A 57,671-nucleotide genomic window follows, 5' to 3' on the forward strand; every position below is an offset into this window, starting at 1 on the left:
AAGGTCATTCTCTTCAAATCGCTTCCCCTTTTGAAGTGCTCGGAGATTTCCGGCTAGAGCTGTTACTTTTCCCTTTAAGGGGATTTTTTCCTTTCGAATTTTTTGAAGGACATTTCTCAAGGCCCAAACCCCCGAAGGTTCATTTCCGTGAATTCCGGCAAAGAAGATTAGGTGTGGTCCAGGCAATTGTCCCTCTATTTGGTCTATGATGCGATCAAAGTCAAAATCAGTTTGAATAGGTGGGCTTAGCTCAGACACTTTTGATGTTTTCCAAATCCTTAGTAGTGATAATTCCGACGAGATAGCCGTTTTGAACTACCGGTAAGCAGCCAATCTCTTTTTCTTTCATTAGTTCAATGGCTTCCGTTATTGGGGTGGAAGGTTTTGCAACAATCACCTCGTTTACCATGATATCCTTTGCAAGAAGCTCGGAGGATGTATCATGGATTTTATCCCAAAACTGCCGTAGATGACTATAAGTAATGATTCCGACCAAGCGTTCTCTATTATCCACAATGGGCAGGTGATGAATCCTATTCCAATGCATAAATTCCAGCGTCAATTTGGCTGAATCCAAGGAATCGCCAGTTACAAGCATTGTGGTCATGATATGCCCAACTTTCCCGGCTTTAGTTTCAAAAGCTTCAAATTGATGGGTTTCCGGCCATTGGTGAACAGGCGTTTCATCTTGTTGATTCTCGTAGATGGCTTGAGTCAGGGCTACGATAGCATCATCGGTTTTGTGCTTCTTTTTGAGATTTCTGAAGTTTTTGATCATCCATTGTGATCCTGTTTGCTTCTGGCATCGGTCTCGGATGATTCCGAGATACTTGTCTATACTATTTTGGGCAAGTCCCATTTTCTGCAGGCCGTCAGCTGCCAAGGGAAGCAGTTCCTTTAGGATTAATTCGCTTGCAGGGATACTTTTTCCCATCCAGTTTAGGCAGGTTTCATTTCCATAGCGTGCTGCCCTTACAAAATTGGATTTTGCCTCTTCAAACTCCATTTGCTCGGGAAGAATATCATATTCCTTTGGTCTTCCCTGCATCAAACCAGACCAAAAGGCAAAGTTTGCAATTTCATCTCTTGCTGTGGGGCCTGCCGGAATGTATCGGTTTTCAATCCTCAATCCTGGCTTACCATTAAGCACCCCGTAGCAGGGTCTGTTCCAGCGATAGATGGTGCCATTTTGGAGATTCAGCGCCTTGAGTTTGGGGATTCTGCCTGCTTCCAATTCTCCCAAAGCATTTTGCTCGATTTCCTTCGTGAGTAGAATTCGATAGCTAGAAAGCTGTTTTTTGAAATAATCTACGATGTTTCCCTTTTCCCAAGAGTTGCCAAATGAAACTCGCGCTTGCTTTGTAATATGTGCTTTAGAAACTTTTCGCGTATCGATGCTTTGCTGGAAAAGCGCGATTCTTGTTTCGTTCCAAAGCTCCTTTCCCAAAAGGAGTGGTGAGTTGACACAGACTGCCAAAACAGGCCCTGAAATCGCCTGAGCCCAGTTATATGCCGATTCAAAATCATCAGGCTGGATCTGAAGGTGCATTTGAAAACTTGTATTGCAGGCTTCAAACATGACCGAATCATGGACAATAGAAAGCTCATCAGCACCCATAAAACTCATCCGGAAATTTCCTCCTCGGGCTTTCCGCATCAGGGTATTCAATGCCAAATAGCGTGGGTTTTCGGTCATATATTCGAGACTGAGTTCGTCCATGGATATCGTTGGAAGGATTCCAGTGAGTAGAACTCGTTCTTCAAATTTTGCACTGCTTTTTTTGGCTTTTTCCAGTAATTCTAGCAACTGAGATTCCATCTCCTCGAAGCAATTGCCTTCGAAAAGGATTGGATCCAGATTGATCTCCAGATTATACTTGGCTAATTCGGTTGTGAAATGTTCGTCCTGTACATCTTCCAACACAGCCGCTGCTTGATTGGAGGGACGGTAATGTTCATTGATCAGGCAAAACTCCTGTTCTGCTCCTATTCGAGTGACTCCTTTTTCCAGCAGGTCTTTTTTTACGAGCTGATCTAATGCCTCCAGATCCTCTAGAAGATGATTTATAAAAAGGTTTCTTGCCTGTGCATTATTATCTAAACTGACCTGATGATCTCCCATGGGTGAGCTAAATTAACTGAAATTGAATGATAAGTGGAGGACCTATCTAGGAATCAAGTTCATAAATGATTTTATAAAATTCAAGCGAGGTCTAACTTTAGAGGTTTAGGAATATTTATATCTTAAAAAAGAAATGTATAAGCCGCGTACATATTCATGCTTCAGAACAAAATTTTTTCTTCATTAAAAAAAGGTGGGGATCGATTTCCCCACCTTTCTGGTTTCTTTATGAAGTTGAATTCAATTACCCATTCGCTTGTAGGCTACAACGATAAATTTAGCCTCCGTTTCACCAATATTTTCCAATGCATGTTGGCAGGCTTCATGCCAGTGGATGTCACCAGCTGCAAACTGTTTTTCACTTTTTCCTTCCTTGTCGGATTCATAGGCGATTTGAAAATCTGAAACTGAATAGATCATCCTATTAATTCCAGCATGCATCGGGATGCTAGCTCCAGAAGGCAAGCTTACTTCTGTAACCTTGAATATATCATTATCTATTAAAACCTTGGTGTAGTCAGATGATACGGTGTTGACATCATTATTTACTGAATTTCCTTCACAGCTAGGCAGTTCGGTATTTTTCTTAGTGAATACCAGCCATTCTGCGGCGGTCGTTCCGTTGTTTTTGGCGGCATGATCACCTGCTTCATGAAAGTGAACATCACCTTTTTTCCAGGACTGTTCCCCTTTATTTTCCCCTTGTTCTTCCCATTCGATGGTGTAATCATTCAAGGAGTAAATGATTCTATTTTCCCCTTCGTGAGAAGGTTGGGAAGTACCTGGGGCTAAGCTGACTTTCATGACTTTGGCAAAGTCATTTTCAAAAACAAGCTCATGGCCAAGTTCCATGGTTTCTTTGACTTCCTCTGTGACATTCTCGTTAGTGCTCGTATTTTGATTTCCACAAGCAGCTACTGACAAAGCAAGGGCTAGGACGCCCAGCTGATGATAAATTGATTTTTTCATAGTAGTATTTATTGGGTTGATTTTAAATTAAATGGTAATCTTAATCCGAAAGTAATATTTCTACCTATCATGTTCAAGCCCAGGGGCTTAGTGACTGACAAGTGGTCAATATAGGTCTCATTGGCCAGGTTGCTTCCCGCAATGAATAGATCCAAGTCTTGTTTTCCTAGGGGTAGGCTTGCCCCGAGTCTTGCATTGAGTAAAGTATAAGCAGGGGTGCTAGCCTCATTTTGGCCAGTTCGAGATTGCTCAAAGAAGTTCATGACTTCTATGGAGAAGAATGGCCTCTTGAAAGGGCCAATTTGGTTTTGTTGAAATTTCACTTCTCCAGTCAATCTATCCTGAGGCGTAAAGGTAGGATGCTCAATACCTTCCAAATTATTTTTGATATCCGCCCGAATCATGCTGTAACTACCATGAACGCCTATCCATGTGACTGGATGTATATCCAGTGCAATTTCCCCTCCATACAGGTTTGCATCATCTTGTACATGTTGGAATATTTTTCCGCCTCCAATAGGAGCATCTTCATTCGTCATCACTAAATAGATATAATTGTCTATTGTATTGAAAAAGGGAGCGATATTTAAAGTTGCCCACTGAGTGTGTAAATGGTAGGTGAAATCGATCTGGTAATTGCTTTGAGCATCTAAATCTGGATCACCTCTTTCAAATCTGCCTCCGTGAATTCCATTTTGTGTAAGCTCAGGAATGTTTGGTGACCTGAATCCCCTTGCAATGTTGGCTTTGAAAAACTGGTTTTCAGTAAAGTTGTAGATTAGCCCTACTGAGCCGTTGATGTTATTATAGGTATTATCAACTTCAAATCGATCAGTATTTTCTGTGGCTACCGGAAAAGATTTCATGTTTCGGTAATCATATCGCAATCCGGAAGTAAGAATGATGTTTTCTGAAAGCTGAAAATCTCCTATTGCATAGAAACCTAGGTCATTGATTTTTGCATCAGGCATAGGGATGTTAGCTTTTTCTTCATCAGCTTCATTATTGATTATTGCCCCATTTATCCCAAAAATGAAATTATTGTCACCTGAAGGCATGATAAACTTCGTGTTGTAGGTAAGCGTATTTAGCTGCATGGAAGTTACAGTAGGTGTTAGTAACTCACCTTGAGGGTTAATCCCTCCAGCCACAAGCTCCCTGATATTGGACTGGTATCCCAAATCAACGCTTAATGTGTTTTTTCCTAGAAATACAGTATTGTTGGAGGTTATTAAATGGTTTTGCAGATCTTGATACCATACTTCATTTTTTCGGTCTTCGATCAATAACCTTGAGGCTAAAGGACTGGAAAAAAGATTGATTTGTGGCTGATTCTGAATTCCATACTTCGCGTCTGTAAAGTTATAGTTGAGCGTGAAAAGCCCCCGATCTGAGCGGAAACCAGAATTGAAATTCAGGTTTCCTTCATTTAACCTGGTATTATCAACGATATTTTTGTCTCCATCTGTGAAGTCTTTATGAGACTTAATACTTCCTCTGAATCCGAAAAAGAACTTATCCAAACCAATTCGAAGACCTAGACTATTGAGTAATCCATTAGTATTGGAGTGATACTGCGAAATGATATCTCCATCAATGCTGTTTGGCTTGGCTGGACGCTCCCTGATGACATTGACCACTCCTGCTACTGCATCCGAACCATACTGAAGAGAAGCGGGTCCTTTGAGGATTTCGATATGGGAAGCAGTGTATTCATCGACTAGAAATGGATGATTGGACGAAAATTGAAAAGCTTCCTGCTTGATTCCATTATTCAGAAGAACCAAATTGGTATTGGAGAGTCCTCGGATAATCGGTTGACCTCCTCCCAATCCGAAGCTTGAAAAATAGACCCCGGGTGTTCTGGAGATTGATCGGGTCAGCGTAGGCTCACCAAAGCTCACCATTTCTTCTTTCCTGACCACTTCGATAGGATAGGGGACTTCATCTTTTTCCTTCATAAAACCTGCCGTGATAGTGATTTCTTCAAGTTCAAGCGGGGATTCTTCCAATTGAATATCGAGCGAATATTCAGTGGAAACTTCCGGTTGGAATTCTATGGTCCTGACCTGGGTTCGATAGCCAACATAAGTGAATTCTAAGGTGACTACCTTTAGGTTTGAAGGTACATTAACTTGATAGCTGCCATCTGCTTGACTTACAGCTCCTGATTGATTTTGGTATAAAAGCACATTGACGCCGGATAATGGCAACCCTTCGAGGTCGGTGATTTTGCCTTTGATTAGGTTTTGAGCCTGAATCTGAAAAAAGGCTACTGAAAGGATAAGGAGGAGAAATAGCTTTCTAAACATCTTGGATAAAAATTTATAGTTATGGGTTAGGTTTTTATTAGTGTTATTCGCAACATAGTTGCAATAAAAACAATGAACCATAATCGTATAAGGACAAAAGTCACATAGTCAGACTTGAAGGGAGGTTAGATGGTTGTTTCGGAGACGATTATTTGATATTCTTTTAGGCCTTGATCTGAAAAGTATATTTGAGTTCCAATTTCAAGCTCATCAAACGGAAGCAGAGAACAATGCCATCCTGTATTTAGCTTGTTTGTCCTAGAAGTATGTGCCTAATTATCTAAATCGGTTTTCTGGTATTTAAAAGTAGTATTGAATCTGGTTTCATTAGGAGAGATTGTCTACTACATCCAGGATACAATTTTCTATCAAAAAATAGAGCTTAGCCTTAAACTATTTTTTCAAAAAACTGAAAAGAAGAATCCCGATACTGAGTATAGTGCAAAAAAATAAGGCAAACTTAGAGTCGCTTTAGGAGGCAATAGTAGCCCCAATTCCAATCCCCAAGATCAAAAAAGCGCCAGCAATTGCTAAATACCTTTTGGGACTGATGGTGAGTTGTCCTATTTTTATTGGTCTCAGTTTCATACAGCGCGATTTTTTATTTATTTCTTAGTGAAAAGCCATGAGAGTCCATAGAAAGTTAAAGTTAGAAGGCTTGCTATTCCAATACCATAGCTGAACCTCCAAAACCATTGCATGGTTTGGCCCGGACCCTCAAAAGAAAGATTTCCAACGATTAAAAAGGAAATTGGCACCCAAAGAATCGCTAAAAGAATCAGCAGTTTTAATAAGCCAGCGAGAAAAGTATGAAATAAAGTTCTAGGCTTTCTTAGGCTTTCCACCCCCCAATAAATCGATAAAGGAAGAGCAATGATTCCTATCCAGGTGATGGGAGTTCCCATCGGGATTTCCCCTTTGGCATCCAAGGGAAGCGTCAGCAAAGGCGACCCAGTGACCAGAAGGGTTAAAACACTAATCGTAAGGATTAGACAGATCAGGAAGTATGTTTTTCTTTTGCTGATAATTAGAGTGATTTTTACAGCAATTGATCTCTTATTTGATCAGACTCTCAATCACCTCAGGAAAGTATCGATGCTCAAGTGCATGCACTTTTTGGGCGATATCCTCTGGAGTATCGGCGGGGTCTATGGCTGTGGCTGCCTGAAAGATGATTTTTCCTTCGTCGTAGTTTTCATTGACTAGATGAATGGTGATGCCGGTTGATTCATCTCCAGCTGCTTTGACCGCTTCGTGAACATGCATTCCATACATTCCTTTTCCCCCGTAGTTGGGTAGGAGGGCAGGATGGATATTCACCATTCGATCAGGAAAAGCCCGAATCAAGTCTTCCGGGATTTTCAAAAGAAAACCAGCCAAAATCACCCAATCGATCTTTTCTTGTTTCAATTTCTCCAGTAGCTTTCCTTCCTGCATTTCCTTTCTTGAAAAAGTAAAGGTGGGTACCTGAAATTTTTTAGCTCGCTCTAGAACAAAAGCATCCATTTTATTTGAAGCGACCAAGGCAACAGAAGCTTTTTTACTTTTTTGAAAGTGCTCCATTATTTTCTCGGCATTGGAGCCGCTACCGGAAGCGAGAATGGCTAATCTTTGCACAGTGCTGTTTTTATTTGCAGGGCTAAATTAAGAAAGGCCGCCTTAGAAAAAGAGCGGCCTTTGAAATCTTTTTGAAATTAATATGCGGGGAATTCCTGCTGTAATCCATGAAAAGAGTCGATCATCTCCCAAGATGGACGGTAGAATTCTTGCTGTACACGACCATTGATGATGCCATCTAGGATAAATTGAAGGGCAGCATTCAGTCGGGAATCTCTGGTATCGCCCCAAGGAATATTCGGACTATCACTGACGGAGAATGTAGCAGGGAATCCTTCGAAATATTCAGCTTTGCCCTCTGCATTCGCTGTGGCAAAAGTGATGGGTACTAGTTCAACATCGTTTTCAGCCAAGGTGCGGTTGTATCGGGATAGGGGAAAAGAGCCTACAGGTTTGCCGAAGGTATTGTCTCCAATCAAGACCAAATCCATGTAGGGATCGAGAGCATTGATCACCAATTCGGAAGCGGAGGCAGAACCACGGCTCGTAATGAAAATTACTCGGGATAGGTTCAGCGAACCGATTTTAGAGAAGTTTTCTGACTGATTTAGCTCTGATTTATCCTCGTTCAGTTTATTGGTGTACATCACTTTCCCGGAGTTCGAGGACTGGATCAAGTAATTGAGGATTTGTTCGGCGACAGCCACCGAGCCCCCGCCATTGTATCGTAGGTCTATGATCAATTCATCAATCCCCTCTCCGGTGAAATAGTTCATGGAGTTTTCTACCTCCTGACTTCGGGTAGGAGTGAGCCCAGCCGTGGCTTTGAAGCTTTGATAGACCCAGTACCCTACTTTTTTATTTCCTATGGGGTAGACATTTTGGTAGAGTACCGAATTGGATTGATATTCTGCTTTGGTATTCGTCCGAGTAGTCGTGCTGCCATCGGGAAGTCGGAAGGTAAAGGTATTGCTGATCCCTGGGTCTGGAGGACCTAAATCGAAATTGTATCCGCCAGAGGAAGTTTTGTAGTCGGCAAGAGGTTTTCCGTTGATTTCGATGATTTCCCATCCTCGCTGCCAGCCATCTTTCCCAGCTGGTGCTTCGTCGAACACAAAGGTCAGGAATAGACGCTCATCTTGGTCAAAAGCAAAGCCGAAACCATGTCCCGCATTTCTTCCTACAAAGGCATTCTGAAACGCCTCTTGCGTGGTAATATATGAAAAGCGGTCTAGCGGCTTGTAAATAATATCTTCCAACAACAGCTCATTGCTCGGGTAATTTGCGGTGTTAATTTCGCCAGGAAGCTCCATATTCCAGAAATACCATTCCTGCATGGTCGAGAATATTGCATCCTTCACCACATCAGACTGCGGGTTTGGAGTTGGGTCATCTGTCGTTTGACAGGACCATATTCCGAAGACCAGCAATCCAAGAATCCATCTTATTTTCCTCATATCCATTGATTTTATGGTATTTACGAAATATCCTTTGAAGCGGATGTCATTAGATCGCGATGTCGTACACTTTTACGATTTTCCACATAGATGAATATTTATCAATAAACTCCAAGTGCAAGGGGTCTTTTTGATAGGCTAATTGGTCCTCGAGGCTATCGAAAAAGAGCGTGCAGGATACTTGCCATGAATGATCGACCACATCTCTTTTTTCGGTATCAGCAGGGGTGCCGGCGATGAATCTTCCTACAGTTTTGCATTTTCCCAGCATGGGTACTGCCGCTGTTAGGAATTCTTGGGTGTCATTTTCATCATGTAACCAAAAATAAACTTGGTGGATCATCGGTTGTTTTTTCATGTTTTGTGCAATTGAGTTAATAGGTAAGAAAGCAGCTGCAGAGGCTGCGGAAATAGTTTTTAAGAAATTCCTTCGTTGTGTCATGCTTAGGCTTGTTGAATGGCTAAAGATAAACTTTCTGCAGAATTTGATATTCAATAGCGGTATTCAATTTTCAGAATCAGCGGTAAGAGCTTGAAGGATTTAAGGATATCTCGACAAAGGCATTGCTTTTTGATATAAAGCCAGTCTGTAAAATTGCACAACTAATTTCCAGCTAGCTTTTCCCTGTATTTTTTATCCAGGGTTTTTGCAAATGCTGTTTTATCATTTCGAAGTGACTCCATGGATTCTCCGTTCACAATACTGGGGTGGAGGTCTCGCAAATGGGCATCGCTCCAAGTAGCAAGTTCCACAAGGATAGGCGTCAAGGCCAGCCCCTTTTCAGTCAATAAGTAAAGATTGGTCTTTTTATTTCCCGGTCGTTTTGTTTTGATGATGATTCCCACTTCCTCCAAAAATTTGAGTTTGGCGGATAGAATATTGGTAGCAATTGCTTCCTCACTTTCTGCAAAGTCTTTGAAAGTCTCTTTGCCTTCAATAAGCATCTGCTTGATAATCACCAATATCCACTTGTCTCCTAGAATGTCCAAGGCTGAAGTAAAGGGACAATCACATCTGAAATCCTGTCGCATCTGATACGTCTTTTTTGAAAATTACTTGCAAAATGAAATTTATTTTCATTAATGCTTGCAAATTGAAAGTAATTATTTACTTTTACTTGCAAATCAAAAGTAATTAATTCCAATCAAATGAAAAAAGCAATCACTGTATTTCTGCTGGCAGGTATCCTCGCTTCCTGCGGCATGAGTCAAAGTAAATCAATAGACGAGGATGATTCTTCAACAGAAAAAACAATGAATAACAAAGAAATTGTGGGCACCTTCTTAGGAGCTGTTGCCAAGCAAGACGCTGAGACCATGCGCCAACTTGCAAATGCTGATTACATTCAGCATAATCCATTTGTGCCGACTGGATTAGAACCTTTTATTGGTCTACTGCCCGTTTTAAAGGAAAATGGGACCTATGCCGAAAACGTGCGGATGTTCCAGGACGGAGACTTTGTTTTTATGCACAACATCTGGAAAAATGCCAAGCCTTTTGGAGCAGATGAAATGGTGGCTTTTGATATCATCCGCGTGGATGAGAATGGCAAAGTGGCCGAGCATTGGGATGCAATGACAGTCTTAGTGAAAGAAACAGCCAGCGGAAGGACCCAGACCGACGGACCAACTACTGCGGAAGATTTAGACAAGACTGAAGCGAATAAGAAATTGGCTATTTCGCTTGTAGAAGATGTCCTGATGGGTAAAAATCCAGAGAAGATTGGTGAATACATCAGTTCTGAAGAATATCATCAGCACAACCCACAAATCAAAGATGGATTGACTGGCATTGTGGAAGCGGTAGAATATCTAAGTTCACAAGGAAATATGTTTAAGTACACCAAAATCCACAAGGTATTGGGAGAGGGAAATTTTGTACTTACAGTGAGTGAAGGCGAATGGAATGGGGGTAAGAAACACGTTTTCTATGATTTATTCCGGATGAAAAATGACAAGATTGTAGAGCATTGGGATGTGATTCAAGAAATCCCTACAGAAGGATTGGCACATACAAACGGAATGTTTGGATTTTAATCAGCCTCAGGAATTTCGAATAAAATCCAGAATGAATCACTCAAATTCATTCTGGATTTTTTTTGATTTGGCATCCCAAAAGCATTAAATAAAAGACTATTCAAAGCCTCTTTATAGCCATTCGAAACCAAAGCCAGTAAAGAAGTGAAATTTCTTTATAAAACCCTTTATCGACCAAAAAATGTGTAACCCCACAAGGGTGTGGGGCCTTCTAATCGAGAGAGCTTATTGAAGGATCTGAGTTGGAAATGTCTACAACATTCTTCCAGACTCCATTTTCTTGTTTTTTCCAGATTTCAACCCCCTTGTTAAAAACTGTGCGGGTATTTCCCAAAGTATCTGTCGGCATGGTCATGTAATTTTTGATAATGACATATCCCAAATCCCCGCTTTTTGAAACAAATGCTTCTTGCGGTTCCCAATAGATTTCGAAACCTGGGATTTTCATAGATCGCTCCACCATTCCTCGAAGTGCTTCAATTCCCACCACTGAAGCCTCATTAGGTGACATCACCATCGCATCATCTGCCCAATAAGACAACATTTTTTCAACGTCCCTGTCTTTAACAGATTTAGCCCAAGATCTGGAAAGTTCCATTAGCTTTTCTGCTTCAGCCTCTTGGTCAATGGTAGTTTGCTTACATGCCGTAATGGTAAATAGAATAGCAGATACTAAAATGAGTCGATTAAGTTTCATAATGTCTCGATTTAGATATTAAACATTCACCCCTAAATGCCAAGGGATGGTACAAGAGCGATGGCAAAAAAACACCCAACTCTAGGTATGAATATACTTAATTTATTGAAAAAAAGTGGGTTAAGGATATGCTCCGACGCGACCCAATAAGTTTAAGGGACACGATCTGGTTTGTACCAAAGAATAAAAGAAGAAGCTTAGCATAAACACGGACGTTCTATCTATTCATTCCTTTGATTTATTGTCAGCATATACCGACAATCATTTCCTTTGCACTTTTGTGTGAAATGTGTACTTATTTTCACATTACAATTGGTAATATGCCAGCAATTACAGGCATTCAAGCTTGACCTAAAGAACATGGTCAATGTTAATTACTCCCAAATTCAATGAGAAAAACACCGCTATTATTGGTCCTGATATTCTTTTCCTTAACTCCTTATGCAATTAGTCAAACGTTAATCGGTAATACCAGCCCTCCCAATAAACTTCGGGTCTTTATTGATGGCTGCGAACGAAGAGATGGGGGCTGTGATATGGATTTTATCAGAACAGAAATTACGGCAGTGGACTTCTACAGGGATAATCAACTGGCTGATGTATTTGTGCTTATCAATAATAATGAATCTGGTGGAGGAGGACGACAATACCAACTCATTTTCATAGGTCAACAAAACCTTCATGCAGGTAGGACAGACACTCTTTATTTGAATAACAAACAGACGGACACCGACTTTGAAGTACGTGAAAAATTGACCCGATATATCAAATTAGGTTTGGCTCCATATGTAGCGAAGACTAAGGCAGGGGAGATAGTTGATATCAACATGAAGACTAGCCCTAGCGTTCTTGAAGAAACTGAGCTGGAAATGGTTGATCCCTGGGATTATTGGGTTTTTAATATTGGTAGTGATGCCAATATTGAATTGGAGGAATTAAGCAGAGATATCAATTTTGGTGCGGATATCAATGTCAACCGGATCACAGATGATTGGAAGATCAATATATCCGGGAGAATAAATGAAAGGCTGAGAACAACGGTTCAAAGAGTGCCAAGGGTTGACGGGAATGGAAATTCGGTTCTTGATGAAAATGGCAACCCCATTATCGACGAAGTTGAGAGTGATTTTGATGTGTCAGAATTTGGATTTGGGCACCAGTTGGTGAAGTCTATTTCGCCCCAATGGTCTTACGGATATGATTTGGATGGTCGGCAGAACACTCGCTTCAATTACCAGTTTCAAGTCAGCTTCAGACCGGCAATTGAGTACAATTTCTTTCCAGAATCAGAGCAAAATTCTAGGTTTCTTCGATTAAACTATGGGGTTGAGGTGAGGAATAATACCTATGTCGAAGAAACGATTTACGGTTCAAATCAAGAAACCAGAGCACTCCAAAGTTTGAGAGCCAGTCTAGGATTAACTCAACGATGGGGAAATCTACAAGTTGGCTATCGTCTGAGAAACTATCTGGATGATTTTAGCTTTTGGACCACCGGTTTGAATGTTAGTGCAGAAGTCCGGGTGACGGGTAATTTTTCTTTTTATGTACGGGCAGAAGGTAACTACGTGAAGGACCAGATTTATCTGGCATCAGGAGATTTCACCGAACAGGATATTTTGAGTGGGAGAGTCACTCTGCCCTCAGCCTACACCATCGATACGAGGTTTGGGTTTAATTACCGTTTTGGTTCTAATCTCAATAACTTCGTGAATCAACGATTCTTCGGAAGAGCGAATTTTGTTGGGAATGATTGATCATTCGGTTGATGCAATATTTCCCGTAGCTATTATTTCTTTTTCTGTTTGATCGGTACTCGTGTCAAAAATTATAAGTCCTTGATTATAGGCATCAAGTTGTTCCATTAACTCACCTTTTTTGTTCCAAACACCACTTAGTCCAGCACTCATGAAGTTATCACAATGCCCAACACAATTTGACATCAATATTGGCGTGTTAAACTCCTTTGCAATGGGAGGAAAGTATTGGTATGCTTTTTCAATTCCGCCTATTGGTTTGGCTACACTTGCAATGTAAATATCGGCTCCTTGGTTTTTTGCATTTAAGAAATGCTCTCTTTGCAATGTCTCATAGCAGATTCCTACGGCGATTTTTACTCCATCGATAGTTAAAAAGGTTTGGCTTTTACCACTTACAAAATAAGGGAGCTCGTCTGAATGCAACATTTGTTTGGCATAAGTTACCCTTTCCTTATTTGGCTGAAAAATCAGCATACTGATATTGATTCCCTCGATTGCTTTTGTTGGTATTCCGATTCCAATAGCTATTTCATTTCTGTTGGAAAGTTCTTGAAATGGATCAAAAATATTGCTCTTGGTGTCTGTTGCTAATTCCTTGGCTAAATCAGGTTCGTAGTTTGTAATAGACAATTCGGGAAAGATGATCAAATCAGCTTTTAATTTGATTGCATGCTCAATTAACTCCAAATGGCTTTCAATATTCCTTCGGATATTTCCTTTTTCGGATTTCGTTTGTGCAATGCAAACCTTCATCTGTTTGTCATTTGATTTTTAAATGCCACAACCTGTCCCGTAGCGTCGGTCGGAATGGAGTCCCTGCCTGCCGGCTGCCAGGCTTCTACTCTTTTGGCTCGGCTAGGTGTCGGTCGAAGTATTCGATCATCTTGCCAAACAGGTATCGATCGTAATTCGGCTCACGACTCCATCCATGCGTTGCTCCCGGTGCAAATGCAAAGTCGAAGTCCTTACCCTGTTTGATCAGTTCTTCGGCTAACACTGCTATTGTCTTAAATGGCACTACATGGTCCTGCATACCGTGGATAAATAGGATTTTATCCTCCAAATTGCCTGCATACTTGAGGGCTTTTCTTTCGAAGATCTCCGGATGTGTCTGTGGGGTACGTACAATCGCCACGTCGTCCGTGCCAAAGAACATCGGGTCCACAGCTGCAGCAGCAGCAACACCCACCTGGAATAAGCCTGGCTTCATCAACAGCGAATAAACGGAGAGTGTACCCCCGTAACTGCTGCCCCAGATGCCGATGCGGTCGGGATCGACAAAATCCAGTGACTCCATGTAGGCTACGGCACTCGCATAATCCTCAATGTCCTGGTCGGCAAAGCCCAGCAAGAACTCCTCGCGGAATGCCCGGCCATAACCGTTGCTACCGCGTGAATCCACCTGCACGATAATATATCCTTTCTTGACCAAGAGCTGCTGTACGAGGCTGTAGTTGCCGGCCCAGCGGTTTCTCGCAGTATTCGAATACACGGGCCCAAAGATCACAGGATACTTTTTGCCGGGCTGCATGTTGGTAGGTTTCAGAATCCGGGCATGCAGTGTGTAGTCATCTACAAGACTGGGGAAACTAACATATTCCGCAGCCGTCCAGGTTCGCTCTGTGAAGGCGGGTAATGGCGACTGGGTTATCTGCCTAGCATCACCACCCTCGCTGCTGACCACGTAAAGTTCGGGCGGTGAGGTGTCGTTGCTGTGCATGAAAACTAGGTGCTTGCCATTTGGTGAGGGATAGCCCACGTTCTGCCCAGAAAGATGCGTCACCTGCTCTGGATCACCACCGGATATTTTCAATCGATAGACGTGTTGTTCGTAGGGATTAACGCCGTTGCCGGCATAAAACAGGGCGTCACCAGCAATGCTAGGGGAGGACAGCACATCGTAGGATGGATCTGTCAAAAGTTGTGGAAGATCTCTTGATGGCGAGGCGTCGATGGTATAAAGACCATAACGGTCACCTATATCGCTTAAGAAAACGACCTGCTGCCCATCGGGATGCCAGGTAGATCCAAAGGAAGTGTACATGCGGCTTTCTCGAACACCTCGCCAAATCTCTCTTAGTTGGCTTGCTCCGGGTGCAAGGACATACAACTTACGTTCAACTGCCGTGTCGGTTGCGATATCCACCAGCAGCGCACCCTCTGGTGACCAATTGAAGTCGATGACCTGATTGGCATGGGGCTCCGGCAAATCGAGGTAGGTGATGTTTCCGCTTTCTACTTCGAGTAGGCCAACCCTCCGAATCTCGTTGGGATCCCCGGGATAACTTCGGCGTACCTCGTTGGGGTTGGTTTCGGAAGCGAGGTAATCCGGGAAGGGTACTTTTCGCATCTCGCGTCGGTCAACCACGTGAATGGCGATGGTTTTGCCATCCGGGGACCACTTGTAAGTTGGTCCACTCCAAATGCCTGGGCCGATTTCACGTTCAGGTCGGCTGTAGCGTCCTTTAGCTAAGCTTGAGAGACTGGCAATGCCGATCTCGGTGAGCTGGCGATTCTGTTTGGAAGAGAAGTCAGCAAGCCAAAGATCGCCGTTGCGGATATACGCCGCCTGCTTGCCGATCGGCGATATCGAAAGGTTACTTGCACCTGCCTCGACAGGCATCAACTGAAGGTCGACTCCTTGGCTGAGCGATGTTTGCCATAGATTGTCTCCACGTAGGCTAAGGATGGTATTTGCGTCGGTCCAGACCATATCGCGAACTGAGGGGGAATCCGTATTGGAAATGAGGTCTACTTCCAGCCCATCGCTAGTGGATACCCAGAGCCCTCGCCCAGGATTTCCCGGTTCACTCCAGGAAAAAGCAAAGTGCTCACTGTCTGGTGCCCAGACAGGCTGAGAAGGGCTTGTTCCCGTTAGTTTTGGTGTTGCGAAGATTTCATCAAGCGTGAGCTCAGTTTCCTGGGCTAGGAGGGTAGCGGGCATCGCCATCAGTAAGGCTGCCAGGAGCCATGTTTGCCAAAAAGAGATCTGTTGCATTTGTTTGCTTTAGTAAAGTCTAGTAAAATAATCTTATCCTGATCAAATCGTGCTTTCCTTGTTGGAACGCAAATTTTCTATAGGACTTAAAATTCCGATTTTTTTGTTCACTATCTTTTATTTGTTAAAGGTTTTGCCAATGCGAAGTGTCCCGGAGGGCATGGCGTGTAGGTGATGTTAGCGGCTTTTTTCTTTCACGATTTCAATGATGGTTTGATTAAATTTCTCAGCCTCCTCATCCGCTAATTCATGTCCTGATTTTTCAAACCAAATGTATTTTTTTTCTGGAGCTGTCATTTTGTTTAAATGGTTTTCTGCCACTACACTAGGTAGGTTCCAGTCATGACGACCACCGAGGAAATAAACAGGCAACTCTAATGCTGTGATATCTGAAATATCCGTGGTAAAGGCTACGCCATCCATTCGAGCCGAGGTGTAGTTAAAGGCTTCAAACCAGTCATAATCTTTGTAATCTTCATACATCGTTTCCGCTTGCTCAATTTCTTTGGCAATAGCCGTATCGTAAACCGTCCCACCATATTTTACAACCAACTCATACTTGCTCATAAAGCAATCCAGAATGGTAGCACAAACGGTGCTATCCTTTTTTTCGATTAAATCCAACTTCTCGATTGCTGCTGTATCTTTTCTTTGTTGGGCTTGTTCCTTCAACCATTGCATCGAAACGTCCCAGCTTTCTGCTACACTTATTACCTGGGCAACACCAATATAGGCGTAATAATCATCTGGATATTTTTCGGCTAGTTTAATTCCGATTACACTACCGTAGGAAAAGCCCACAAGAAATATCTTCTCTCTGTTGAATTTCTTTTTTAGATACTGGGTCAACTCATGTGCATCATTGACCAAACTCTCAGGACTCAAGTTTTTTGGATTGGGATTACGGATAAAAGATTGCCCGCTACCCGCTTGATCCCAGGAAACCAAGATCATTTCTTCCGTCAATTCAGCATTAAAATATCTCAGATGCGGTGTCTGAGGCCAGCCTGGTCCACCATGAATAAAAAGCAAAACAGGCAAGTCTTCAGAGGCCCCGGTCATTTCCACATATTGTTCTTCACCACCTAATTCGACAAAAGTTTTTTCTTGAACCCTTCCCATGCTTTTATTGGTTTGGGTATCCTTATTATCCTGATTTTGACACCCAAAGAGGATGATTATGAATAAAAGTGCTATAGTATTTTTCATCTTTTTTGTTTTTTCATAAGTGCTGATAACGTTTTATGGTATGGTGTCGTGCGGGATTACGAGGCGATTTCCTATCAGTTTACACCGACTTTGTTTACGAGCCACAAACGCTCGAAAACCTCTGAAGCCCGCATGCACTATACCATGTGTTGCCAACAGTTATTCTTTATTTATCATATTTTTAATCTCAATATTCCAAGACTGATTTTTATATTTTCCAGCTACGAGTTCAGCGTGATAACTTTTCTTAGGTTGAAAAATAATCAATCCATCTTTTATTACTACTTTATCAACTAATGAATACAAATCTTCATAATCAAGAATGTCCGTAATTGTCTGCTTAGTATTATTTTCTTTCTTGTCAGTGTATTCAATTATCAATGTAGACTTATCATCATTTGGTCGAATTTGGAAATTTAGGTCAATCCGATATTGACTCGTCTCTTTTGTTATGTATTTAATCAATAAACACTTATCGTATTTATCTATCAAATCCTTTACATTTTTAATCAATTGAATTTTTAATTCGTCAGTTTTATAAATCCAATTTAAAACCTTAAAAGTTATCTCCTTAATTTTTGCGTCTTTTTCAGAATCAGTCAAGTTATTGAATACGGAAGCCTTTAAACCATAATCATAGTATTTTATCTGCTTATCCAAAAACAGAGGGCTCTCATTTATCTCGTTATCATTGAGTATTTGTGAAAGATTTATATAAATATGGTCAAATTCTCCTGAAATAAATCCGAACTCATTTAGCTTTCTCGCAATTCTCTGTCCGATGTATTTTGTATCTGGCGAATTCTGATAAATATTCCCAATCATACCATCAAATTTTCCGTGGTAGTCGTCAGGTTTTATCTCAAAATATCGTATATCTTTTAGTACTCTATTATCCATGTAATACGGATTTTTTTAATTGTTGGCAACGGGATTCAGCTTGGAGACGCCGGGCATTCGGGCTACTTCTCTTCCAGCCTACTCCTAACTTCTTAAAGATACTAAACTTTCAATTTACTCGGAACCGCCCGCTGTCTTCCAAGGTGATGTTGGACTCAGTTATTTTTAGGTACAGTATTAGTATAACGAATGCCTACCACCATCTAAAGGAGTTTATCTAAACTATTGTAGTCAAAGTTCGGGTTCATCATTCATATTTGAATTTTCTGAATATTAGTATAGTCAATTAAGAATCGAGCTTTGTATCCAGCCTTCCTTTTTTTATTCTTTCAACAGTCAATCTTTCCCCCTATGGACATGAATGTTATTGAAAGTTAGGACCAAAATATCTGACATTATTAGCAGTTTAAATGAATATTTTGTAATTACTTAATTTAATAATTGTTTAAATCTTTTAAAACGAGGTAACAAAAAAGTACATACCTGCCAAAAAAGACACTATTCCTGCATAGTAAATATTTACGTTTCCCATGTTAAAATCATCTCTTTTATATGCTTTATCCCTAATTTGAATAATAAAAATAATTATTGAAATGAGAATGAGTAATATTCCTATAAGCATGTTAAATATATCCATGGTCAATTTAATTTATTACCTCAACTTCTACACTATAAGCAATTATCGTTTTGACCTGTTTAAGAAATTTTTCAATACTATTACTCCCATATCTCGTGCTTCTTCTTTGCCATTTTGTAATTGAGTCCAACGGTCCGGCTATGCGTAGTGCGGGATTAAATAGCTCTTCACTGTCCGCCTACCGATCTGTTTGTAAATATTCATTGACTTTCAATTTAGCACCAAAACCCGCATTACGTATAGCTTTTGTTGGGCTTTCGTACTTTATTTTTCGATAAATCCTTTCAATATTTCATTCACTTTCTTTGGTTTTTCCATCATAAGAAAATGATTTACACTATCCATCTCAATATAGGTCAAATTAGGAAACTGCTTCCTTAATAGGTTTTCATTATCAGGTACTAATTCATCAGTTTTTGCATAAATAGAAATTGTCTGATTCTTGAGTATTTTCTTATCCCAATATTTTTGATCTATTAAACTTTTCATTGACTGATAACCTACCGTCTGAGGTGTTTCAGTCATTGTTGAAATAATATAACTTCTTACGTCTTCTGGGGTTGATTCTGTGATAAAGCCATTACAAAACTGCTCTACATTCTGCTTGTAATCTTCAACATTGAACATATTGGCAAATTCGGTCAAGCCTTCTTCGTATTGATTACTTTCTATACTGTCAGTTGGAAAGTCAAAATACACGCCATCAATATTGACCAGTATTGCAGTTTCAGTATTCAATTGTTTCAAGACTTCTATTGCAATAGGTAGTCCCATACTATGAGCCACCAATACAGGATTCTTTATTTCTAAATCGCGGACTAGCTCTGATACAGATTGAGCAAATAAATCAATGGTGTAATCCTGTTCGACTTTGTCGCTTTGTCCATAACCTGGCAAATCAATAAGCACTAAATGATATTTATCTTTGAAGTAGTCAAACTGATATTTCCAAGTGTTCAGGTCACACCCCCAACCGTGTATGAAAATCAACGATTTTGCGCCTTGTCCATATTCCTTATAATGAACTTTAGAATCATTGAGTGTAATGTAACTGGAAGATACGCTATCAAGGGTCTTTTCACTTAAATCACAAGAAGCGATGAATAGGAAAAGGATTATGGTTGATATCTTGAAAATGCTATTCTTCACTTAGTTATTTGTTTTGTATGAAGCCCAACGGTTAGTATAAGAGCAGTAGCGGATTTAATGATCTGACCTTTCGGATAGCAAGATACTTAATTAGATGCAAAACCAGTTCGAGTTTACACCCAAACCGCTATTGCTTTTATACAATGTTGTAAGCTGGCTTTTTTCTTTTCAAGACGTGGTATATCTCTTTTATATTGATCATTTTAGTTGTCTGTTTACCGTCTGTAGGCTTTCGTTTCGGCAGGGTTTAAAAATTTTATAAGGAAAGGAAATTTTAAAAAATAATTTTTATTTGTGTGGTAAAGGTGTAAGCTCTTTTGCAATTTTTGGTTTGTGCGTTGGCTTGTGCGAATTGCAAATGTGCTTACACCTGTGTGATGGCTATTTTCTTCTGTTTAATTTCTCTTTTGCTGTGTCCACTAAATAATAGATCATAGGTACTAAAAACACAGTCAAAATTAAAGATGATAGAAGTCCGCCAATGATTACCCAAGCAAGACCGTTTTTCCATTCGGCTGCTGTTCCTGTTGCCATTGCAATGGGAAGCATACCAACTACCATTGAAAGCGTTGTCATTAGAATTGGTCGCATTCGTCCTTTTCCTGCTATGATTAAGGCTTCTTTGAAATGTTTACCTTCTGCTTTTAATTGATTGGTAAAATCAACAATTAGAATAGCGTTTTTTACTACTAAGCCCATTAGCATAATCAAACCCAACAAGGCGAATAAACTCAAATTGCTTAACGATAAGTTCAAAGCGAAAAACGCCCCAATTGCTGCAACTGGTATAGAAAACAAAACTACAAATGGATACACAAAACTGTCATACAGTGCCACCATAATCAGATAAATCAGCAAAAACGAAATCAGCAAAACTGAACCTAATGCTCCAAAACTATCATCTTGTCTTTTGATATCACTACCCCAAGTCATTTGTATTCCGTTTGGCAATGGATTTTCTTTGAGATATGCTATTACATCATCAGCAACAGTTCCTGATGGTCTGCCTAAAGCATCTGCTGTAAGCGTAACTGCTGGTTGTCGGTCTTTTCGTTCTAATAATGACGGAGAATTGTCTTGCTCAACGCTTGCAAATTGAGAAACTTCAACTGGTATTCCCATTGGATTAATAATGGAAAGTTGTTGAATATCTTCAAAATTTTGTCGGCTAAATTCATTTAACCAAATTCGCACAGGATATTCCGTTCCGTTTTCGGTAAGTGTAGCATCGTCATTTCCTGTAAAGGCAGTTCGTAGATTCAAACCAACATAAGCGGTTGTTAAGCCTAATCGTTGCATTTTATCTTTGTCGGGAATTATTTTGTATTCGGGGCTACCTGCTTCAACGGATAAGCGAACATTATCCGCACCGGGAATTTTTTCAATTACCGTTTTCAATTCATTGCCTGTTTTCATCACCAAATCCAAATCGCTACCGCTTAACGTAATTTCAATTGGTGCTGAACGTGGAATTAAACCCAATGCTGCCATTGAATAATTGATACTCGGAAATTTAGTTTTTAAATCTTCCCGAAGATTTTTCATAAATGTCTCGGTAGGTAAATTATCCAATTCTTTTTTGGATTTTAGTTGAATTGTAAATTCCGTTTTATTTGCTGAACCTACACCTAAACTACCAATGCCAGTGCTTGGTCCGCCAATGTTACTAAATACAGTTGCTACTTCGGGTTGTTGAATAATGTATGTTTCAATCTTTTGGGCAATTAAGTTGTTCTGTTGTATGGATGTGGATTTGTCAAACTCTAATGCCATTCTAAATTTACCTTGGTCTCCTGTAGATATTAATTCTTTACCAATAATTCCTTGTTTCATAATGCCTAAAGTCATTGCAAAAAGCACAATAACGATACCTGTAAAAGCTAATTTATGGCTCAAAACCCATTCTAATCTACGACCATACCATTCATTAAATTTTTCTAATTGAACTTCAAACCAAAGTAAAAAGCGATTGAAAAAATTGGTAGGTTGTAAATCTTCTTTTTTACCGATACGAGAAGCCATCCAAGGCGTTAAAGTAAAGCCAACCAATAAACTGGTGAGTGTAGAAGTTATTACCACAACCGAAAACTGCTTTAGCATATCGGCAACAAACACTTGCAGAAAAAGAATAGGTAAGAAAACTACAACGTCAACTAAGGTGATGGATAAAGCAGCAAAGCCAATTTCCATTCTACCGTCCATTGCAGCAGATCGTTTGTCTTTTCCTTTATCTAGGTGCTTTTGAATGTTTTCTAAAACTACGGTAGCATCATCTACCAAAATACCAATGATTAATGACATTGCCAGTAAGGTCATTAAATTTAAAGTGTAGCCCAAAAGCCACATCACAGCAAAGGCGGTAACTAAAGATGTTGGAATAGCTACCAAAACGATTAATGAATTTCTAAAACTTCTCAGAAATAAAAGCATTACCAACGACACCAATAACACCGCTAAGATTAAATCGAAAACAACGGAATTAACGGCTGCAATTGTGTTATCGGTGCTATCGTCTGCAATAATAAATTTTACACCCGAACTGGCATTTTGTTGTTCGATGGATTGAAATTTTTCTCGAACGGCTTTTGAAACATCTACTGCGTTTGCATCACCTTGCTTTTTCAGCATTAATCCAATGCCGTTTTTACCATTGTAGCGACTGATGGAGGTTGTTTCTTTTATACCATCAATTACATCTGCTATGTCTTTTACATAAACTGGACTTCCTAAAACAGGCATAGCGACTTGGACATTTTTAATATCCTCAATAGATGTGAATTTTCCCGTTAAACGAACTGAATTACTTTCTTTTTCGGTTTGCACCTTTCCAGCAGGTAAGTCTAAGCCAGAACGATTAATTGCTTCAACAACTTGAAACATTGAAATTTTATACAATTTCAGTTTGTCCTGATTTATTTTTACTTGTATTTCTCTTTCCTCTCCACCTAAAACAGTAATCTCTGCTACACCTTTTATTTGTTGAATTTGGGGCAGATAATCATCTTTCATTTTTTGATAAAACTCGGTGGCTGACATATCGCTTGTTGCACTGATAGACATTATCGGCAAATCATTGGGCGAAACTTTACTCATTACAGGACTTAAAATATCCTGTGGTAAATCTTTGCGAATGTTGTCAATGTAGCGTTGTGCGTCTTGCATTGACTTATCCAAATCGGTTCCGTATTTCAGATTGGCTATGATGATAGAAGCATTGGGTAAAGACTTTGTAACCAAGTAATCTACACCTTCTAGATTCGATAAAGCATCTTCTATTTTTCGTGAAACAGATGTTTCTACTTCGTTTGGTTCGGCACCAGGGTAAACAGTTTTAATTACAACTACGGGCTGATTAAAGTCGGGCATTAACTCGTAACTCAAATTTTTATACCCGATAAAACCTAATAAAGTAAATACGCTGAACAGCACTATTATCAGCGAAGGGCGTTTGATTGAAATTTCTGTAATATTCATTTTTCGCTGATTTTATTTAACAGTTACATTTGCCCCATCAAAAAGATTGATGAAGCCATTGGTTACAATTACATCACCTTCATTTAATCCACTTGAAACAACTGATTTGTTCTGTATCTTATTTGATATAGTGATGTTTTGCAAAAGGGCTTTGCCATTTTGCACTATGTAAACTTGTGGTTGGTTTTCAGTGCCTTGTATGGCAGAAGACGGAATGATAATTCCCTTTCCAGACGTTTCGCTTTTGAGTAAAACTTTACCAAACATCCCAGATTTTATTTTCAAGTCCGATGTGTTATTTACCGTAAACTGAATAGGAAAACTACTGCCCATATTAGCTTTACTGCCAATCATAGTAGTTTTTCCAGTCAATAAAATTTCAGAATAAGCATCTGACGAAAGAGAATAGCTTTGATTTAATTTGAACTGACTTAAATCTTTTTCGGGAACATTTACGGTGAATTTTAAAGTTGTAATGTCCGTTATTTGGAGTAATGGAACGCCCGGTGCAGCAAAAGCTCCTTTTTCACTTAATTTTGCAGTAACTACTCCATTAAAAGGTGCTTTGATGGTCGTTTTGTTTATCTGCTCCAACAAAGTTGCTTTCTGAACTTTTGCAGATTTCAAACCTAATTCTGCTTTTTCTAATTGAACACCTTGAATGGCATCTGCTTTAGCCAAAATGGTATAGCGATTTACATCTGCTTCCAATCCTTCTATTTGCACTTCAATAGTTTGCAGTTGCAATTTCAGCAATGAATTATCCAATTGAATTAAAGGTTGACCTTTACTTACCACGCTTCCAACATCAACTAAAATGGCGTTAATTTTCCCTTGTAATTCGGCACTTATTTTTGTTTCCTTGTTGGGCTCAAATGTGCCTGAATAAGAAAATTCTGCATTCACATTTTCAAGTTGCAATGTATCTACTTGAACATTTATAGCTTGTTCTTTATCGTATTGATAGACTTTACTCTGCGTAATTTCCTTGTTTGTTTTCAACTTAATTACCACAATGGCAATTATCGCCAACGGTATGATGAAGTATAGCACTTTTTTTAGGATTGATGATTTTGTATTCATTGTGATAATTATTTGATTATTGAAATATTTCCAGTGAGTTTTTTAAGTTCTAAATCTGCTTTTAGGTAATCAATTACAGCAGATAGGTAGGTTTGTTGTGCTTCACGCAAAGCATTGTCTGCAAGCAAAACATCTGTTAAACTTGCCGTTCCTTGTTTCTGTTGAAGAACGGTTTGCTCATAGATTGTTTGTGCCAATTGGATTTGTTCGGTTGTGGTTTCTACCGTTTTTTTAGCGACTTCTCTTTGAAGTTTGGCATTTTCAACTTGCATATTGTTTTGTTCGGTAAGCAATCCAAATTGAAGTTCATTGTTTCGCAGTTCAAGCGTTTTCTGATTTATTTTTCGAAGCGTAACCGTTCCGTTAAATATTGGATAAGATAATTGAACACCTGCAAAACCAATCGGATAAAAATCAAGGAATGAAGCAGGTTGTCCGTTATAACCAAAGCCCGTTGTTCCATACATTCCAACCAGATTTAGTGAAGGCAAATACCTTGATTTATTGAGTGTGTTGAGTTCACTCGACAATAAGCGGTTTTGAGTTTTTATTATTCGAATATCTAAGGTTGATGAAGTATTATATTCAGTTGCTGTTTGATATTGAATGTTTGGTTCAATTTGCAGATTTTGTTCAATGGAAATACCCATAGCAAATTTCAAGGCATTTAGAACCTGCTCGTATTTGCTTTTGATGGTTTCCTTTTGGGTGGATAATTGTGATACTTGCAATTTTACCTTGCTTACATCTGTTCCTTTGGCAAGCAATTGTTCATTGAGCAATTGCATATTTTTCAGAAGCCTTTCTGCGTTAATCAGATTACTGTCAATAAATGCCAATTGATGATACAAGATTTGGGCATTGTAATACAAATTGGAAATTTCAAAATAGATTTGCTCCTCCGTTTTTTGATACTGCAAGTCTGTCAATTCCGAAGCAATTTTAGTAGTTTGTATGGCTCCATAAACTTGTGGATTATACAAAGGCATTGAAAGTTGCAAGTTTGCGTTTATGTTGTGGGGAACGCCAAACTGCATAGCCCTGAATTCTCCTGCGGGTAGTGCAGGATTGAAAGCATTCACTGGTAAAAGCTGATAGGGGAGGTTTGCAAAATACTTGTAATCCGCATTGGCTGTGACTTTTGGGATTAAATTGGCTTTGGCTTCTTTCTCTCTTTGATCACCAATGGCCATATTGTTTCTGCTCATTTGCAGGTTTTTGTTATGAACCTGTGCGGTGTCAATACATTGTTGCAAAGTCCAAGTTTGTGCTTGTGCAGATTGAAAGCCTCCTATTATCAATAATAGAGCAACATAATGTTTGTGAATATTCGCTAACTTCATTGGTCAAATTTTTTTATTTAATGAGAATTAGTTGACTTTCAATTGTTCCTACAACCCAATGTTTTACCATTGGTTCAATATTTACAAAGTCACCCGATAATAGTGTTTCTTTTATTCCTTTTTCATTTTCAAAAATCACTTCTCCTTCAACGCAAATCAAAAGTGCTTGTGTTTTGGTAATATGCTCTTTTAACTTTTCACCTTTCAAAATTTGAATAGCTGTTGCGTTGCCCAGTTCACTTTTGAAAAAAGAAGTTGCTGAAACTGGTTTTTCTTGTGTGTGTAATTCTTTTATGTTCATTGGAAGTATTGATTGTATGTTGAAAAAGATGCTTGAAGATCTGTGATAAACTTGTTTGCTTGCTCTGTAGATTCTGCCTTTGACAAAGATTCGATTAATTCAATGTGTGGGTATAACCACTTATGCAATTCATCGTGACTTTCACCTTTCATTGTGCAACTTTTTATTAGCCCACTATTTTTTTCTTTGAGTTGAGCAGCCAAAGTTTGATAATCTTGGGATTGGCTTTCAATGTGTTGGTTCAAAATTTCTTCTGCTTCAAGGATAAACGGTTTCATTTCTTCATTCACAACCCATTTTTCACCATTATTAAGTTCTATGGCTTCACTTTCATCATCGTGATGATGTTCATCCTGTTCTGCAACTTCTTTTTGATTATTCGATTTTTCGTTTGCGGAATTGCCACAGCCAAATAGCAAAAGGCTAAATACCGATAGTGTTAAGATTACTTTATTCATTTCTTTGTTTTATTTAGTTGTTTATTGATAGTGGAAAATGCAATGATTGTGAATACAAGCGTTATCGCAATTCTGAAAATCATCGCACCTATGGTTTTTGTTTCATAGATACCACCCGAATTAGCGTGAATTTTAAGCCCTATAAATGCAGCTATCAATATGATTGTTGAAATTCCTAATAAATTAGCTGTCCATTTTTTGCTTTTAACAAATCCATAAGCAGCAAACAAATAAAGAATGCTACTAATGAAATTTGACCAAACTACAAACAGAACATAATTGCCTTCTTTGGCTCTGATACCAAACAAATCGAAAATTACAGATGTGCTTAGAAAGAGAGTGAGCAAGCCAAATGCTGTTAGAATTACTGCTGATGTATAGAGGACATACTTTTTCATTTGGATTTTATAAGTGTTAATAATGCAAGTATCATATTATCTCCGTTTCTACTTATGTCAAATTGAAAATTTGCAACACGCCATTTAAACATTTGCAATCTAAAAGTTCCCATCACAATATGTATCAATTCATCGGACGTTATTGAATTTGTGAATGCCTTCTTTTGTTGTCCTTCCAAAATAATAGGCATCAAATGTTTCATTTTTACAGCCATTATTTTCAGTATAGTTTCGTTGATACGTTGGCTTTCTTCCATTAATCCGTCAGAAAAAACTGCCACTACAAAATGCGGATGCTTTTTAAAAAATGAAAATTGATTTTGAAATAGTGTAGAGAATTTTTCTTCGGGCGATTGTTCGCTTGAAATTGCATTGGTATAACGCTCATCCATACTTTGAGCAAGATAATCAAGTAAGGCAATAATTATTTCTTCTTTACTTGTAAAGTGCCTGTAAATGGCACTCTCAGAAAACTTCATTTCCTTAGCAAGGTTCTTAATTGTTAAACCACTTAATCCCGAAGCAGTCAATATTTTTCCGGCTGCTTCTATAATTTCAAGTTGTCTATCAGAAATTGTTTCTGTTGTCATTTTTTCGCTTTTTAAAGTTCGCCTTTCTCACCATTTACCCATCGCATCATCATTACACGTTCCTGCGGAGTCTGCTTGAATGGGATATTTCCCGCTAATAAATTTAAAAAACGATCCCAAAGATTATCTTTTTTATTCGCTTCTTCTTCCATTTGAGCTAAAGCTGTTATATACTCTTGTTTGTATTGAATAGCATCTTCAATATGGTAAGATTTTGGAATGTATTTTATAATCTCTTTTGTAAGGTCGTCAATCTCTTGTTTACTAAAATTTTCAAACATCTGTAGTTGAACAAATGCAGAATGACCGATGCCCTGAACAGTATAGATATTAGACTGAATGACAGCCCATACTCCAAACCAATCCGCACTGTTCATCCCTGAAAAGTAGTCATCGGGATACTTACCAATTTTTGTAAATATAGAAGAAATGGATTCCGTATTCGACAAAAAATCTTTATAAATCTCCGAACTATCACTATTAGATTGGCTTTCAATCTTATTTTTAAAATAGGCTAATTGAGATTCAATTTTATCTCTCAAAGAAGCAATTAAATTTACATCTTCCTGAAATTTGCTTTTACCTAAATCACTTCCAAACATTTTTACAATGTTGTTTGCCTCATCAAGCAAATGAGCTACTTTAACTTTTGCCGTGTTTAACGCTTCCCAATTGGAATTTAAACCTTCTGATAAATGTCTCAACTTAATTAAGGTTTCTAAGTTTTTGTTATTTGTTTCCATTATCTTTTTATTTTTTTTTTGTTAAAAAAGAAGAATACATCCATACTTGTTTTTCTTGAAAGCGGATATAATCACTCATTAAAGCATTTGTTCCTTCATCATTTGCATCAGAAGCTAATCCAAGAATTTCTCTTTGCATAACGATTGTTGTTTTAAATCCTTCAAGAATTTGTTCTACTGCAATCAAACCATCAGAAATTTTCTTGCTTTCTTTTATGGTTGATGTTTTAGCGTATTGAGAATAGCTATGCTCGGGTGTGTGTCCCAATGTTAATATGCGTTCTGCTACTTCATCAATTTTCAGCAACAAATCATTGTAGAGTTCTTCAAATTTTAAATGCAATTCAAAAAACTTTTCACCTTTAATGTTCCAGTGAAAGCCTCTTGTGTTTTGATAAAAAATTGAATAGTTTGCGAGTAACTCGTTTAATTTATTTGCCAATTCTTCGGCTTTGTCTTGGTGCAAACCAATTGAATTTAAATTTTTCATTTTTATGTATTTTAAGTTAATTAATTATTGAGCGATAGATTTCATTTTCAAAAACGCAACTCCTAACCAAATTACAGATGCGGTCATTGCAATTGCCCCAATTAACACTAAAACAGGAGGCACTCCAAAGTAGACCTCGGTTAATATTCCAATTGGCATTAACAATCCAGTAAGTGCCAACCAAGAAATGGCTTTCACGTTTTGGAGCTTGTCTCTGAAATGTAGAAGTAGATAACCAATTAGTATGTTTAGAAAGGCGAACAAGTTCCCGTGAACGTGAGCCAGTCTGCTTTCAAAATGCTTGCCGATACTGTATGAGTTTACCCATTCTTCTTTACCCGGAGCGAAGTCACGCAGGTAGATTAATAGAAAGCCGTAAGCCATAAAAAGCCCCATTGTCAGGAAGCCTATTGCAATGTTGTTTTTACCGTTCATCTTGTATATAATTTTAAGTAAGTGAATATTCGCTCACAAAGATAGCTCAATTTTATTTATACCTGCAAGTTTTTTTGAGAAAACTTGAAAATGTGACGAAAATCATCTTGGTGCGGTGGGTAATTGGCTCTTTTTGGGTTTGCCTGTGTGCCGGGTTGTGTGAGGAGGCAAACCCCAAATGTGCCAATGTGGGCAGGCTGAAATTATTTTTTTAAATGTGCGGTGGGAAAATTTTTAAAACAATCGGGTTGGATTGTGTGTCGTTAAAGTCAGTCCGTAAGATTATGTTAAGATGTTCGATCTTCAGATGCCTGTTTTTCGAAGTACGCTCGTTCTTTTGGCTTGCTTACAACTTCTTTTAAGCGCCATAAATACTCCATTATCCATCCAATTCCGGGGAATAGGCGCCATAAATATTCTTTTTATCTCATTTCTATAAATCATCAAAAGGAGATTTGACGGTTTGAATAGTTCGATTGGATACATGGGTATAGATTTCCGTGGTCCGGCTACTTTGATGGCCAAGAAGGCTTTGAATAATTCGTAAATCTGTTCCAGCTTCCATCAAATGCGTAGCATATGAATGCCGAAGCCAATGTAGTGTTGCTTGTTTATTAATCCCGGCCTTGTTGACTGCCTTTTTGAATACATTTTCTAAGCTTTTCGCAGAATATTGTTTTCCTGGCTTTACCCCTTCAAATAAAAATTCTTTTGGTTGAAAGGCCTGAAAGTACACTCTGAGCATTTTGATTACTTTTTGACTGATTGATACGATTCGATCCTTACTTCCTTTACTTTGATTGATACGTAAAATTCCACGAGCCGATTCTATATCCTCGATCCGTAAATTGATTAGTTCAGACCGTCTGAGACCGCAGGCATAGATCAGACTGAGCATGGTCTTGTGTTTGATATTGGACAATGCACCAAGGGTTTTTTTGATTTCCTCCTTGCTAAGCACATTCGGAAGCTTTTTTTCCTTTGGCGGAAGTACTATACTCGTCGGCTGTATTCTACTTTTTTCTTCGGTTTCAAAATATTTCTTTATACCTCCTAAGAGGATGCGCTGATAGGACCTTCCATACCCTTGGTCCAAAATATATTCTTTTTGAAAACGCTTTAAATCTGCTTCGTCGATTTCGCTAGGGTTTTTATTATCAAGAAAACGGAAAAAAAGTGCTACCCCGGAGCCATAATGCGTAACAGAACTTTCAGCTAGCCGCTGAACTCTCATCGAATCTATAAATCTTTCGATGTCTCTTTTCCTCTCTAAAGATAAGGGTTGGAGCCTATCTTTGAGTGTTATTTCTGGCTTTCGGAAGCCTGAATAATCCACCCATGCAAATCCACGAAATGCAGTTAATAAATCACTGATAATCGTGTCTGAATAGGGTAATACCCATGCTCTCTCGCGAGAATTCCATGTGGCATTTGGAAACAATTTGATTTTTTTGATCAAGGTTTCATCATAAGCCAACTCTACAAAGACTTGATCTTTACCCTTATTTCTCCCGTTTTTCACAAAAATGGTTTTCATGATCAAAAATTAAACTCCCTCAAATTATCAATTTTTTAATTTCAAATGGAGTTATAGGTGATGTTTTTTACTTTTTAGGTGCTTCTACCTCAGTTCGTGTCTTTAAGAACCGCAGGATACTTGATTCTTTCTGCATGATTCTAAGTACTTGATACTTGATAACAGAAAGTTTAAAAGACCTTCGGGGTCCATCTTTGTACTTGATACTAGGTACTTGATACTTATTTACGCTTCTTTCTTCCAGAATAAAAAAACACCCAACGGATAATTACTGAGGTTTTGTCTAATTTCTACAAGCCTAGTTTCTTTTCTCTTTGCACTTCCCCGATTCCTTCCCCCTGTAAAATGGAATATGGGAAGGAAGATAAGCCTTGAATAAGAACTGTCTACTATTGGCCGTGCACCTAGGCGATGAGTGTAGAGCTAATTTAGGAAGGCGTGTAGGGGAGAATTGGTGACACCATCCCTGAGGACAGTTCAGTCTGCATTATCGGATAGATACAAATGTATTCTGTGGCTCCTCGTATTTTGACCTAGGCAATAGGTGATTATTTAAGGTAAAAAATGCCCCTTACTTGCAATATAGGATAGCCTCTCCACCAAAACCTGTCGTGCAGTCTAGGTAAAATTTATAATCATCTCGTAAGCTGTGAATCAATTTAGGAATCACTACAAGATCATCCCATTTATGATACACACTAATAGCAAGCTTAGGTTTAAAGGTTTTTATTGTTTCGGATGCACCTTTTATTGCAGGCACTTCCGCACCCTCGATGTCCATTTTTATAAAATCGACTTTTTTCAAGCCTTGCTTTTTAAAAAAGGTATCAATTGTAATGGTTTGTATGGTATTTCCAGTATTGATATTAGTCACCTTTGCCCCGGGAGAGGGGGAGGTTATGTTTACGGTTTCATTATCTTTATCTGAAAGGGCCCTGAGTACGGGAGTGATATTAGTTAGCTTATCATTCTGTTTGCATTGTTCGGCCAAGGCATTCATTCCGTCTTCAAGAATATCAAAGGCATACGACCAACCCGTATTTTCATGGGCTGCAAGAGCGGCTAGATATACCGTCGTATCGCCCCAGCCTACACCGGCATCTATGACGATATCCCCTTTTTCAACTACTACCGAAGTGTCGTTGGAATGATAGCTGTATAACCTATTCGTCTTATGTAATGCTAGGTTGACCGGAGTAGTAAAAAATGAAATCGAAGGCTTATTTATATTCACCTTTCGCAATTCCCATTTATATACTTTTAAAATATCATTTGATTTGAGAATTTCCTCCGACGCGTCTTCATAGGTCCGAACATATTCTTTTGTAAAAGAAGAAAGGCGCATTTTGTTTTCACCAATGATCATCATAAGGACTAATTCAGCAAACAGCCTTTTTGAAGACTCATTGCTCATAAGCTGATAAGTCTCCTCAAAATAGGAGTATCTACTATCAAAAATGACCAAAGGAGGTAGTTTGAAAAAGAGCTTTTTTAATTCTCCGGTGATTTTTTTCTTCAGAGACTTCTTTTTGAGATTGGGGTTAACGGGCATTTTTTCGGTATTATCCACGACATGTCTAGGATCTTTACCCCAATTAAAATAGTCTTTCGGAATATCCCATTCCTTTATTTTAGAAGTATTTTGAAGGATTTGCTCAATCTCAAATCTTAGATTTTTCATGTTTGAATCTGTAGATATTCTGATAAAAATAAACTCAATTCTTGATAGCTAGGAGGCTTAAGGTACTTTTTTCCTGGTCTATTGAAAAGCATTTTTTCTGCCTCGGTTCGTGTCTTCAGGAACCGCAAGGTACTTAGTTCTTTCTGTAGGATTCTAAGTACTTGATACTTGATGACAGAAACTTTAAAAGACCCTAGAGGTTTTTGGAAACCCCAAAGGTCAAAAAAAGACCCCAAAGGTTTCGAAAACCTTCGGGGTCCATCTTAGTACCTCATACTTGGTACTTCGTACATCGTACTTCGTATTTTACTTACGCTTCTTTCTTAGCCATTCTATTCCGCTCGTTCTCATCCAGATAGATTTTTCGCATACGGATACTTTTTGGCGTGATCTCTAAGTACTCATCTTTTTGGATGTATTCCATGGACTCTTCCAGAGAAAAACGCTTCGGAGGAGCGATCCGGGTATTGTCATCAGATCCTGAGGCACGCATGTTGGTCAGTTTCTTACCCTTTTGCACATTGACTACGATGTCATTGTCTCTCGAGTGCTCACCAATCACCTGTCCGGTGTACAAGTCTTCTCCTGGCTCCACAAAGAATACTCCACGATCCTGCAGCTTGTCGATGGCATAGGCAGTACAAGGTCCACCTTCCATGGAGATAAGCGAGCCGTTGATTCTTCCTGGAATAGTTCCTTTGAAAGGTTCATAGGCAGAGAATCTGTGGTTCATAATTGCCTCTCCCTGAGTCGCTGTCAGTACGTTATTTCGCAATCCGATCAATCCTCTGGAAGGAATCTTAAACTCCAAATGCTGCAAGTCGCCTTTAGGCTCCATGATCAGTAATTCCCCTTTTCGCTGTGTGGCTAGTTCGATGACTTTTCCGGCAGTTTCCTGAGGTACATCCACTACCAATGTTTCAATTGGTTCGCACTGTACGCCATCGATCTCTTTGTAGATTACCTGAGGCTGTCCCACCTGTAGCTCATAGCCTTCTCTACGCATCGTCTCGATCAAGACTGACAAGTGAAGAATTCCCCGGCCATATACCAAGAATTTATCCTCTGAATCGGTAGGTTCTACTCGAAGAGCGAGGTTTTTCTCCATTTCCTTCATCAATCGATCCCTTAAGTGACGGGAAGTCACAAACTTTCCTTCTTTTCCGAAGAAAGGGGAGTTGTTGATCGTGAAGAGCATGTTCATGGTAGGCTCGTCGATCGCAATTCGTGGAAGTGGTTCTGGCTTTTCTACATCTGCTACGGTGTCGCCGATTTCGAAATCCTCCAATCCGGTGATGGCACAGATATCTCCGGCCTGTACGGACTGCACTTTATTTTTACCCAATCCTTCAAATGTATGAAGCTCTTTGACGCGCATTTTCTTGATGCTGCCATCAGCTTTGCAAAGGGCGATTTGTTGGTTTTCGGTAACGCTTCCTCTTTTTACTCTTCCGATCGCGATACGACCGACGAAATTGGAGTAATCCAATGAGGTGATCTGCATCTGTAGGCTTCCTTCTTCGATCTTTGGCTCTGGAATATATTCCAAAATAGCATCCAAAAGCGGAAGAATCGAGTCCGTAGGGTTTTTCCAGTCTGGCCCCATCCAGTTTTGCTTGGCCGAACCATAAAGCGTATGGAATTCCAATTGCTCCTCAGTAGCGTCCAAGTTGAACATCAGGTCGAATACCGCTTCATGCACTTCGTCAGGGCGACAGTTTTCCTTATCCACTTTATTGACCACCACGATAGGGGTCAGGCCAAGAGAGAGTGCCTTGCCCAATACAAATCGGGTCTGTGGCATCGGTCCTTCGAAGGCATCCACTAGGAGGATTACCCCGTCAGCCATCTTCAAGACACGCTCCACCTCGCCTCCAAAGTCGGCGTGACCAGGAGTGTCAATGATGTTGATTTTGGTGTCTTTGTAGCGTACGGATACGTTTTTAGATAGGATGGTGATTCCTCTTTCACGCTCCAAATCATTGTTGTCCAGGATCAAATCGTCAAACTGCTGATTCTCCCGGAAGATTTTGGATGCGTGGATGATTTTGTCGACTAGGGTAGTCTTGCCGTGGTCAACGTGTGCGATAATCGCGATATTTCTGATATTCTGCATGATCTGCGTTTTTCAAGCCGCAAAGGTAGGGAAAAAAGGTGGGATCAAGGTTATCTCCCTGTGAAGTTACTGAACTGAAAAAATTAATCCTTGGGAAGTGTTCTTTGAATTCCTTGTTTTAATCCATTTCCTTCGGTCGGAAAAATCGGCGATAGACGATTTGCGCTTGGAATAAATGATCTCCATAGCGATTGGATCCCACATTGCCGTCTAGGTTGTCGGTGAATGTCCAAAGCATGGTTCCTTCTCCGGCAATGTCTGAGTAGGGACCGATTTTAAAGCTTAAGCCTGCTCTTACCGGCACATAGCCAGTGGTGGTTTGATGCTTGGTAGGGGTTTCATCCGGACTGAATGATTTGGTCTGCTCTGTAAAGGCATGAAGCACTCCCAATCCTGCACCGCCATATAAATTGACTTTGGAGCGATGCATATGATTGGAAAAGCGAATGAGGTTAAAGCTTGGAATCACATCAAAATAGAAAGCAGAGCCTCTTACCGTGAAGGAAGAGAAATTGGCAAACCATTGATCTCGTAATACGGTAGGAGGGTTGCCACCACTGCTGATGGATTGCATGCCTAAAGTTGCCCGCACATCCATGGTAGAGGTGATTTTCCGGGTCAAAGAGACGGCTACAGAGGGCTTGATCTCAAAATCAAAAGAACGATACTGCCCACCATTGTCCAAATAGGCGAAAGAAGGACCTGCTCCAATCGTCAATATATTATTTCTTGAAATTCGCTCTTTATAAAAATTCTGAGCTTCTGCCAGTAGGGTAGAAGCTAGCATTACTGGAAGTATAAAAAGAAGTCGGCGGCTCAAATTCATCACGTTTTATCTGGAAAATCTCTGTGTTGCAAATTTGGCAACAAATATGCCAATGTCTTTGCTTGGATATCCCTAAAAACTCAAAAGTCTCAAATTTTATTGTTTGTAGGGGTGAAAATCAGGGCTCTTGAAAAGCCTTTTGAATATCTTCCTCCGTGGTTCGAAGCTTTTCTTTGCAGGTTTTGACAAGTTCAGAAGCTTCCTTGACCAACTCTGAAAGTTCGTCCACACTTTTTTTTCCTTCTTCCAATTGGCTGAGGATTAGTTCCAGTCTTTCTACAGATTCCTTATACGTTTTCATTTGACTCCTTTATTTGGGTAATGGTACTTTCTATGTCTTGATTTTCCGAGATGGTCCGAAGTCGGTCTCCTACTTTCGCTTTTGTCAGGTGTACGGGGGTTCCGTCTATTTCACTTCTTGTGTAGCCTCGTTTTAGAATGGACCGAGGATCCAGTTGCTCCAGCATCTTTTCCAAGCTTTCCAATCGTTGCGCATTGCTTCGAATGTGCTGATTGCTTAGGCTTTGAATGGATTTTTGCAAAGAGTTTAAAAACTCCAGTTGATTCTTCGTTTGCAAATTGGCTGCCCGGATGACCCGCTCTTTTCGGCTTTCTATTCGCTCATTTTCCAATCGGATTTGGGACAAAACGAGGGACTGAATTCGTTGCGATAGCACACCCAATTGATTTTGGGAAAGTTTGAGCTGCTGATTCGTGATCCGATCAATCCGGGTGGCGAGAAGCATCATGTTTTCCTCGAAAATCCGAAAACTTGAAAGGATAAATTCCGCGACAGCAGTAGGCGTTTTGAGTTGGGAGTGGGCTACCAGATCTGCTACAGTTTCATCTCGCTCATGTCCGATTCCGGTGATAATGGGTAAGCTACAATTGGCGATCCTGACGGCAAGTTGGTAATCATCAAAGCAATCCAAATCCAACTGAGCTCCCCCTCCGCGGATAATGATCAGGGCGTCTAGACAAAGCTTGTCTTTTTGGGATTCAGCCTCTGCGATTGCCGTTCGGATGCTTGCGGCGGCCTCATTTCCCTGCATCAGTGAAGGAAAGAGGCGATGATAGATTTTGTAGGCTTGGCTGTTTTGCTCCAGTTGGTCCACAAAGTCTCCATACCCTGCTGCCGTGGGACTTGAAATGATACCAATTCGCTGTATGACTTTAGGAAGATCGTGCCGGGCATTGAGGCGAAGAATTCCCTCCCGAGTCAATCGATCTATGGTTTCCTGTCTGATTCGGGCTCGTTCGCCCAAAGAAAAAGAAGCGTCTATGTCCTTGACATTCAGGCTAAATCCATAAACAGGATGAAAAGTCACCTGCACTTGAGCCAGAACTTTCATTCCATTTTTGATTCCACTTCCAGTGAGACCTTCGAATCGGGAGGCAATGGAGCGGTAGGTGAAAGCCCAGCAATTGCTCCGCATCTTGGCAAGAACCTGATTCCCGCTTTTTTCCACCAATTCAAAATAAGCATGACCTGCTGCAGCTACCCGAAAGTCTGCAATCTCTCCAATCACCCAATAGGTGGGGGCCAACTCATTTTCAAGGGTGGATTTGACAAGTTGCCCGAGTTCGGAAATGGAGAGTGCATTGGTCATCAATAATCAATCTTTTCCAGCGCTGCTTTGATTTTTTGTTTGAGTTCCTCGCTAGCCTCAACTAAGGGAAGTCGGACTTCTTCGCTGCATAGACCCATTTCATTCAAAATCACCTTCAATCCTACGGGATTACCTTCAGCATACATAAGTGGATTGATTTCTAGAAGGGAGTATACAGCCTCTTGCTTTTCGGTAAATCCTCCTTGAGTGAGTTTTCGGAAAGTTGTTGGAAAGGCATTTGCCAAGACTGAAATCACACCAACTCCTCCGATACTTTGGATAGGAACGGTAAGCATATCATCGCCAGATATCAATAGGAAATCTTCCGGTTTGTTGGCAGCGATTTCCATGCATTGGGTCAGGTCTCCAGAAGCTTCTTTGATCCCGATGATGTTGTCGTGCTTAGCTAGATTCAAGGTGGTTTGGGATGTTAGATTCGAACCGGTTCGACCTGGAACATTGTAAAGAATCACTGGTACAGGGCACTTGTCTGCGATTGCTTCATAATGAGCCTGAATGCCCGCCTGCGAAGGTTTATTGTAGTAGGGACTGACAGAGAGAACTGCATCGACTCCTTGAAAATCAGTGTTTTCAATCTCCTCCAGAATCCCTGAGGTATTATTTCCGCCAAGGCCATACACGATGGGTACGCGCTGATCTACGAAGGAAACAGCTGCCTGCAATACCTGTCGCTTTTCTGCGGCAGAAAGCGTGACAACCTCCCCAGTTGTACCCAAGACTACTAGGTAATCCGCACCTCCATCGATGCAATGATCGATTAGCTTGGCAAGCGCCTTCAGATCAATATTTTCATTTTTTGTAAAAGGAGTGACCAATGCCACACCAGTTCCGTAAAATTTAGAGTTCTTGTCGTTTTGCATATTAGATGCAAAGATAAGGGTCTAGAGGCTTTTTGAGTTCCGTTGATAAAAAATGCTTCGCGAAATATAGCCTCGTGCCTCGGCTGAAATATGCTCTCCTTCGTCGAGCGATATATGACTTCGTCGAAATATGCTTAGCGAGAGCCGAAAAATCGGAGGCCTGCTTGCAGCAGGCAAGTTCGACATTCAGTGTTCATCATTCGATATTAAGACGATTAGAAAAACCTGGTAATCAAAATTTAAAATTCGGTTCAATCGGAGAAAATACAACGTACATCGTAATTCGTAACTCGTCAAATCAGATTCGTCTTTGTCTTGCTGGGACTGGATATTCATTTCTTTGTTATATAGTGGGGCCAGCGCTTGGTGACTAGGTCCTATTGAAATCCCCGGGTTGTACCCGGGGCTGTTACAAGCCGTGCATTCAGCACTCTTTTTTCAATACTGTAATTATCAAAAATATTTCGCGAAGCTTACTTCGTCTTAGGTAAATGTTTTTTGCACTTGTTGACGAATAGTTACTTAATCATTTCCATGATTATTGGTTTTAGTCCGCTAAAAAAGAATTCTACTGCTATGACCATAACAATCAATCCCATTAGTCTCATCATCACATTATTTCCCGTCTCTCCCAAGAATTTTATGATTTTGGAAGAGCTGTAAAGAATAATAAATGTCAAAGTGATGACCAGTAGAATGGTAGAAATCAAAACTATTTTAAGTCCAATGGTATTTGCATCTTCCATCAAGACAATGGCGTTAGTCAAAGCTCCTGGTCCGCAAATCATGGGAATGGCTAATGGAGTAATCGAAATATCATTCACATAGGTTTTGATTTCTGATTCTTTTACTTTGACCTTGCCTAGTCTCGCCTGCAACATATCCATTCCCATCAGAAAGAAGATGACCCCACCTACGATTCGAAAACTATTTACGGAGATTCCGAAAAAATTGAATAATAATTGACCAGAGAAGGCAAAAATCACAATGGTGACAAAAGAGACAATAGAAGCCTTTTTAGCTGTATTGGTCCTTTCTTGTTCATTCAATTCAGCTGTCATAGTCATAAAAATCGGCATGGTGCCCAGCGGATTGATCAAGGTAAAAAATGAGGTGAAGGCCAGAAGTCCAAATGCAAATAATTCATTCATTATTTATTCTTTTTGAAATATTTGCCAACATTCGAAATTAAAAGAGTTACAAACAAGGTGTCGAATAAAATTTATTTTTCGGTTCAATTGGAAAAATTACGACGTAAATTATAATTCGTACATCGTCAATTCAGATTCGCCATGTTCAACTCATAAATGCAACACCTAATTTTTGTTTGACTTTTAAGGAATCGGACATTCATAATTAAAGAAATTCAAAGCGAAATATGCAATCACTTTTCCCCACTCACACTTGCCAAGTTCTTTTTAAATAGTCCCAAATCCCGATGTTGACTTTTTTCTCCAAGCTTGACAGCTTTTTCAAAATAGGGAATAGCTTCCTTGGTTTTGCCCAAAGCTACCAACCCATCCCCCATACTATCATAGACATTGGCTGACTCTGGATTTTGCTCCAGATTATAAGAAAACAGAACCATGGCATGCTCAGGCTGATCTCTTCTGAGCTGATCGTAACCAAGCATATTGATGGTCGCCTCAGTAATCTGCCCATTCAAACTATATTTATACAATCCTTCAAGGTATTTTTTGAATTGCTCGGGTTCATACTTTTGAGCCGCGGATACAAGCTTTTTGACAGGGTCACCATAATACTTGGAAAGAATTGAAGCGGAAATTTTCTCAGGTTCCTGAAGATGGAGATAATGCATGTAGTTGGATAGTAATATCATTTCGGAATCTTGTTGGCTTAGAATCAAATCGGTCAAATTTGAAATGCGGTGGCGCTGAAGCAAATTGACTACTTGCAGATAATCTACAGATAGCTTTGGCTCAAATGGATTTTTCATATAGCTTTCCTGCTTGTGCTTGCCTCCCAGCAGAACTGCCGATGGAATTTCAGGGAAATCATAAAGCTTGGTATTGCTTTTTTCCCCTTTTGCAAACTCATACATCACTTGTGCCTCTGCCTTTATACCTGCCGGTGCTTGTTGGAATCTTTCCTTTCGCAGTTCAAAAAACTCGTTGGCGATTTTTTCTCCATCCCAACCTTCTTGATTAAAAATCGTGATCATTTTTTCAAAACTTGAAGATTCATCCACAGGATCGATATAAATCATCCCCTCAACAGACTCGGGATAGGTAATAGCAAAATCCTTGATCAGGATACTTGCCCAACCGTGACCAACCAGAATATAAGGAGGTTCCAAGTTTAATTTTTCAAGTAACTTATTAAGTTGGCGGGTTCGATTTTCTGGCGTAGGAGATTCTTCAAATTGATCAGAATTCCCAATTCCGGCACGGTCATAGGCCAAAATTGGTACATTTTCCCCTAGGTTATTTATTACTTGATACCAAGTGTCGAAACTTGAGGCGTGATTACTTTCGAGGATGACCAAAGGTTGGCCAAACTGCCTCTTTTCAATTCCATACAGTTCAAAGGAGATGCTTTTTCCATCAATTTTTGTCATTTGTCCCGACTCTTGACAAAAACAATTTACCGAGGAGACCAAAAACACGACTAACCAAAATGAGATTGACTTTACCATAAGGATTTGATTTAAAAGACGATACGTTATTAAATAACGTAAAAATTACTACTAAAAACAACTTCAACCGTCTTATTTTTAGTTAATCTTTTGATTTGTCAATAGATTAAGGTTGAACAGTGGCTAGAAAATCTGTCGCCGCCGTTCGTGTCATCATGCACGGCATTTTTTCAAGGTTTTACTTTCTCTTGCTGGGACTGTTGTCCCATTTCCAAATCAAAGATTAAGAGCCAGCTTCGGGGTGAAAGGGAATCAATTTATACACTGGGTCGCGTCGTTTCCCCTTACACAGGGCTGCCTACCTCAGGTAGGACTATCATAAGGCATGCCTTCAGCACTATTTTTTCAAGCCTTCATTTTTCTAGAATATTTCCTGCCACTGCAGGCAGGCACGAACGGAGTGAGGCATATTTCAATTGTATTTCGTCGCTAAATAAAGGAATACTCATCCTTCCACCATCTTCAAAAACTCAACTTCCGAAATCATTGGCACCCCAAGCTTCTCGGCCTTTTCTTTTTTGCTAGGACCCATTCCTTCTCCCTCGATGATGAAGTCCAGATTCTTGCTGACGGCACTGATGTATTGTCCTCCGTGCGCTTGCACAAAGTCTTTGATTTCATCCCGTTTGAAATTCTCCAGCTTTCCAGAAGCTAAAATTCGCTTCCCTGCCAAAGCCTGACTTTTTGGGGTGTTTTCATCTTCCTGAATCTCAAAATGTAAGCCTCGTGCCTTCAATCGCTCAATATGCTCCAAGTTCTCCTCCTGTGCGAAAAAGTCCTGAATACTTTGAACCAGCGTTTCTCCCACGCCATTGATATCCAAAAGTTGTTTGCTTGAAGCCGCTTGGAGCTTTTCGATACTTCCAAAATGTCTGGCCAAAAGCTGGGCGGTATTTTCTCCGATATTTCGGATTCCCAAGGCAAACAGCACCTTCTCAAACGATTGTTCTTTGGAAGCTTTGATCCCTTCCAGCATATTGGTAATCACGCCTTCCTGAAAGGTATTGGCTTTTAGCTTTTTGATCCGTTCCCGCAGTTCATCCGGAAGTTCCACCCCTAGTTTGAGCAAGATGCCGTGTACTGTTCCTTCTTTTTTGCTGGCTTCCAAAATGGACCCGAAGTCGGATCGCCTTCCTAAGAAGATATCCAAAACAACGGCTACCGGCACGAAGTCTTCCAATTTGGGCAAATCGGCATGCTCCTTCAATGCATGGATAAGGTAATCCACCATCCCCACGTTAGAGGAGACTTTCTTTTTCCATTTTCGGATTTGTTCCTGAAATCCTCGCAGCGTGTCAAAAAGCGGCAGTTCTGCCGCCTCGGTCAAGTACTCTTGGATTTGCTTGAAAGAAATGCTTTCTGTCAAAGCGAAAAGCGCTTTTTCCAAGCTGATATACAATAAGCCACTTCCTTCTTTTTCGTATTGATCCTGACTCATTTCTAAGCCTAGGAGGTCTTTTTCTTTTGTCTCCAGATCGTAGATGTCTGCATAGCTTCGGATGAATCCCTGATCAATCAAAGCCCGAATCCGCTCGGTACCCATGGAGTCAATGTCCATGGCCCGCTTACTGACAAAGTGCTCGATCCTTCCCAAAACTTGTGGAGGGCAGCTAGCGGCATTGGGGCAAAAGTGCTTGGCCTCGCCCTCTTTACGTTCCAGCTCAGTTCCACACTCGGGGCAGGTACTGATGTATTGAACCGGCTTAGCATCTGCTTTTCGTTTTAGAAGATTCACTCCGGTGATTTTTGGAATGATTTCTCCGCCCTTTTCCACTGATACGATATCCCCTTCATGAATCCCAAGGCGCTCGATCTCATTGGCATTGTGTAGTGATGCTCGCTTGACGGTCGTGCCTGCAAGGCTGACAGGGGAGAGGTTTGCCACCGGAGTAATGGCGCCCGTACGGCCAACCTGATAGGTAATCGATAGCAATTCTGTTTCAGCACTCTCAGCCTTATACTTGTATGCAATGGCCCATCGAGGGTTTTTTGCGGTGAAACCCAACTCCTCTCGCTGCTGATAGTCATTGATTTTCAAGACCACCCCATCCGTATCAAGTGGTAGTTCATGTCGCTTTTCTCTCCAGTCTTCGATGTATTTCAGGACTTCTTGGAGGGTTTTGGCCTGACTGTAGGTAGGAGAGACGTTGAATCCCCATTTTTCGATCAGGTGAATAGCTTCCGAATGGGTAGCTACTGATAAGTCTTCTCCCAACAATTGATAAAAGTAGCAGTTGAGACGACGCTTGGCCACCACGCTGCTGTCCTGCATTTTTACGGTTCCCGAGGCAGCATTTCTAGGATTTGCGAGTAAGGCTTCTCCGTTTTTCTCCCGCTCGGCGTTGATTTTATCAAATTCCTTTCGGGGAAGAAAGATCTCTCCTCGAACTTCAAATTTATCCGGAATAGACTCACCTTCAATGCTTAAGGGGATGTTTCGAATCGTCTTCACATTGGCAGTGACATCATCTCCTTTGGTGCCATCTCCTCGGGTGACAGCACGTGCCAAGCTTCCATTTTCATAAACCAAACTGATCGCAACACCGTCGAATTTGAGCTCACAAAAATACTCGTAATCACGCGTGCCCAACCCTTTTTCGACTCGCTCATCGAAGGCCTGTAGCTCTTCGATCGTGTAGGTGTTTCCAAGGGAAAGCATTTTATACTCATGAGCCACGGTCTGAAACTCCTTGGTAATCGTCCCACCCACACGCTGACTCGGGCTATCTTCTCGAAGAAGCTCCGGAAACTCAGTTTCCAAACGGATCAGTTCCTCTAGCAATTGATCGAATTCATAATCCGAGATTTCGATCCGGCTCTCTTGATAGTAGAGATGGTTGTGGCGATTGATTTCCTTGCTGAGTTGGGCGATGCGTTTTTGGGCTTCTTGCTGCGTCATAGTTTTTGAAATGATGGCTAAATTAAGTGGAAGTTGGATGCTTGTAAAGTGGTAAGATGGAAAAGTTTGAAGAGGGGTATACCTTTGTAACTTGTTTTTGAAATAAACCCGCTATGACTCAAAAAATTAACCAGGAAGCCAAGATTGTAGATGCGGCATATAAGCTTTTTTTGGAAAAGGGCTTTCGTAGCACGACCATGGATGATATCTGTCAGTCTTTGGGGATTAGCAAGAAGACTCTCTATCGCTTTTTCTCTTCCAAAACCGAACTGCTGGCAGCTGCTTTTGAAAAGCTAAAAATCCGAATGACAGCAAAAGTGGAGGCAATCGTAGATAATCGGTACATCGCTTTTCCCCTAAAGCTAAAATCAAGCCTCTCAGTCATCGCGAACTATTTGGCTCCCATCAATCCTGAGCTGTTTGAGGATCTTCGAGAGCATGCCCCTGAAGTTTGGGAGGATTTGATTCTATACATTCAGGAATCTGCCTATGAACGCTTTCAGCGATTGATTCAGGAAGGGATTCAAAGTGGTCAAGTTCGTCCTAATTTGAATGTAGGCTTGGTGGTCATGCTCTATGCTTCGGCGGTGCAGTCACTTTTGGATCCAAGTTTTCGAGCCAAATTCCCTTCCTCCATTCAAAAGGACCTTCAGATTCCGCCCTCTGATATTTTTGATCAGGCGATTACCATCATTTATCAGGGAATTCTTTCCGAAGAAGCCCGACAGGAATTCGATAATGCCTGATTAGGTATTAGCTTTTCCCTATCTTTGCCCCCTGAAAAACGAATATAGCTTATCACCTGATGAATAAATCCTTCAAACGTCATACCCTTACCGCAGCTTTGCCTTATGCCAATGGTCCCATCCATATCGGACACTTAGCGGGATGTTATGTTCCCTCTGACATCTATGCGCGCTACTTGAGATCTCAAGGCAAGGATGTCCTTTTTGTTGGCGGGTCTGATGAGCATGGCGTCGCCATTACCATCAAAGCCAAAAAAGAAGGAAAAACGCCTCAGGAAGTGGTGGATTTTTATCATGAGATGATGAAAAAGAGCTTCGAGGAATTTGGAATCAGCTTCGATCATTATTCCCGAACTTCTGCCAAAATCCATCATGAGACTGCACAGGGATTTTTCAAGGATCTCTATGAAAAAGGAGAGTTTCTGGAGCAAAGTACGGAGCAGTATTTTGATGAGGAAGCCGGGCAGTTTTTGGCTGATCGCTACATCGAGGGGACCTGTCCAAAATGTGGTTTTGAGCATGCCTACGGCGATCAGTGTGAGAAATGTGGCTCTTCACTCAGCCCTACAGAACTGATCAATCCCCGCTCTAAACTCAGTGGTCGAACGCCAGTGTTGAAAGAAACCAAACATTGGTTTTTGGATTTGGCACGCTATCAGAATTTCTTGAAAAAGTGGATTCTCGAGGATCATGCGCAAGATTGGAAAAATAATGTGCTAGGACAGTGTCGCTCTTGGCTAGAAGCTGGGGATGGCTTGCAGGCACGCTCTATGACTCGCGATTTGGATTGGGGAATAAAAGTTCCGCTACAAGACGCAGAAGGCAAGGTGCTTTATGTGTGGTTTGATGCGCCGATCGGGTACATCTCTTCTACCAAGGAATGGGCTGCTGAGCAAGGAAAAGACTGGGAGCCTTACTGGAAAGATGAAGAGACACAACTTCTTCACTTTATTGGGAAGGATAACATTGTGTTCCACTGCATAATTTTCCCAGCTATTCTAAAGACACATGGAGATTTTATTTTGCCGGATAATGTGCCAGCAAATGAATTCCTTAATTTGGAAGGAGATAAAATTTCCACTTCCCGAAATTGGGCTGTTTGGCTTCATGAGTATCTGGAAGAATTTCCGGGCAAGCAGGATGTTTTGCGCTATGTTTTGACGGCCAATGCGCCCGAGACCAAGGACAATGACTTTACCTGGAAGGATTTTCAGGCACGAAATAATTCCGAATTGGTAGCCATATACGGCAACTTTATCAATCGGGCTGTGGTGTTAACTCATAAATATTTTCAGGGTAAAGTTCCGTCACGAGCTGAGTTGACGGGATATGACCAGGAAGTATTGGATCAATTGGCTGAATTTCCTGCCAAAATCATGAGTTCCATGGATAGATTCCGCTTCCGGGAAGCCTTGGGAATTATGATGGATTTGGCGCGATTGGGAAATAAATATCTCGCAGATACCGAACCTTGGAAGACAATCAAAACCGATGAGGCAAGGACTGCAACCATTCTCAATATTGCCTTGAATATTGCTTCGAACTTGGCCATTGTTTCTGAGCCTTTCTTACCATTTACAGCAGCCAAGTTGTTTGATATTTTCCATTTGGAAGATGCTAATTGGACTAAAGCCGGTAAAGGTGAATTGCTTGTCGAGGGTCAGGAAATCGGGCAAGCTGGATTACTTTTCGAAAAAATAGAAGACGAAACAGTTGAAAAACAAGTACAAAAACTATTAGACGCTAAGAAAATGAATGAAGCTGAAAATGCACCTGTTGCTCCGATGAAGGAGATTATTACCTATGATGACTTCGCCAAATTGGATATGCGAGTGGTGACCGTTTTGGAAGCCGAAAAAATGCCAAAATCCAAAAAGCTCCTCAAGCTGAAAGTGGATACAGGAATAGGTCATCGTACGGTTTTGAGTGGTGTTTCTGAGCATTTTGAGCCGGAGTTTTTGATCGGCAAGCAAGTGACCATGCTGATCAATCTGGCACCACGAAAAATGATGGGTATCGACTCAGAAGGCATGATTCTGATGGCCGAAGACAAGGATGGAAAGTTGAAACTTCTTACTCCGCATGAGGGAACCGCAAGTGGGTCGACGATCAGCTAATCCTAATGGGAACAGATAAATTTTATCCCGCTAGTATATCAACTAGCGGGATTTTTTTATTTTTAGTCAGTATTATGGTTTGGAAAAATTTTAGTCAGATATTCTTGATATCCAGTCTGTTTACACTATTCTTGGTACATTTAAAAGAGGAATTTGTAAGAACTTCGTATCTTCAATCAAAAGTATAAGCGATGATCAAAAAGAACCAGTTAATAGAAACAATTGAGAGCTTTCCCGAAGAATTTACCTTGGAAGAATTGGTGGACAAGTTGATTTTATTGGACAAAATAGAAAAGGGAAATAGCGATTCAATCGAAGATAATACCCTGAGCGAAGTTGAACTCGAAGAAGAAATGAAAAAATGGTTCAATTAAGGTGGACCCATCAGTCGGTTAAAGACTTATCGGACATTTTTGAATACATCAGTATCGACTCGGAAAAATATGCGAAGCGCCAAATTGTGAGAATTAAAGCTCGAACTCAAATCTTAAAGACCAACCCCATGGCTGGCAAAATTGTACCTGAATTGCCCCAACGTGATTTTCGAGAGCTAATTGAAGGAAACTATAGAATCATCTACAAAATACTAAACGATAATCGCATTGATATTTTGACTATTCACCATTCCGCACGAGATTTAAGTAGAAGAAAAATATAAAATATTCGTGCCAAAAAGGTGAAAAATGTATTGTTTCCTATAGTCAGCTTCGAAATCTTATACTGAGCCTTAGCCACTTTGGTAAAGAATCTTTCGAAAAAATCGTGATGGAAAACTTTGGTCTAAGCGGAAAATCCTACGAAATTCTATTGCGAATTTTTAGGAAATACCCTGCCCTTTCCGAGAGCAAAGTCTATGGATCACGGGCTAAAGGAAAAACAATGACCGAAGCGATTTGGATCTGGTGATTATGGACGAGCTTCACCGTAAGACTTTAGCTGAGATTTGGATGGAGATCAATTCCAGGGATTTCCCCTAACTGTCGATCTTCAGGTTTGGAAAGAAATCAAAAATGAAAACCTGAAGGAACATATTCGTCGGGTTGGAAAGGTGTTTTATTCAACTGATTTCAGCAAAGTTATTGAGGAATAATAAACATTTGTATTGGGAAGTGAGGTATTAATCATTGCCCTTTGCCTATTGATTTTTTTATTTCCTTTATCTGACTAAGAAAGCTATTTTTACCCCATGCTTTCAGACCAACCCAACCTAGTACCTCAATTAGAAAAACTAGCTACTCAACTTGAAGGTAGCCTGCAATTTGATAGACTGAGTCGGACGCTTTATGCTACCGATGCTTCTGTCTATCGAGAGATGCCGCTTGCCGTTGCTTTTCCAAAAACTGAGTCTGACATTCAGAAGCTCATTCAATTTGCTACAGAAAACGGTACTTCACTGATTCCCCGAACTGCGGGAACTTCGCTGGCTGGCCAATGTGTGGGAAATGGCATCGTGGTAGACGTGTCGAAGCACTTTACCCAAATTTTAGAATTCAATAAGGAAGAACGCTGGGTGCGGGTGCAGCCTGGGGTTGTTCGGGATGAACTCAATCGTTTCCTCAAACCTTATGGACTATTCTTCAGTCCGATTACTTCCACTGCCAATCGGGCAATGATCGGTGGGATGGTGGGGAATAATTCCTCAGGAACTACTTCCATTGTCTATGGGGTGACTCGGGACAAGGTAATTTCCCTGAACACGATTCTGAGTGATGGAAAAAAGGTTGTTTTTGGAGAAATTTCTCAAGATGAGTTTGATAGAAAATGTGGGCAAAAAGATCTGGAAGGAAGCCTCTATCGGCAGATTTTTGATGAATTAAATAATCCTGAGGTTCGGGAAGAAATCCATTCCCAATTCCCCAAGAAGTCCATCCATCGCCGGAATACGGGCTATGCTGTAGACGAATTGCTCAAAGCGGAGCTTTTCGAAGGAAAGGAAAAATTTAACTTATGTAAACTCCTGGCCGGATCCGAGGGAACCTTGGCTTTCACCACAGAAATCAAAATCAGCCTGGATCCACTTCCTGACCCGGTAGACATTGTGGTTGCTGCACATTTTGAAAGTATTCATGAAAGCATGAAGTCTGCCCAAGTAGCGATGAAGCATCCTGCTACTGCGGTGGAACTCATGGATAAAATCATCTTGGATTGTACCAAGGAAAGCATCGAGTACTCCAAAAACCGCTATTTCGTCGAGGGTGACCCGGAAGCAATTTTGATGATAGAGTTTCGTGGAAAGACTCTTAATGAAGCTTTTGCAAAAGGTGAAGCCTTGATAGCCGATCTGAAGAAAGCCAATCTAGGTTATGCATATCCTATCATCGAACCTGAGAAGGTGGCTTCTGCTTGGGCACTCCGAGCGGCCGGTTTGGGTTTGCTGGCAAATATCCCTGGAGATCCCAAAGCGGTGGCATGCATTGAAGATACAGCGGTTGATATCGATGACTTGGCGGATTACATAGCTGAGTTTGATGAGATGATGGTCGCCTTCAATCAAAAACCAGTACACTACGCCCATGCTGGGGCTGGGGAGATTCACCTTCGTCCGGTTTTGGACTTGAAGACGCAAGAGGGAGTGGAGGATTTTCACAAAATTTCCCGTGCTTCCGCCGAGTTGGTGAAAAAATATCAGGGTTCTTTATCGGGTGAGCATGGAGATGGTCGTGTGAGGGCGGCTTTTATCCCGCTGATGGTAGGAGAGAAAAATTACGAGCTTTTCCGCCGAATCAAATACAAATGGGATCCGAAGAATATCTTCAATCCCGGAAAAATCGTCGATGCTGCTCCCATGAATCAATTTCTCCGCTATGAAACGGGGATGAAAACGCCTGTACACGATACTGTTATGGATTTCTCCAATGTAGGTGGGATCCTTCGATTGGCGGAGAAATGTAATGGTTCGGGAGACTGTCGCAAACTTCCGGGATCGGGAGGAACGATGTGTCCGAGTTATATGGCGACTCGGAATGAAAAGGACACAGTTAGAGGTAGAGCAAACACACTTCGGGAGTTTCTGACGCTGGATAAAAAAGAGAACGCTTTCGATCATCCTGAGATCAAAGAAGCTTTAGATCTTTGCCTCAGCTGTAAGGGCTGTACTGCAGAATGTCCATCCAACGTGGATATGTCCAGTATGAAGGCCGAGTTTCTCTATCAATACCAGAAGACACACGGAGTTCCGCTTCGCTCTAAAGCATTTGCCTATATCAACGAACTCAATGGATTAGGAGCAAAAGTGCCTGGTATCGCTAATTTCTTCCTTAGAAACTCACTGACAGGAGGCCTGATGAAATCTGTCCTGGGTGTTGCTCCCAAGCGAAACCTACCCGAAATCAGCTCGATCAGCCTTCGAAAATGGTATAAAAAGCACTATGCTTCTCTTCCAGGACCTTCAAATAAAATCAAGTCGGTTTATTTCTTTGTGGATGAGTTCACCAATCACAATGACACCGAAATAGGTATAAAAGCTATTTCCCTTTTGAAAAAATTGGGATATGAAGTCAAGGTGATTAATCATGAAGAAAGCGGTCGATCTGCTCTTTCTAAAGGCCTTTTGCAGAAAGCAAAGAAGCATGCTGAAGCGAATGTCCGCATATTTGACAAGCTCATTGATGGAAATACACCCTTGGTAGGTTTGGAGCCTTCTGCCATTTTGAGTTTTCGGGATGAATATCCTAGAATCGTCATCAAGGAATTGGTCAATGCTGCGAAGAAATTGAAGTTTCATGTGCATTTGATTGATGAATTTTTGGGCAAGGAAGTAGCTGCCGGGAATATTAAGCCTGAAGCTTTTTCTACTCAGTCCCGAAAAGTCAAATTACACGGGCACTGTCATCAAAAAGCGCTTTCATCCCTGACTTGGACTCAAAAGATTCTTTCGCTACCAAGCAACTATTCTGTAGAGACTATCCCAAGTGGATGCTGCGGAATGGCCGGAAGCTTTGGCTATGAAGCAGAGCATTATGAAGTTTCCCAGCAGGTAGGGGAGTTGGTGCTTTTTCCAGCGGTAAGAGAAGCAGGTTCAGATACCATTATCGCAGCTCCAGGGACTTCCTGCCGTCATCAGATTGCAGACGGAACGGGTCGAAAAGCTCTACATCCCGTAGAGATATTGTGGGAGGCCCTTGAAAAGTAATCCTATGAAAACAAAAAAGGCTGATTCTTGGAGAACCAGCCTTTTTTGAGTGTAAGAGGAAATTAAGCTTTTCCTTCTGGATAGTAATGATGTACATCCCGCTGAGGAAATGGAATTCCGATGTTCTCCTTATCAAAAGCCTTCTTGATGTTTTCGTGCATGTAAAAATGAACATCCCAGAAGTTTTCAGTTTTACACCACGGCCTTACTGCAAAATTAACCGAGGAATCAGCCAATTCAGAAACTAGGATGTCTACCGGCTGGGAGTGATCAATAAACTCGCAAGATGACGCTACTTCTTCGATGACTTTTCTTGCCTTGTCTATATCAGCACCGTAGCTTATTCCAAAGGTCATTGGTACTTTTCGCACTGGGTTGGAAGTCAGGTTTTCCAGTGGATTTGATGAAATAGAACCGTTGGGGATTATAATGATTCGATTATCCAGTGTGGTTAAGATGGTATTGAAAATTTGAATCTCTTTGACTGTGCCCGAATATCCATTGGTGACAATAAAATCTCCCACTCGGAAAGGTCTGAAGAACAAAATCAAGATTCCTGCTGCCATATGGCTAAGGTTCCCCTGAAGTGCCAATCCTATTGCAAAAGCAAGAGCACTGAAAATGGCAATGAATGAAGTGACCTCAATGCCAAACATGGATGCGGCACTAAGGAGTACTAAGAACTTCAGCGATAGACTTATGACCGAATGTAAAAATGGGGCTAGTGATTTATCGACATTATTCTTTTCTAGTCCTTTTTTGACTCGACTGGAAATCAATCCAGCAATCCAAAATCCAATTACTAGTGTGATGATTGCTCCTAAAACCTTTGGGGCATAAGCGTAAGCTTGATCTAAAATTTTTGAGATGTCAAAATCCATTTGTTAAATAATTTAGTTTGCGATTCAAGATTAATGAAAAAGCCTATTACCAGTGTTTTTTAATTTCAGGAAGTCGTTCAAGATTTCATTCCTTTAAAAAATTGGACAGAATTCTATTGCTATCGTCCTTTTATCAAGCCTTTTTTTCTCGGATTTCTTTCTTCCCTGTTTGATTGTAATTTCAATAGCTGAATAGGTGAGAGATTGTCTATTGCTAAGAAGCTAAGAGCTAGTTAGACTAGATCTTATTTTATATATGAAAAACAGCCTTTATAGACTGAAAAACCTATTTTTGCCGAAATGTCGGGAAAATGTCGGGTCAATTCCGTCCCATTTTCGTCCTAAAGTTTCTCTATTCAAAACAACTTGCCATGGTCAAATCAAAAACACACATCACAATGAAACAACCAGAATTAGGCAAGAAAATCTCTGAATGGAGAAAAGCTAAAGGACTAACCCAAGAGGAGCTAGTCGAAAAATGTAATTTGAATGTGCGTACGATCCAACGGATAGAAGCTGGTGAAGTCACTCCGCGGAGTTACACCATAAAAACTATCTTGGAGGCACTTGGAATGGAAATAGATCCAGAACCTGTAGTTTCATTCGAAAATACGGACGGAAATATTCCTTGGATGATTTACGCAGCCGTAGCTGGGTTTTTTGTTTATTTCTTTGCATCCATTTTCGAGATTTTCTCCGAATTTGAGCTAGTCATGGAAGGAAAAAACATAGCCACAATGAGCTTGTTTTTGATTAAGATATTTTCCTACGGAGGTTACATATTGTTTATGGTTGGATGGATCAAGATGCTTGATTTCTTTCCCAATAAGCTGCTCAAAATAGCCCTATCGATCATGATCGGAGCAAATTTTGTCTTTTTAGGCATGGATGCTTTGGCACTCTTAACCAATAGCATTGACCTGATTGATTACTATCCAGTCAAAGTCAGTACGTTTGGACTCATATATGGGATCCTTGGAATGGGATTTATTGCTTACAAAAAAGCATGGTCCAATATGGCCCTTGTAATCGGGGTACTAACAGTTATCGCAGGAGTATTGATCTTTTCGGGAATTGGGGCGGCATTCGGATTAATTCCATTGACGCTTGCTGAACTGGCACAGGTCGGTCTGATGATCTATTTAATTACTAAAATCGGGGGTAAGTCTTCCCCCGATTCTACTTCTTTTGTATCAGAATTTTAGGATGAATTCCTGAAGGTTTTCAGAACGCTCCAATTGAATTTTTTTCCGAAGTCTATATCGGGCAATCTCCACTCCCCGGATCGTGATATTCATCAGGTTGGCTATTTCTTTCGATGAAAGATTCATTCTCAAATATGCACTCAGTTTGATTTCCTGTGGACTAAGATCAGGGAATCTTGACTTGAATCGAGACATAAAATCCCCGTGTACCTCGTCGAAATGCATTTCAAACTGTTCCCAATCTTTGTCACCGGCAATGTTTTTTTCAATGCTGGAAATGATCTTTTTGATCTCGTTTTTGACCTCCTGATTTTTACTCTTTTTGATGATGCTGTTGAGATGTGATTTTGTCTGAACGATAAAGCCATTTTTATTGATCAAGTGCATCGTAGCTGAGGCTAACTCTTTATTTTTTCCCTGAATTTCAGATTTTAGTTTTTCAGTTTTGAGGCGTTCGATTTCTTTTTGAGAATCCTGCAAATCACTTTCCTTTTGCTCGATGACTTTGGATTGAGCGGCTTGAATCTTCGCGGTGGTTTTTTTCAATTTTCGATCAGCTATTCGGAAGAGTAAGTAAAGCAGAGTGATCGTCAATATTGCGTAAATGAGGTATGCGAGTGGTGATCGATACCATGGTGGCAAGACTTTGAATGTAAACTGATCCTCCTGCCCGACTTGATCATAGATGTTTTTACTACGAACGTGAAGAGTATAGTTGCCTTCTCTCAAGTTGGTGTAGGACCTATCCCTTCTGGTAGACCATTCGCTAAAGTCATCCTCAAAACCCTCCAGCCAAAATTGATATTGAGTGGTGTTTTCATTGTTTGGAATAGGATTGCTTGCTTCAAATCTAAAATGAGCCATTTCATAAGGAACGGTTGTAATTTCCTCTTTCGCCTCATTTGAATTTAAAGTGTCGTTGAGCCAGTAATTTCCTTCTGAAATAATGGAGTCTGAAATACCCGTGAGATATACCGATCGAATCATGGTAGGGAATACCGTCGATACTCGGTAATTTCTTTCAAGTTTATACCAAATGAACCCCTCATTGGCAGCAAATAGGACTTCATTTGGCCGAATGAGTGATATATTCTGCAAATCATCATTTAAGAAAGGCCTGATCTTATTGAAAATCTGATGATTCTTTTGATAGGTTCCATTGATTTGCTTTTCTAAGACTCCTACTTCGTCACTGCCGATATAAAAGATATTACCTGCCGGATCTTCTACCATGCTTGTGGCTAAAAAATCATAATCGAAATAAGGCTCAAAATTGGGGTCTTTCTCGAATCGATCTGAATCCGGATTATATCGATAAATACCATACTCTGTCGAAAAAACAACCTGATTATTGAGCTTCCACACACTGTTTAGCAAGGTGGTAGGCAATCCAGATTCTATTCCATAATATTTAGACTCTACGGAATCCAAAGCTTCATTTAGGCGAAGTCGATAGACTCCTTTGTATCCATGAGCCATCCAAATATCTCCATTGCTGTCCTGTTCGATCAGTCGGGACGATTCATCAAAACCCTTGATTTTCCGAAGGAATCGAGCTGATCCATTGGTAAGCTCAAACAGGAGGAGGCCATTGTAGCTACCGCTTAAGATAAGATTTGGATGATCTTTCAGGCTTTGGAAATTCCAAATTCCATTTGGCCCTCCTAGAGATGATATATTCCGATTGTTTACACTAAATGCGCCATTATTTTGTGCCGAAAGCAAGAGATTTTGGATCTGCGAAATCTGATATACTTGCCCCGTACCACCTGGAATAGGCTCAATCTCCGATTCGACATCTGAGCTTTCTTCTTTTGAAAAAAGGCCATAATTGGTGCCAAAGTAGAGTTTATCATCTTTCAGGTAGGCGTCATATCCTGTTCCTGGAAGACCTGAAAACTGATCAATCAAGCGGAACGGCAGACTCAATTCTAGTAAGGTGATTCCATTGTTGTGACCTATCCAGAGATTTCCGACGGTATCTTCAAAGAGCGATAGAATGGAGTTATTTCTCAGCCCTTTTTCTTTGTTCATGCGGAGTAGTATGCGACCATTCTGGTCTACTATAAAAATCCCATGTCGCTGCGTTCCAAGGGCTATGTTTCCATTTCTAAGCCTAAGTGCACGGTTTATCTGAGTTTCAGATGGTAGATTAATTGACCATGGTTTAACTAGGCCAGGACTGATTTCAAAAATCCCCTCGTTCTGAGTGAAAACTAAGTGTCGGTTCCCAGCAAGAGAGATAAAGCTTACGACTACTTTATCACCAAAAAGCTCACTATTATCCATTGAGGCCAATTTTCCAGCCTCTAAGGAAAGTAAACCTTTGCCACGTTGATTGACTACCAGGTTATTGTTTGCAAAGTGAAAACTCTCAAACTCTGACTCTGCTTCCAGAATTTCCTCTAAATCCAGTTTTTTATTGAAAATGAAGATCTCCTCCAGTGTGCAGAAAACCACCTTGTCCCGGATGAACAAGATCTTCCAAATCTCTTCTAGGTTTCGCTTCTCAGTAGGCAGCTTTTCCAACAGTGACTGGTATTGGAGCCTTCCTTGAGAATTTGCTTTGAAGTATCCAAATTCTGCTTGTCCGGACACATAAATAGTCCCAAACTCATCAATGGCTACATCCCGTATTTTGGTACTATTCGGCAAGGAGTACCGCCTCCATTCAGTACCATCATATTCCAGCAGCCCAAAGTTATTGGCCACGTAAATCATCCCTGATGTGCTCTGGGTAAAAGCAAAGTTTTGGATACCTCCCTGATAGTCGTTGGAAGAGTAGTATTTAGAAAAAGGGAGACCGGGAACTTGAGCCTGAGCTACCGATATAGAACCTATCAGAAGGACAATGATAAGCCGAAAGATCATCTGTTATTTTGGGTTTTGGTTAAAGTTAAAAAAAAATGGCATGATGTATATAAAGTTGAGTTGAGTCTATCTCATTTGATCCAAAATATGCCATTTTAATCAAAATAAGGTGGGTTTTGGAATGAGCTGTGATGGTTCTGTGAAAATTATTTTAGCTATTTGATGTGTTATTGTGTTGGTTGTTGATTAGGGTTAAATGGGCTTTCCTTTTAATTTGTTTAGGAATTATTCAATCAATTTTTAATCAACCCAAAATACTATGACGAAAAGTAGTAGTGCCTACACGGTCAGAATATCCTTAATTGTCGCTTTAGGAGGATTTCTGATGGGCTTTGATGCTTCTGTAATTTCCGGAGTTGTCAAGTTTATCGAAACAGAATTTGACCTTAGCAAACTAGAATTGGGTTGGTCCGTTGCATCTCTCACCTTGACTTCTACCTTGGCGATGATGGTGGCTGGGCCTATGAGTGATAGGTTTGGCCGAAGAAAAGTATTACAAGTAGCAGCAATTCTTTACGCAGTCAGTGCTTTTGGTTCAGCAGTAGCTCCCGATTTTATAAGTCTTGTTGTTGCCCGAATGATAGGAGGTTTCGGAGTGGGAGCTTCCTTGATCTTGGCACCCATGTATATTGCTGAGATAGCTCCTCCTGGGATGAGAGGTAGACTAGTATCCTTCAATCAATTGAATATTGTCATTGGTATTTCAGTTGCTTTTTTTACCAATTATTTGATTTTGCAATTAGGTGAATCTCAGGCTGACTGGGCACTTACTCTTGGTTTTGAGAAGTGGAATTGGCGATGGATGCTTGGTCTTGAATTTTTACCCGCTGTTCTTTTTTACGGAGGTTTGTTTTTTGTTCCAAAAAGTCCGCGTTGGCTTGTGATGAAAGGTCAAACCGATCAGGCCTTGATAATCATGAGGCAATTCACCGATATAGATGATGCAGACAAACAAATTAATGATGCTATTCGAAGCATTCATGAAGAGAAGGATGAGCAAAAAGTCAAGTTGACTGAGTTTTTTAAGCCGGCTTATAGATTGGTTCTTGTCATCGGGCTGGTAATCGCTATACTTCAGCAAATCACCGGTATCAATTCGGTGTTTTTCTACGCTCCAATGATTTTTGAGCAGTCAGGAATCGGTACGGATGCTTCATTCATTCAAGCAATTCTAGTCGGTTTGACCAACTTGGTGTTTACCGTCTTAGCTATTCTTTTTATTGATCGTTTGGGCCGAAAACCCCTTCTCTTGTTCGGATTAGCAGGTATTGCTATTTGTATGAGCCTTTTGGCCTATGGTTTTGGATCAGCCACCTATCAACTCACTTCAGATTCTATAAAAGAACTGCCTACCGAATTCAACCGTGAAGCCATTTCTCCAATGCTGCAAGAAGTATTTCAGGACGATGTGAGCTTTAAGCAGGCTTTAAGGAAAAATCTAGGAGAGAAAGATGCCTTGACTTATGAGTCTCAATTGATCACTGCAGGGATTACAATGAATCCAACACTTATTTTGATTGGGATTTTGGGTTTTGTGGCCTCCTTTGCCATTTCTATTGGTCCAGTAATGTGGGTACTCTTTTCAGAGCTTTTCCCTATCAAAGTAAAAGGAGTTGCCATTTCTTTTGTAGGCTTCTTTAACTCATTGGTAAGTTATTTGGTCCAGCAGTTTTTCCCTTGGCAGCTTGATACGTTTGGAAGCAGCATGACATTCTTTTTATATGGGCTTTTCGCAGCAGTAGGTTTAATTTTCGTTTGGGCTGTGGTGCCCGAAACAAAAAACAAGTCTCTGGAAGAACTTGAATCTATTTTGATTAAAAGATAAATGGGAAGCTACTGTTCGATGAAATAAATAGTATAGTTGGGAAAGCTGTGGCGAAGATCAAATCCTTTCAAAGTTAAATTGACTCTTAGTTTAGGGTTTTTGAAAAAGAAGAAATTAGACAAAAGGGAGCTGAAAGAATCATTAGAGTTCAATTTTATAAGAGCTCTTCCGTGATTCGATTTTTGATTCGGCGGAGAATTTGAGCGTTCTTGCCACTTTCACTTTCGATCTCAAGGATTTTCGGTTGTGAGCTCTCTAGGTAAAAATCTTGAAGGTAGGCTTCCAACTCCTTCGAATCACGGGCTAATGCATAATCAAAACCTTGTTCCTTGGCCAAATAGGAAGCATCGAGTGTTTGCTCGGTCTCAAAGTATTCCTCCAACTCCGGTTGCTGCGATGGGCCTTCTATTAGCCTGAAAATTCCTCCTGCGTGATTATTCAGTAAGATGATCCGCAAGTTTGGAGAAGGATAATTGTTCCAAAAGGCATTACGATCGTAGAAAAAGGCTAAGTCTCCAGTAATCAAAGTAACCAAGCCATCACTGACCCAAGCTGCTCCGACAGCGGTA

The 57,671-nt window shown here is 40.4% G+C and carries 46 protein-coding genes (2 of these 46 cut by a window edge); 9 read left to right on the forward strand and 37 right to left on the reverse strand.

What is annotated here, in order from left to right:
• From CDH51_RS17835 to CDH51_RS17875, 8 genes are all read right to left on the reverse strand, one after another.
• On the reverse strand, window positions 1–258 hold the 5' portion of the coding sequence (locus CDH51_RS17835) for a succinylglutamate desuccinylase/aspartoacylase domain-containing protein (protein WP_157807164.1). Its footprint begins 957 nt before the window's first position; 258 of the gene's 1,215 nt are visible here — the first part of the coding sequence; it begins with the start codon at window positions 256–258; the stop codon falls past the left edge of the window.
• Window positions 251–2,122, reverse strand: a complete 1,872-nt coding sequence (locus tag CDH51_RS17840) for a CBS domain-containing protein (protein ID WP_100629911.1) — start codon at window positions 2,120–2,122, stop codon at window positions 251–253. The genes CDH51_RS17835 and CDH51_RS17840 overlap by 8 nt, the downstream gene beginning before the upstream one ends.
• Before the next feature lie 240 nt (window positions 2,123–2,362).
• Window positions 2,363–3,091 carry a hypothetical protein gene (locus tag CDH51_RS17845; protein ID WP_100629912.1) on the reverse strand — a complete coding sequence of 243 codons (729 nt, stop codon included), beginning with the start codon at window positions 3,089–3,091 and terminating at the stop codon, window positions 2,363–2,365.
• An 8-nt stretch (window positions 3,092–3,099) separates the two neighbouring features.
• Complete coding sequence (locus CDH51_RS17850) at window positions 3,100–5,403, reverse strand: TonB-dependent receptor (protein ID WP_198514346.1); 2,304 nt, start codon at window positions 5,401–5,403, stop codon at window positions 3,100–3,102.
• A gap of 1,056 nt (window positions 5,404–6,459) precedes the next feature.
• Complete coding sequence (gene purN, locus CDH51_RS17860; protein WP_100629915.1) at window positions 6,460–7,020, reverse strand: phosphoribosylglycinamide formyltransferase; 561 nt, start codon at window positions 7,018–7,020, stop codon at window positions 6,460–6,462.
• A gap of 77 nt (window positions 7,021–7,097) precedes the next feature.
• Window positions 7,098–8,417, reverse strand: a complete 1,320-nt coding sequence (locus CDH51_RS17865; RefSeq protein WP_100630127.1) for a S41 family peptidase — start codon at window positions 8,415–8,417, stop codon at window positions 7,098–7,100.
• 49 nt (window positions 8,418–8,466) lie between these two features.
• The gene (locus CDH51_RS17870) at window positions 8,467–8,775 is read right to left on the reverse strand and encodes a Dabb family protein (RefSeq protein WP_232724854.1); all 309 of its coding nucleotides are present in this window, start codon (window positions 8,773–8,775) and stop codon (window positions 8,467–8,469) included.
• 245 nt (window positions 8,776–9,020) lie between these two features.
• Window positions 9,021–9,449 (reverse strand): winged helix-turn-helix transcriptional regulator, encoded by a 429-nt coding sequence (locus CDH51_RS17875; RefSeq protein ID WP_100629917.1) that lies wholly within the window; start codon window positions 9,447–9,449, stop codon window positions 9,021–9,023.
• Between the two features lie 117 nt (window positions 9,450–9,566).
• Between CDH51_RS17875 and CDH51_RS17880 the strand changes: the two genes are divergently transcribed.
• A complete protein-coding gene (locus CDH51_RS17880; protein ID WP_100629918.1) occupies window positions 9,567–10,454 on the forward strand; it encodes a nuclear transport factor 2 family protein in 888 nt (295 codons plus the stop codon).
• Window positions 10,455–10,665: 211 nt separating this feature from the next.
• Here the strand turns inward: CDH51_RS17880 and CDH51_RS17885 are convergent, their stop codons facing one another.
• Window positions 10,666–11,151 carry a YybH family protein gene (locus CDH51_RS17885; protein ID WP_100629919.1) on the reverse strand — a complete coding sequence of 162 codons (486 nt, stop codon included), beginning with the start codon at window positions 11,149–11,151 and terminating at the stop codon, window positions 10,666–10,668.
• Between the two features lie 389 nt (window positions 11,152–11,540).
• Between CDH51_RS17885 and CDH51_RS17890 the strand changes: the two genes are divergently transcribed.
• Window positions 11,541–12,908 carry a hypothetical protein gene (locus tag CDH51_RS17890; protein WP_198514347.1) on the forward strand — a complete coding sequence of 456 codons (1,368 nt, stop codon included), beginning with the start codon at window positions 11,541–11,543 and terminating at the stop codon, window positions 12,906–12,908.
• Here the strand turns inward: CDH51_RS17890 and CDH51_RS17895 are convergent, their stop codons facing one another.
• From CDH51_RS17895 to ligA, 25 genes are all read right to left on the reverse strand, one after another.
• Window positions 12,909–13,664 carry a carbon-nitrogen hydrolase family protein gene (locus CDH51_RS17895; protein WP_100629921.1) on the reverse strand — a complete coding sequence of 252 codons (756 nt, stop codon included), beginning with the start codon at window positions 13,662–13,664 and terminating at the stop codon, window positions 12,909–12,911.
• Window positions 13,665–13,749: 85 nt separating this feature from the next.
• A complete protein-coding gene (locus CDH51_RS17900; protein ID WP_100629922.1) occupies window positions 13,750–15,909 on the reverse strand; it encodes a S9 family peptidase in 2,160 nt (719 codons plus the stop codon).
• A gap of 177 nt (window positions 15,910–16,086) precedes the next feature.
• The gene (locus CDH51_RS17905; RefSeq protein WP_100629923.1) at window positions 16,087–17,118 is read right to left on the reverse strand and encodes an alpha/beta fold hydrolase; all 1,032 of its coding nucleotides are present in this window, start codon (window positions 17,116–17,118) and stop codon (window positions 16,087–16,089) included.
• 159 nt (window positions 17,119–17,277) lie between these two features.
• On the reverse strand, window positions 17,278–18,018 hold the full coding sequence (locus tag CDH51_RS17910) for a hypothetical protein (RefSeq protein ID WP_100629924.1): 741 nt from the start codon (window positions 18,016–18,018) through the stop codon (window positions 17,278–17,280).
• A 901-nt stretch (window positions 18,019–18,919) separates the two neighbouring features.
• Entirely contained in the window at window positions 18,920–19,804 is an 885-nt protein-coding gene (locus tag CDH51_RS17920; RefSeq protein WP_100629926.1) for an alpha/beta fold hydrolase, read from the reverse strand.
• Between the two features lie 381 nt (window positions 19,805–20,185).
• The gene (locus CDH51_RS17925) at window positions 20,186–23,278 is read right to left on the reverse strand and encodes an efflux RND transporter permease subunit (RefSeq protein ID WP_100629927.1); all 3,093 of its coding nucleotides are present in this window, start codon (window positions 23,276–23,278) and stop codon (window positions 20,186–20,188) included.
• A gap of 12 nt (window positions 23,279–23,290) precedes the next feature.
• Window positions 23,291–24,361, reverse strand: coding sequence for an efflux RND transporter periplasmic adaptor subunit (locus CDH51_RS17930; RefSeq protein WP_100629928.1), 1,071 nt, complete (start codon window positions 24,359–24,361; stop codon window positions 23,291–23,293).
• An 8-nt stretch (window positions 24,362–24,369) separates the two neighbouring features.
• On the reverse strand, window positions 24,370–25,704 hold the full coding sequence (locus CDH51_RS17935) for a TolC family protein (protein WP_100629929.1): 1,335 nt from the start codon (window positions 25,702–25,704) through the stop codon (window positions 24,370–24,372).
• Between the two features lie 13 nt (window positions 25,705–25,717).
• On the reverse strand, window positions 25,718–26,005 hold the full coding sequence (locus CDH51_RS17940; RefSeq protein ID WP_100629930.1) for a cupin domain-containing protein: 288 nt from the start codon (window positions 26,003–26,005) through the stop codon (window positions 25,718–25,720).
• Window positions 26,002–26,463: a hypothetical protein gene (locus CDH51_RS17945; RefSeq protein ID WP_100629931.1), complete on the reverse strand. Its 462-nt coding sequence runs from the start codon at window positions 26,461–26,463 to the stop codon at window positions 26,002–26,004. Before CDH51_RS17945 ends, CDH51_RS17940 begins: the two co-directional genes overlap by 4 nt.
• Window positions 26,460–26,861, reverse strand: coding sequence for a hypothetical protein (locus CDH51_RS17950; RefSeq protein WP_100629932.1), 402 nt, complete (start codon window positions 26,859–26,861; stop codon window positions 26,460–26,462). The genes CDH51_RS17945 and CDH51_RS17950 overlap by 4 nt, the downstream gene beginning before the upstream one ends.
• Window positions 26,858–27,451, reverse strand: coding sequence for a TetR/AcrR family transcriptional regulator (locus tag CDH51_RS17955; protein WP_100629933.1), 594 nt, complete (start codon window positions 27,449–27,451; stop codon window positions 26,858–26,860). Before CDH51_RS17955 ends, CDH51_RS17950 begins: the two co-directional genes overlap by 4 nt.
• A gap of 11 nt (window positions 27,452–27,462) precedes the next feature.
• Window positions 27,463–28,194, reverse strand: a complete 732-nt coding sequence (locus tag CDH51_RS17960; protein ID WP_100629934.1) for a hypothetical protein — start codon at window positions 28,192–28,194, stop codon at window positions 27,463–27,465.
• A gap of 7 nt (window positions 28,195–28,201) precedes the next feature.
• Window positions 28,202–28,684, reverse strand: a complete 483-nt coding sequence (locus CDH51_RS17965; protein WP_100629935.1) for a Dps family protein — start codon at window positions 28,682–28,684, stop codon at window positions 28,202–28,204.
• Window positions 28,685–28,708: 24 nt separating this feature from the next.
• The gene (locus CDH51_RS17970) at window positions 28,709–29,119 is read right to left on the reverse strand and encodes a hypothetical protein (RefSeq protein WP_100629936.1); all 411 of its coding nucleotides are present in this window, start codon (window positions 29,117–29,119) and stop codon (window positions 28,709–28,711) included.
• Between the two features lie 433 nt (window positions 29,120–29,552).
• Window positions 29,553–30,656 (reverse strand): tyrosine-type recombinase/integrase, encoded by a 1,104-nt coding sequence (locus CDH51_RS17975; RefSeq protein ID WP_100629937.1) that lies wholly within the window; start codon window positions 30,654–30,656, stop codon window positions 29,553–29,555.
• Window positions 30,657–31,227: 571 nt separating this feature from the next.
• A complete protein-coding gene (locus tag CDH51_RS17980) occupies window positions 31,228–32,337 on the reverse strand; it encodes an FkbM family methyltransferase (RefSeq protein ID WP_100629938.1) in 1,110 nt (369 codons plus the stop codon).
• A 310-nt stretch (window positions 32,338–32,647) separates the two neighbouring features.
• Entirely contained in the window at window positions 32,648–34,453 is a 1,806-nt protein-coding gene (gene typA, locus CDH51_RS17990) for a translational GTPase TypA (protein ID WP_100629940.1), read from the reverse strand.
• Between the two features lie 118 nt (window positions 34,454–34,571).
• A complete protein-coding gene (locus CDH51_RS17995) occupies window positions 34,572–35,279 on the reverse strand; it encodes a hypothetical protein (protein ID WP_100629941.1) in 708 nt (235 codons plus the stop codon).
• 118 nt (window positions 35,280–35,397) lie between these two features.
• Complete coding sequence (xseB, locus tag CDH51_RS18000; RefSeq protein WP_100629942.1) at window positions 35,398–35,580, reverse strand: exodeoxyribonuclease VII small subunit; 183 nt, start codon at window positions 35,578–35,580, stop codon at window positions 35,398–35,400.
• Complete coding sequence (xseA, locus tag CDH51_RS18005) at window positions 35,567–36,889, reverse strand: exodeoxyribonuclease VII large subunit (RefSeq protein WP_100629943.1); 1,323 nt, start codon at window positions 36,887–36,889, stop codon at window positions 35,567–35,569. The genes xseB and xseA overlap by 14 nt, the downstream gene beginning before the upstream one ends.
• Window positions 36,889–37,770, reverse strand: a complete 882-nt coding sequence (gene dapA / locus CDH51_RS18010) for a 4-hydroxy-tetrahydrodipicolinate synthase (RefSeq protein WP_100629944.1) — start codon at window positions 37,768–37,770, stop codon at window positions 36,889–36,891. The genes xseA and dapA overlap by 1 nt, the downstream gene beginning before the upstream one ends.
• A 518-nt stretch (window positions 37,771–38,288) precedes the next feature.
• A complete protein-coding gene (locus CDH51_RS18015; RefSeq protein ID WP_100629945.1) occupies window positions 38,289–38,921 on the reverse strand; it encodes a MarC family protein in 633 nt (210 codons plus the stop codon).
• 233 nt (window positions 38,922–39,154) lie between these two features.
• Window positions 39,155–40,348: an alpha/beta fold hydrolase gene (locus CDH51_RS18020; protein ID WP_100629946.1), complete on the reverse strand. Its 1,194-nt coding sequence runs from the start codon at window positions 40,346–40,348 to the stop codon at window positions 39,155–39,157.
• 523 nt (window positions 40,349–40,871) lie between these two features.
• Complete coding sequence (ligA, locus tag CDH51_RS18025) at window positions 40,872–43,325, reverse strand: NAD-dependent DNA ligase LigA (protein ID WP_100629947.1); 2,454 nt, start codon at window positions 43,323–43,325, stop codon at window positions 40,872–40,874.
• Window positions 43,326–43,438: 113 nt separating this feature from the next.
• Here ligA and CDH51_RS18030 point away from each other — a divergent pair, with 113 nt between their 5' ends.
• From CDH51_RS18030 to CDH51_RS18050, 5 genes are all read left to right on the forward strand, one after another.
• Complete coding sequence (locus tag CDH51_RS18030) at window positions 43,439–44,071, forward strand: TetR/AcrR family transcriptional regulator (RefSeq protein ID WP_100629948.1); 633 nt, start codon at window positions 43,439–43,441, stop codon at window positions 44,069–44,071.
• Between the two features lie 59 nt (window positions 44,072–44,130).
• Window positions 44,131–46,188: a methionine--tRNA ligase gene (gene metG / locus CDH51_RS18035; protein ID WP_394335577.1), complete on the forward strand. Its 2,058-nt coding sequence runs from the start codon at window positions 44,131–44,133 to the stop codon at window positions 46,186–46,188.
• Between the two features lie 191 nt (window positions 46,189–46,379).
• Window positions 46,380–46,562: a hypothetical protein gene (locus tag CDH51_RS18040; RefSeq protein WP_100629950.1), complete on the forward strand. Its 183-nt coding sequence runs from the start codon at window positions 46,380–46,382 to the stop codon at window positions 46,560–46,562.
• Window positions 46,550–46,846, forward strand: coding sequence for a type II toxin-antitoxin system RelE/ParE family toxin (locus CDH51_RS20450; RefSeq protein WP_100629951.1), 297 nt, complete (start codon window positions 46,550–46,552; stop codon window positions 46,844–46,846). The genes CDH51_RS18040 and CDH51_RS20450 overlap by 13 nt, the downstream gene beginning before the upstream one ends.
• Window positions 46,847–47,374: 528 nt before the next feature.
• Window positions 47,375–50,320 carry an FAD-binding and (Fe-S)-binding domain-containing protein gene (locus tag CDH51_RS18050; protein WP_100629952.1) on the forward strand — a complete coding sequence of 982 codons (2,946 nt, stop codon included), beginning with the start codon at window positions 47,375–47,377 and terminating at the stop codon, window positions 50,318–50,320.
• A gap of 62 nt (window positions 50,321–50,382) precedes the next feature.
• Here CDH51_RS18050 and CDH51_RS18055 read toward each other — a convergent pair whose 3' ends face one another.
• A complete protein-coding gene (locus CDH51_RS18055; protein ID WP_100629953.1) occupies window positions 50,383–51,201 on the reverse strand; it encodes a mechanosensitive ion channel family protein in 819 nt (272 codons plus the stop codon).
• Between the two features lie 398 nt (window positions 51,202–51,599).
• On the opposite strand from CDH51_RS18055, the gene CDH51_RS18060 reads away from it, so the two are divergent.
• Window positions 51,600–52,406 carry a helix-turn-helix domain-containing protein gene (locus CDH51_RS18060; protein WP_100630129.1) on the forward strand — a complete coding sequence of 269 codons (807 nt, stop codon included), beginning with the start codon at window positions 51,600–51,602 and terminating at the stop codon, window positions 52,404–52,406.
• Here the strand turns inward: CDH51_RS18060 and CDH51_RS18065 are convergent.
• Window positions 52,395–55,277, reverse strand: a complete 2,883-nt coding sequence (locus CDH51_RS18065) for a two-component regulator propeller domain-containing protein (protein ID WP_100629954.1) — start codon at window positions 55,275–55,277, stop codon at window positions 52,395–52,397. The genes CDH51_RS18060 and CDH51_RS18065 overlap by 12 nt on opposite strands.
• A 259-nt stretch (window positions 55,278–55,536) precedes the next feature.
• On the opposite strand from CDH51_RS18065, the gene CDH51_RS18070 reads away from it, so the two are divergent.
• Window positions 55,537–57,102: a sugar porter family MFS transporter gene (locus tag CDH51_RS18070; protein WP_100629955.1), complete on the forward strand. Its 1,566-nt coding sequence runs from the start codon at window positions 55,537–55,539 to the stop codon at window positions 57,100–57,102.
• Window positions 57,103–57,256: 154 nt separating this feature from the next.
• Here CDH51_RS18070 and menD read toward each other — a convergent pair whose 3' ends face one another.
• Window positions 57,257–57,671, reverse strand: the 3' end of a protein-coding gene (menD, locus tag CDH51_RS18075) for a 2-succinyl-5-enolpyruvyl-6-hydroxy-3-cyclohexene-1-carboxylic-acid synthase (protein ID WP_232724856.1). It continues 1,262 nt past the right edge of the window; 415 of the gene's 1,677 nt are visible here — the last part of the coding sequence; its start codon lies beyond the right edge, outside the window — the gene reads right to left on this strand; it ends in the stop codon at window positions 57,257–57,259.

This window comes from Algoriphagus formosus, from assembly GCF_002807035.1.
GTDB lineage: Bacteria > Bacteroidota > Bacteroidia > Cytophagales > Cyclobacteriaceae > Algoriphagus > Algoriphagus formosus.

What these genes read in the sequence shown, in the direction of transcription:
- CDH51_RS18060 (WP_100630129.1), top strand. Translation starts at nt 51,600, where the DNA reads ATGAAACAACCAGAATTAGGCAAGAAAATCTCTGAATGGAGAAAAGCT.
- CDH51_RS17910 (WP_100629924.1), bottom strand. Translation starts at nt 18,018, where the DNA reads ATGGATAATAGAGTACTAAAAGATATACGATATTTTGAGATAAAACCT.
- CDH51_RS18070 (WP_100629955.1), top strand. Translation starts at nt 55,537, where the DNA reads ATGACGAAAAGTAGTAGTGCCTACACGGTCAGAATATCCTTAATTGTC.
- ligA (WP_100629947.1), bottom strand. Translation starts at nt 43,325, where the DNA reads ATGACGCAGCAAGAAGCCCAAAAACGCATCGCCCAACTCAGCAAGGAA.
- CDH51_RS17840 (WP_100629911.1), bottom strand. Translation starts at nt 2,122, where the DNA reads ATGGGAGATCATCAGGTCAGTTTAGATAATAATGCACAGGCAAGAAAC.
- CDH51_RS17865 (WP_100630127.1), bottom strand. Translation starts at nt 8,417, where the DNA reads ATGAGGAAAATAAGATGGATTCTTGGATTGCTGGTCTTCGGAATATGG.
- CDH51_RS18040 (WP_100629950.1), top strand. Translation starts at nt 46,380, where the DNA reads ATGATCAAAAAGAACCAGTTAATAGAAACAATTGAGAGCTTTCCCGAA.
- xseB (WP_100629942.1), bottom strand. Translation starts at nt 35,580, where the DNA reads ATGAAAACGTATAAGGAATCTGTAGAAAGACTGGAACTAATCCTCAGC.
- CDH51_RS18020 (WP_100629946.1), bottom strand. Translation starts at nt 40,348, where the DNA reads ATGACAAAAATTGATGGAAAAAGCATCTCCTTTGAACTGTATGGAATT.
- CDH51_RS17955 (WP_100629933.1), bottom strand. Translation starts at nt 27,451, where the DNA reads ATGACAACAGAAACAATTTCTGATAGACAACTTGAAATTATAGAAGCA.
- CDH51_RS18015 (WP_100629945.1), bottom strand. Translation starts at nt 38,921, where the DNA reads ATGAATGAATTATTTGCATTTGGACTTCTGGCCTTCACCTCATTTTTT.
- CDH51_RS17995 (WP_100629941.1), bottom strand. Translation starts at nt 35,279, where the DNA reads ATGAATTTGAGCCGCCGACTTCTTTTTATACTTCCAGTAATGCTAGCT.
- CDH51_RS17885 (WP_100629919.1), bottom strand. Translation starts at nt 11,151, where the DNA reads ATGAAACTTAATCGACTCATTTTAGTATCTGCTATTCTATTTACCATT.
- CDH51_RS17960 (WP_100629934.1), bottom strand. Translation starts at nt 28,194, where the DNA reads ATGGAAACAAATAACAAAAACTTAGAAACCTTAATTAAGTTGAGACAT.
- typA (WP_100629940.1), bottom strand. Translation starts at nt 34,453, where the DNA reads ATGCAGAATATCAGAAATATCGCGATTATCGCACACGTTGACCACGGC.
- CDH51_RS18065 (WP_100629954.1), bottom strand. Translation starts at nt 55,277, where the DNA reads ATGATCTTTCGGCTTATCATTGTCCTTCTGATAGGTTCTATATCGGTA.
- CDH51_RS17890 (WP_198514347.1), top strand. Translation starts at nt 11,541, where the DNA reads ATGAGAAAAACACCGCTATTATTGGTCCTGATATTCTTTTCCTTAACT.
- CDH51_RS17895 (WP_100629921.1), bottom strand. Translation starts at nt 13,664, where the DNA reads ATGAAGGTTTGCATTGCACAAACGAAATCCGAAAAAGGAAATATCCGA.
- CDH51_RS20450 (WP_100629951.1), top strand. Translation starts at nt 46,550, where the DNA reads ATGGTTCAATTAAGGTGGACCCATCAGTCGGTTAAAGACTTATCGGAC.
- CDH51_RS17850 (WP_198514346.1), bottom strand. Translation starts at nt 5,403, where the DNA reads ATGTTTAGAAAGCTATTTCTCCTCCTTATCCTTTCAGTAGCCTTTTTT.
- CDH51_RS17905 (WP_100629923.1), bottom strand. Translation starts at nt 17,118, where the DNA reads ATGAAAAATACTATAGCACTTTTATTCATAATCATCCTCTTTGGGTGT.
- CDH51_RS17930 (WP_100629928.1), bottom strand. Translation starts at nt 24,361, where the DNA reads ATGAATACAAAATCATCAATCCTAAAAAAAGTGCTATACTTCATCATA.
- CDH51_RS17870 (WP_232724854.1), bottom strand. Translation starts at nt 8,775, where the DNA reads ATGAAAAAACAACCGATGATCCACCAAGTTTATTTTTGGTTACATGAT.
- dapA (WP_100629944.1), bottom strand. Translation starts at nt 37,770, where the DNA reads ATGCAAAACGACAAGAACTCTAAATTTTACGGAACTGGTGTGGCATTG.
- CDH51_RS18030 (WP_100629948.1), top strand. Translation starts at nt 43,439, where the DNA reads ATGACTCAAAAAATTAACCAGGAAGCCAAGATTGTAGATGCGGCATAT.
- CDH51_RS17875 (WP_100629917.1), bottom strand. Translation starts at nt 9,449, where the DNA reads ATGCGACAGGATTTCAGATGTGATTGTCCCTTTACTTCAGCCTTGGAC.
- CDH51_RS17935 (WP_100629929.1), bottom strand. Translation starts at nt 25,704, where the DNA reads ATGAAGTTAGCGAATATTCACAAACATTATGTTGCTCTATTATTGATA.
- CDH51_RS17940 (WP_100629930.1), bottom strand. Translation starts at nt 26,005, where the DNA reads ATGAACATAAAAGAATTACACACACAAGAAAAACCAGTTTCAGCAACT.
- CDH51_RS17880 (WP_100629918.1), top strand. Translation starts at nt 9,567, where the DNA reads ATGAAAAAAGCAATCACTGTATTTCTGCTGGCAGGTATCCTCGCTTCC.
- CDH51_RS17965 (WP_100629935.1), bottom strand. Translation starts at nt 28,684, where the DNA reads ATGAAAAATTTAAATTCAATTGGTTTGCACCAAGACAAAGCCGAAGAA.
- CDH51_RS17845 (WP_100629912.1), bottom strand. Translation starts at nt 3,091, where the DNA reads ATGAAAAAATCAATTTATCATCAGCTGGGCGTCCTAGCCCTTGCTTTG.
- CDH51_RS17980 (WP_100629938.1), bottom strand. Translation starts at nt 32,337, where the DNA reads ATGAAAAATCTAAGATTTGAGATTGAGCAAATCCTTCAAAATACTTCT.
- CDH51_RS17950 (WP_100629932.1), bottom strand. Translation starts at nt 26,861, where the DNA reads ATGAAAAAGTATGTCCTCTATACATCAGCAGTAATTCTAACAGCATTT.
- CDH51_RS17975 (WP_100629937.1), bottom strand. Translation starts at nt 30,656, where the DNA reads ATGAAAACCATTTTTGTGAAAAACGGGAGAAATAAGGGTAAAGATCAA.
- CDH51_RS18055 (WP_100629953.1), bottom strand. Translation starts at nt 51,201, where the DNA reads ATGGATTTTGACATCTCAAAAATTTTAGATCAAGCTTACGCTTATGCC.
- CDH51_RS17925 (WP_100629927.1), bottom strand. Translation starts at nt 23,278, where the DNA reads ATGAATATTACAGAAATTTCAATCAAACGCCCTTCGCTGATAATAGTG.
- CDH51_RS17945 (WP_100629931.1), bottom strand. Translation starts at nt 26,463, where the DNA reads ATGAATAAAGTAATCTTAACACTATCGGTATTTAGCCTTTTGCTATTT.
- CDH51_RS17900 (WP_100629922.1), bottom strand. Translation starts at nt 15,909, where the DNA reads ATGCAACAGATCTCTTTTTGGCAAACATGGCTCCTGGCAGCCTTACTG.
- CDH51_RS18050 (WP_100629952.1), top strand. Translation starts at nt 47,375, where the DNA reads ATGCTTTCAGACCAACCCAACCTAGTACCTCAATTAGAAAAACTAGCT.
- CDH51_RS17970 (WP_100629936.1), bottom strand. Translation starts at nt 29,119, where the DNA reads ATGAACGGTAAAAACAACATTGCAATAGGCTTCCTGACAATGGGGCTT.
- metG (WP_394335577.1), top strand. Translation starts at nt 44,131, where the DNA reads ATGAATAAATCCTTCAAACGTCATACCCTTACCGCAGCTTTGCCTTAT.
- xseA (WP_100629943.1), bottom strand. Translation starts at nt 36,889, where the DNA reads ATGACCAATGCACTCTCCATTTCCGAACTCGGGCAACTTGTCAAATCC.